The 57508-nt window shown below is 56.2% G+C and carries 56 protein-coding genes and 1 other annotated feature (2 of these 57 running past the window's edge); of the genes, 15 read left to right on the top strand and 41 right to left on the bottom strand.

Features of this window, described 5'->3' with window-relative positions; genetic code table 11:
* Positions 1-1108: the beginning of a phosphoenolpyruvate synthase gene (gene ppsA / locus B4056_RS06740; RefSeq protein WP_071668771.1), read on the bottom strand. Its footprint begins 1283 nt before the window's first position; the window shows 1108 of its 2391 coding nt (coding positions 1-1108); it begins with the start codon at positions 1106-1108; its stop codon lies beyond the left edge, outside the window.
* A gap of 440 nt (positions 1109-1548) precedes the next feature.
* Here ppsA and ppsR point away from each other — a divergent pair, with 440 nt between their 5' ends.
* Together ppsR and B4056_RS06730 are read left to right on the top strand one after the other, a co-directional pair.
* Positions 1549-2376, top strand: a complete 828-nt coding sequence (gene ppsR / locus B4056_RS06735) for a posphoenolpyruvate synthetase regulatory kinase/phosphorylase PpsR (protein WP_039384092.1) — start codon at positions 1549-1551, stop codon at positions 2374-2376.
* Between the two features lie 133 nt (positions 2377-2509).
* Entirely contained in the window at positions 2510-3556 is a 1047-nt protein-coding gene (locus tag B4056_RS06730; RefSeq protein ID WP_039384089.1) for a 3-deoxy-7-phosphoheptulonate synthase, read from the top strand.
* A 2-nt stretch (positions 3557-3558) separates the two neighbouring features.
* On the opposite strand, the gene B4056_RS06725 is transcribed toward B4056_RS06730, so the two are convergent.
* The 15 genes from B4056_RS06725 to B4056_RS06655 all read right to left on the bottom strand — a co-directional run bounded on the left by B4056_RS06725 (position 3559) and on the right by B4056_RS06655 (position 17347).
* Positions 3559-4998, bottom strand: a complete 1440-nt coding sequence (locus B4056_RS06725) for a protein adenylyltransferase SelO (RefSeq protein WP_288654188.1) — start codon at positions 4996-4998, stop codon at positions 3559-3561.
* Positions 4999-5095: 97 nt separating this feature from the next.
* Positions 5096-5839: an EAL domain-containing protein gene (locus B4056_RS06720; protein ID WP_039384082.1), complete on the bottom strand. Its 744-nt coding sequence runs from the start codon at positions 5837-5839 to the stop codon at positions 5096-5098.
* 312 nt (positions 5840-6151) lie between these two features.
* Positions 6152-6610, bottom strand: a complete 459-nt coding sequence (locus tag B4056_RS06715; protein WP_039384078.1) for an NlpC/P60 family protein — start codon at positions 6608-6610, stop codon at positions 6152-6154.
* 63 nt (positions 6611-6673) lie between these two features.
* On the bottom strand, positions 6674-7423 hold the full coding sequence (gene btuD / locus B4056_RS06710) for a vitamin B12 ABC transporter ATP-binding protein BtuD (RefSeq protein ID WP_071668769.1): 750 nt from the start codon (positions 7421-7423) through the stop codon (positions 6674-6676).
* Position 7424: 1 nt separating this feature from the next.
* Positions 7425-7970 (bottom strand): glutathione peroxidase, encoded by a 546-nt coding sequence (locus B4056_RS06705; RefSeq protein WP_094111902.1) that lies wholly within the window; start codon positions 7968-7970, stop codon positions 7425-7427.
* Positions 7971-8008: 38 nt separating this feature from the next.
* A complete protein-coding gene (gene btuC / locus B4056_RS06700) occupies positions 8009-8992 on the bottom strand; it encodes a vitamin B12 ABC transporter permease BtuC (RefSeq protein ID WP_039384070.1) in 984 nt (327 codons plus the stop codon).
* A gap of 125 nt (positions 8993-9117) precedes the next feature.
* A complete protein-coding gene (ihfA, locus tag B4056_RS06695; protein WP_021506246.1) occupies positions 9118-9420 on the bottom strand; it encodes an integration host factor subunit alpha in 303 nt (100 codons plus the stop codon).
* A 4-nt stretch (positions 9421-9424) separates the two neighbouring features.
* Positions 9425-11812 carry a phenylalanine--tRNA ligase subunit beta gene (pheT, locus tag B4056_RS06690; RefSeq protein WP_288654187.1) on the bottom strand — a complete coding sequence of 796 codons (2388 nt, stop codon included), beginning with the start codon at positions 11810-11812 and terminating at the stop codon, positions 9425-9427.
* A 14-nt stretch (positions 11813-11826) separates the two neighbouring features.
* On the bottom strand, positions 11827-12810 hold the full coding sequence (gene pheS / locus B4056_RS06685) for a phenylalanine--tRNA ligase subunit alpha (protein WP_039384066.1): 984 nt from the start codon (positions 12808-12810) through the stop codon (positions 11827-11829).
* Between the two features lie 70 nt (positions 12811-12880).
* Positions 12881-13006: a sequence feature (Phe leader region), on the bottom strand.
* Positions 12957-13001, bottom strand: coding sequence for a pheST operon leader peptide PheM (gene pheM / locus B4056_RS06680; protein ID WP_139074214.1), 45 nt, complete (start codon positions 12999-13001; stop codon positions 12957-12959). (Overlaps the previous feature by 45 nt.)
* Before the next feature lie 116 nt (positions 13007-13122).
* Positions 13123-13479, bottom strand: coding sequence for a 50S ribosomal protein L20 (gene rplT, locus B4056_RS06675; protein WP_039384062.1), 357 nt, complete (start codon positions 13477-13479; stop codon positions 13123-13125).
* Between the two features lie 85 nt (positions 13480-13564).
* On the bottom strand, positions 13565-13762 hold the full coding sequence (rpmI, locus tag B4056_RS06670) for a 50S ribosomal protein L35 (RefSeq protein ID WP_010275699.1): 198 nt from the start codon (positions 13760-13762) through the stop codon (positions 13565-13567).
* Between the two features lie 97 nt (positions 13763-13859).
* Positions 13860-14411, bottom strand: a complete 552-nt coding sequence (infC, locus tag B4056_RS06665) for a translation initiation factor IF-3 (protein WP_039384061.1) — start codon at positions 14409-14411, stop codon at positions 13860-13862.
* Between the two features lie 4 nt (positions 14412-14415).
* A complete protein-coding gene (gene thrS / locus B4056_RS06660) occupies positions 14416-16344 on the bottom strand; it encodes a threonine--tRNA ligase (RefSeq protein WP_288654162.1) in 1929 nt (642 codons plus the stop codon).
* Between the two features lie 241 nt (positions 16345-16585).
* Positions 16586-17347, bottom strand: coding sequence for a DUF481 domain-containing protein (locus B4056_RS06655; RefSeq protein WP_039384056.1), 762 nt, complete (start codon positions 17345-17347; stop codon positions 16586-16588).
* A gap of 316 nt (positions 17348-17663) precedes the next feature.
* Here B4056_RS06655 and ghoS point away from each other — a divergent pair, with 316 nt between their 5' ends.
* On the top strand, positions 17664-17954 hold the full coding sequence (gene ghoS / locus B4056_RS06650) for a type V toxin-antitoxin system endoribonuclease antitoxin GhoS (RefSeq protein ID WP_039384054.1): 291 nt from the start codon (positions 17664-17666) through the stop codon (positions 17952-17954).
* A gap of 78 nt (positions 17955-18032) precedes the next feature.
* Positions 18033-18926: a fructosamine kinase family protein gene (locus B4056_RS06645; RefSeq protein ID WP_094111903.1), complete on the top strand. Its 894-nt coding sequence runs from the start codon at positions 18033-18035 to the stop codon at positions 18924-18926.
* A gap of 4 nt (positions 18927-18930) precedes the next feature.
* Here B4056_RS06645 and B4056_RS06640 read toward each other — a convergent pair whose 3' ends face one another.
* A complete protein-coding gene (locus tag B4056_RS06640; protein ID WP_039384049.1) occupies positions 18931-19467 on the bottom strand; it encodes a YniB family protein in 537 nt (178 codons plus the stop codon).
* Positions 19468-19612: 145 nt separating this feature from the next.
* Between B4056_RS06640 and hxpB the strand changes: the two genes are divergently transcribed.
* The 3 genes from hxpB (at position 19613) to B4056_RS06625 (ending at position 22558) form a co-directional block, all read left to right on the top strand.
* Positions 19613-20281 carry a hexitol phosphatase HxpB gene (gene hxpB / locus B4056_RS06635; RefSeq protein ID WP_094111904.1) on the top strand — a complete coding sequence of 223 codons (669 nt, stop codon included), beginning with the start codon at positions 19613-19615 and terminating at the stop codon, positions 20279-20281.
* A gap of 140 nt (positions 20282-20421) precedes the next feature.
* Positions 20422-21009, top strand: coding sequence for a metal-dependent hydrolase (locus B4056_RS06630; RefSeq protein WP_094111905.1), 588 nt, complete (start codon positions 20422-20424; stop codon positions 21007-21009).
* Between the two features lie 157 nt (positions 21010-21166).
* Entirely contained in the window at positions 21167-22558 is a 1392-nt protein-coding gene (locus B4056_RS06625; protein WP_071668767.1) for an L-cystine transporter, read from the top strand.
* A gap of 65 nt (positions 22559-22623) precedes the next feature.
* Here the strand turns inward: B4056_RS06625 and osmE are convergent, their stop codons facing one another.
* On the bottom strand, positions 22624-22959 hold the full coding sequence (gene osmE / locus B4056_RS06620; protein ID WP_039384034.1) for an osmotically-inducible lipoprotein OsmE: 336 nt from the start codon (positions 22957-22959) through the stop codon (positions 22624-22626).
* Between the two features lie 181 nt (positions 22960-23140).
* On the opposite strand from osmE, the gene B4056_RS06615 reads away from it, so the two are divergent.
* The 3 genes from B4056_RS06615 to cho all read left to right on the top strand — a co-directional run bounded on the left by B4056_RS06615 (position 23141) and on the right by cho (position 26248).
* Complete coding sequence (locus B4056_RS06615; protein WP_288654159.1) at positions 23141-24331, top strand: multidrug effflux MFS transporter; 1191 nt, start codon at positions 23141-23143, stop codon at positions 24329-24331.
* 117 nt (positions 24332-24448) lie between these two features.
* Complete coding sequence (gene nadE / locus B4056_RS06610) at positions 24449-25276, top strand: ammonia-dependent NAD(+) synthetase (RefSeq protein ID WP_039384028.1); 828 nt, start codon at positions 24449-24451, stop codon at positions 25274-25276.
* Between the two features lie 111 nt (positions 25277-25387).
* Positions 25388-26248 (top strand): excinuclease Cho, encoded by an 861-nt coding sequence (cho, locus tag B4056_RS06605; protein ID WP_039384025.1) that lies wholly within the window; start codon positions 25388-25390, stop codon positions 26246-26248.
* An 83-nt stretch (positions 26249-26331) separates the two neighbouring features.
* Here the strand turns inward: cho and spy are convergent, their stop codons facing one another.
* From spy to otsB, 22 genes are all read right to left on the bottom strand, one after another.
* Positions 26332-26823, bottom strand: a complete 492-nt coding sequence (gene spy / locus B4056_RS06600) for an ATP-independent periplasmic protein-refolding chaperone Spy (RefSeq protein WP_288654155.1) — start codon at positions 26821-26823, stop codon at positions 26332-26334.
* A gap of 309 nt (positions 26824-27132) precedes the next feature.
* The gene (astE, locus tag B4056_RS06595) at positions 27133-28122 is read right to left on the bottom strand and encodes a succinylglutamate desuccinylase (RefSeq protein WP_288654153.1); all 990 of its coding nucleotides are present in this window, start codon (positions 28120-28122) and stop codon (positions 27133-27135) included.
* A gap of 26 nt (positions 28123-28148) precedes the next feature.
* Positions 28149-29477, bottom strand: coding sequence for an N-succinylarginine dihydrolase (astB, locus tag B4056_RS06590; RefSeq protein WP_039384020.1), 1329 nt, complete (start codon positions 29475-29477; stop codon positions 28149-28151).
* Positions 29464-30942, bottom strand: a complete 1479-nt coding sequence (gene astD / locus B4056_RS06585) for a succinylglutamate-semialdehyde dehydrogenase (protein WP_094111908.1) — start codon at positions 30940-30942, stop codon at positions 29464-29466. The genes astB and astD overlap by 14 nt, the downstream gene beginning before the upstream one ends.
* Positions 30939-31970 (bottom strand): arginine N-succinyltransferase, encoded by a 1032-nt coding sequence (gene astA / locus B4056_RS06580; protein ID WP_039384017.1) that lies wholly within the window; start codon positions 31968-31970, stop codon positions 30939-30941. Before astA ends, astD begins: the two co-directional genes overlap by 4 nt.
* A complete protein-coding gene (locus tag B4056_RS06575) occupies positions 31967-33187 on the bottom strand; it encodes an aspartate aminotransferase family protein (protein WP_288654149.1) in 1221 nt (406 codons plus the stop codon). The genes astA and B4056_RS06575 overlap by 4 nt, the downstream gene beginning before the upstream one ends.
* Positions 33188-33558: 371 nt before the next feature.
* The gene (locus tag B4056_RS06570; RefSeq protein ID WP_071668915.1) at positions 33559-34980 is read right to left on the bottom strand and encodes a YchO/YchP family invasin; all 1422 of its coding nucleotides are present in this window, start codon (positions 34978-34980) and stop codon (positions 33559-33561) included.
* Positions 34981-35151: 171 nt separating this feature from the next.
* On the bottom strand, positions 35152-35793 hold the full coding sequence (gene cheZ, locus B4056_RS06565; protein WP_039384014.1) for a protein phosphatase CheZ: 642 nt from the start codon (positions 35791-35793) through the stop codon (positions 35152-35154).
* A 9-nt stretch (positions 35794-35802) separates the two neighbouring features.
* Complete coding sequence (gene cheY / locus B4056_RS06560) at positions 35803-36192, bottom strand: chemotaxis response regulator CheY (protein ID WP_039384013.1); 390 nt, start codon at positions 36190-36192, stop codon at positions 35803-35805.
* Positions 36193-36231: 39 nt separating this feature from the next.
* Positions 36232-37281 (bottom strand): protein-glutamate methylesterase/protein-glutamine glutaminase, encoded by a 1050-nt coding sequence (locus tag B4056_RS06555; protein WP_039384011.1) that lies wholly within the window; start codon positions 37279-37281, stop codon positions 36232-36234.
* Positions 37278-38153, bottom strand: coding sequence for a protein-glutamate O-methyltransferase CheR (cheR, locus tag B4056_RS06550; protein WP_039384010.1), 876 nt, complete (start codon positions 38151-38153; stop codon positions 37278-37280). The genes B4056_RS06555 and cheR overlap by 4 nt, the downstream gene beginning before the upstream one ends.
* Positions 38154-38256: 103 nt before the next feature.
* On the bottom strand, positions 38257-39936 hold the full coding sequence (locus tag B4056_RS06545) for a methyl-accepting chemotaxis protein (RefSeq protein ID WP_039385812.1): 1680 nt from the start codon (positions 39934-39936) through the stop codon (positions 38257-38259).
* Positions 39937-40178: 242 nt separating this feature from the next.
* Complete coding sequence (locus tag B4056_RS06540; protein ID WP_071668764.1) at positions 40179-41855, bottom strand: methyl-accepting chemotaxis protein; 1677 nt, start codon at positions 41853-41855, stop codon at positions 40179-40181.
* Positions 41856-42020: 165 nt separating this feature from the next.
* Complete coding sequence (locus tag B4056_RS06535; RefSeq protein WP_288654146.1) at positions 42021-43697, bottom strand: methyl-accepting chemotaxis protein; 1677 nt, start codon at positions 43695-43697, stop codon at positions 42021-42023.
* Between the two features lie 69 nt (positions 43698-43766).
* Complete coding sequence (cheW, locus tag B4056_RS06530) at positions 43767-44264, bottom strand: chemotaxis protein CheW (protein WP_039384003.1); 498 nt, start codon at positions 44262-44264, stop codon at positions 43767-43769.
* 22 nt (positions 44265-44286) lie between these two features.
* A complete protein-coding gene (cheA, locus tag B4056_RS06525; RefSeq protein ID WP_190289144.1) occupies positions 44287-46263 on the bottom strand; it encodes a chemotaxis protein CheA in 1977 nt (658 codons plus the stop codon).
* Positions 46264-46273: 10 nt separating this feature from the next.
* A complete protein-coding gene (motB, locus tag B4056_RS06520; protein WP_039383998.1) occupies positions 46274-47290 on the bottom strand; it encodes a flagellar motor protein MotB in 1017 nt (338 codons plus the stop codon).
* Positions 47287-48174, bottom strand: a complete 888-nt coding sequence (gene motA, locus B4056_RS06515; RefSeq protein WP_039383995.1) for a flagellar motor stator protein MotA — start codon at positions 48172-48174, stop codon at positions 47287-47289. Before motA ends, motB begins: the two co-directional genes overlap by 4 nt.
* 133 nt (positions 48175-48307) lie before the next feature.
* The gene (gene flhC / locus B4056_RS06510; RefSeq protein WP_071668763.1) at positions 48308-48886 is read right to left on the bottom strand and encodes a flagellar transcriptional regulator FlhC; all 579 of its coding nucleotides are present in this window, start codon (positions 48884-48886) and stop codon (positions 48308-48310) included.
* Positions 48886-49236, bottom strand: coding sequence for a flagellar transcriptional regulator FlhD (flhD, locus tag B4056_RS06505; RefSeq protein ID WP_065649518.1), 351 nt, complete (start codon positions 49234-49236; stop codon positions 48886-48888). Before flhD ends, flhC begins: the two co-directional genes overlap by 1 nt.
* A 1081-nt stretch (positions 49237-50317) precedes the next feature.
* On the bottom strand, positions 50318-51754 hold the full coding sequence (otsA, locus tag B4056_RS06500; protein ID WP_039383988.1) for an alpha,alpha-trehalose-phosphate synthase: 1437 nt from the start codon (positions 51752-51754) through the stop codon (positions 50318-50320).
* Positions 51751-52539, bottom strand: a complete 789-nt coding sequence (otsB, locus tag B4056_RS06495; protein ID WP_039383986.1) for a trehalose-phosphatase — start codon at positions 52537-52539, stop codon at positions 51751-51753. The genes otsA and otsB overlap by 4 nt, the downstream gene beginning before the upstream one ends.
* 530 nt (positions 52540-53069) lie before the next feature.
* Between otsB and B4056_RS06490 the strand changes: the two genes are divergently transcribed.
* From B4056_RS06490 to B4056_RS06470, 5 genes are all read left to right on the top strand, one after another.
* Positions 53070-53360, top strand: a complete 291-nt coding sequence (locus tag B4056_RS06490; protein WP_039383983.1) for a DUF2913 family protein — start codon at positions 53070-53072, stop codon at positions 53358-53360.
* Positions 53361-53692: 332 nt separating this feature from the next.
* The gene (locus B4056_RS06485; protein WP_094111794.1) at positions 53693-54205 is read left to right on the top strand and encodes a GNAT family N-acetyltransferase; all 513 of its coding nucleotides are present in this window, start codon (positions 53693-53695) and stop codon (positions 54203-54205) included.
* A gap of 341 nt (positions 54206-54546) precedes the next feature.
* Positions 54547-54726, top strand: coding sequence for a KGG domain-containing protein (locus B4056_RS06480; RefSeq protein WP_039383978.1), 180 nt, complete (start codon positions 54547-54549; stop codon positions 54724-54726).
* Between the two features lie 178 nt (positions 54727-54904).
* Positions 54905-55102, top strand: a complete 198-nt coding sequence (locus tag B4056_RS06475) for a hypothetical protein (protein ID WP_094111795.1) — start codon at positions 54905-54907, stop codon at positions 55100-55102.
* The gene (locus tag B4056_RS06470; protein WP_039383973.1) at positions 55103-55894 is read left to right on the top strand and encodes a hypothetical protein; all 792 of its coding nucleotides are present in this window, start codon (positions 55103-55105) and stop codon (positions 55892-55894) included.
* On the opposite strand, the gene B4056_RS06465 is transcribed toward B4056_RS06470, so the two are convergent.
* Positions 55881-57508, bottom strand: partial view of a phosphoketolase family protein gene (locus B4056_RS06465; RefSeq protein WP_094111796.1) — the 3' portion only. The gene runs 757 nt beyond the window's last position; only the last 1628 of its 2385 coding nucleotides appear in the window; its start codon lies off the right edge, out of view; its stop codon occupies positions 55881-55883. The genes B4056_RS06470 and B4056_RS06465 overlap by 14 nt on opposite strands.

Below are 57508 nucleotides of genomic sequence, written 5' to 3'. Positions count from 1 at the left end.
CGATACGGTGACCGATGGCGCGTCCTTCAACCAGCACCTGGCCCGTGCCCTGCAGGCTGTAGCGCTCCATCACCTGACCATTCGAGCGTACGGTTTCCGGTCGCGCCTGTACGATATAGAGCTTGCCGGTATGCCCGTCTTTTGCCCACTCGATGTCCATCGGGCGCTTGTAGTGCTGTTCAATCAGCACCGCCTGGCGTGCCAGCGCCTGTACTTCGTCGTCGGTCAGGCTGAAACGATCGCGCGTTGCCTGCTCTACATCCTCAATGCGCACCTGCTCGCCATGCGTCTGAGAATCGGCATACACCATGCGGATTTTTTTAGACCCCATCGTCCGCCTGACAATAGCCGGGCGGTTTGCCGCCAGCGTCGGTTTATGCACGTAAAACTCATCCGGGTTGACCGCACCCTGTACCACCATCTCACCCAGCCCCCAGGCTGAAGTGATAAAGACGACCTGATCAAAACCTGACTCAGTATCAATGGTAAACATCACGCCAGAGGCGGCAAGATCGGAGCGAACCATACGCTGCACCCCGGCCGAGAGCGCCACGCCGCGATGATCGTAGCCCTGATGCACGCGGTATGAGATAGCCCGATCGTTAAACAGCGAGGCGTATACGTGCTTAACCGCCACCAGCACGGCATCAAACCCCTGTACGTTGAGGAAGGTCTCCTGCTGCCCGGCGAATGAGGCGTCAGGCATATCCTCGGCAGTCGCGGATGAGCGGACGGCAAAAGAGGCGTCGGCATCATCAGCAGAAAGCTGCTCATAAGCAGTACGAATAGCCGCTTCCAGCGCCGGCTGAAACGGCGTGTCCACGACCCACTGGCGGATCTGCTTGCCCGCCTGGGCCAGCGCCGCCACGTCATCAATATCCGTGATATCCAGTAGTGCATAAATGCGCTGGTTCAGTCCGCTTTGGTCGAGAAACTGATTAAACGCGTCAGACGTCGTGGCAAAGCCGTTCGGGACGGATACGCCCAGCGACGACAAATTGGTAATCATTTCTCCAAGAGAGGCATTTTTGCCTCCCACCCGATCAACATCATGCATGCCAAGCTGGTTATACCAGAGCACTAGCGATTGTTGGTCTTGATTGGACATTGAGATGATCCTTTTAAATGATTAGGGCACATGGAACATTTTGCTATTCGCCACAGCAGCCTGGCATAACTGGTTTATAAAGACTAAGTGTTGAATCGTTAAAGCAAAAAAAGAGAGACAAAATCAGACTATTACCTGCCGGGGCTGACGTTGCGCAAACGGCGCTATTATTACTAACAGCTTGCTGCAATAACGAATTTTCCATTTTTATAGCATTATCAGCGGATTGCTGTTGCGCAAACGACATCAGACAGAGTCTGCGCGTCATTTATGAAACTGTGGCGGGCGCGGACGTTTATTTATCGCTTTTTCTTTATGATGCTATTAACGTCAGGTATGACACTATTCCGGTCTGAGCACGGCGGCATATGGATATTTCATTTCGATTTAATTTGAAATGAAATCGGTTAATTCACTATTCATTCAGAGAGCACTTTTCAATGAGCACTGAACGCAGCGTGTTTTATATTTCAGACGGCACCGCCATTACAGCAGAAGTGCTGGGCCACGCAGTGCTCTCGCAGTTTCCGGTTGATACGCACAGCGTTACCCTGCCGTTTGTAGAAAACGTGCAGCGCGCCCAGGCGGTCAAAGCGCAGATCAACGCGCTCTGGCAGCGCAGCGGCGTGCGGCCGCTGGTCTTTTTTTCCATCGTTACGCCTGAGGTTCGCGACATCATTCTGGAGAGTGAGGGGTTTTGTCAGGATATTGTGCAGGCGCTGGTGGCTCCCCTGCAGAGTGAACTGGGCGTCTCCTCTATGCCGGTGGCACACCGCACTCACGGACTGACCGCGAATAACCTGGGTAAATATGATGCGCGTATCGCCGCGATTGACTACACCCTGGCGCATGATGACGGGATCTCACTGCGCGGACTCGAAGATGCTCAGGTGATCCTGCTGGGCGTTTCGCGCTGTGGCAAAACTCCGACCAGCCTCTATCTTGCCATGCAGTTTGGTATTCGCGCAGCCAACTACCCCTTTATTGCCGATGATATGGATAACCTCAAGCTTCCTCCTGCGCTGCGCGCGCATCAGCACAAGCTGTTCGGGCTGACCATCGATCCGGAACGGCTGGCGGCCATTCGCCAGGAACGGGCGGAGAATACCCGCTACGCCTCGCTACGCCAGTGCCGGCTGGAAGTGGGTGAAGTGGAAGCGCTGTTCCGTACACATCAGATTCGCTACCTCAACAGTACCAACTACTCGGTCGAGGAGATTGCCACCAAAATCCTCGACATTATGGGGCTGGAGCGACATATGTACTGACTGATGCGCTAAGCGGCCCGCGTATTTATTATCTCTGTGATTTTGCTGGTTGAATTCAGGACGCATTGGTTTATTGTGAACCTCATCACTTCCCGGTATATCACCGCTGCGAAGAACCTGTTTGAGAGCCACTATGAATAAGACTGATGAACTGCGTACGGCGCGAATTGGCAGCCTGATTACGCCCGCCGCGCTGGCCAGCCAGCACCCGCTATCGTCTGACATCGCAGAGAGCGTTACGGCCGCGCGCCAGCGTATTGCGCGCATTCTGACCGGCGAGGATCCGCGCCTGCTGGTCATAATCGGGCCCTGTTCGCTGCATGACCCGCGCGCTGCGCTGGATTATGCGGCACGCCTGCAGCAGCTGCGCGAGCAGTATCAGGACCGGCTGGAAATCGTCATGCGCGCCTATTTTGAGAAACCGCGTACCGTGGTGGGCTGGAAAGGGCTGATTTCCGATCCCGACCTTGACGGCAGCTTTGATGTCAATCGCGGTATTGCTATCGCCCGCAAGCTGCTGCTGGATATCAACGCGCTGGGTCTGCCAACGGCGACTGAATTCCTCGATATGGTAATCGGCCAGTTTATAGCCGATCTCATCAGCTGGGGTGCCATTGGCGCCCGCACCACTGAAAGCCAGATCCATCGCGAAATGGCCTCTGCGCTCTCCTGCCCGGTAGGGTTTAAAAACGGCACGGACGGTAACGTACAGATCGCCGTTGACGCCATTCGTGCTGCCCGCGCCAGCCATATGTTCCTCTCGCCGGATAAAGCGGGCCAGATGACCATTTATCAGACCAGCGGCAATCCGCACGGTCATGTGATCCTGCGCGGCGGGCGTCAGCCAAACTATCATGCGGAAGATGTGGCGGCGGCGGCGGCCAGCCTGCGTGAGTTCAGCCTGTCTGAGCAGATGGTGATCGATTTCAGTCACGGCAACTGCCTTAAGCAGCATCGCCGCCAGCGTGATGTGGCGCGCGATATCGCCGCGCAGATCCGCGCCGGTTCGCGAGCGGTAGCAGGCGTTATGATTGAGAGTTTTCTGCAGGAAGGAAACCAGAAAGTGGTGGCTGGTCAGCCGCTGGTGTACGGCCAGTCGATTACCGATCCCTGCCTCGGCTGGGACGATAGCGCGGCGGTACTGGCAGAGCTGGCTGCCGCCGTCGACAGCCGTTTCTGATATCAGCTGGAGCAGCTGACCTCCAGCGTTTTACTCCACTCCGGCGGCCGCTGGCGCAACGTCGCGCTGCTGGCCGCTTCATCAAAGGGGTGCTGCAGCGCCAGATGCAGCTCTTTAAGGGCCGCAGTCTCGCCCCGCTCCACCTCTTCAATCACCTGCTGGGCAAGATAGTTGCGCAGCACGATGGCGGGGTTGGCCGCCTGCATCACCGCCTGCCGTTCGCTGTCGCTGACCTCATCCTGCAGCAGCCGCTGCTGATAACTGCTATACCAGCGATCAAACGCGTCGCGATCGATAAACTCATCGCGCAGCGGCGAACGCCTTTCCTGCTGTTCGGTATAGCTGAGCTGACGAAACGTAAAGGTGTAATCGCTGTGCTCATTGCTCATCAGCGCCAGCAGGTTGCTCAGAATCGTATTATCCTCTGCCTGCGGCGTCAGCAGGCCAAGTTTCGCCCGCATGCGCTCTCCCCAGACGCGCATCAGTTCAGGCTCATAGTGGCTCAGCGCCTGCTTCAGCTGCTCCGTGGTCAGCAATCCCGACAGCGCGTGCGCCAGCCGGTTGAGGTTCCACAGGCCAACCGTCGGCTGATTATTAAACGCATAGCGCCCCTGATAGTCACTGTGGTTGCAGATAAAGGCGGGATCGTACTCATCGAGAAAGCCGTAAGGACCGTAATCCAGCGTCAGGCCGAGAATCGACATGTTATCCGTGTTCATCACTCCGTGAGCAAAGCCTGCGCTCTGCCACAGTGCGATCAGGCGGGCGGTACGTTTTGCCACATCCGTGAACCACAGCAGATAGCGATCCGGTTCCGCCTCAAGGTGCGGCCAGTGATGACGAATCGCATAGTCTGCCAGCTGGCGTACTTTATCCGTCTCCCCTGCGTAATAGAAGTGTTCAAAGTGACCAAAACGCAGATGGCTCTCCGCAATACGCATCAGCATCGCGCCGCGCTCCTGCGTTTCGCGCAGCACCGGTTCGTCACCGATGGCCAGCGCCAGGGCGCGCGTCCCGGGGATACCCAAATGGTGTAACGCTTCTGAAGCGAGAAACTCCCGCACGCTTGAGCGGATCACCGCCCGTCCATCTCCCATGCGGGAATAAGGGGTTAAGCCTGCGCCTTTCAGATGCCAGTCCAGCTTGCGCCCATCTTCCAGCTGCTGCTCACCCAGCAGCAGGCCGCGTCCGTCACCCAGCTGCCCGGCCCAGACGCCAAACTGATGGCCGCTATACACCTGAGCGAGCGGAGCCATGCCTGGCAGCAGCGCCTGACCGCTCCATACGCCGTGGCCGTCGCCGGCAAACAGCTCCGCATCCAGCGCCATTTCCGCCGCCAGCGGCGCATTATGATAGAGGAGACGCCCTCCCGCCAGCGGTGTAGGCTGCAGCGATGTGTAATATCCGGTCAGCTCCTGCTGCCAGCTATTGATAAATTGCATATATACTCCAGAGGTGCTTAATAATGCAGCACCAGGATAGCGTGTAGAGAGTAAAGGATAGTCTGGCACGGGGCGCCCGGGAAAAACAGCGCCTGAATTACTGCTGCGAGGGTGTGGTCTGCGTCAGAAAAGGAGTGATGAGATCTTCTAACCGTTCCGCTTTAACCACCGGGAACACGTTACCCTGAATGTGCACGCCGCTCAGATCGCTGACTTTGCTCAGCAGGCGCGCATCATCGATACCAGAAATAATAATTTGCTGCGTATAGCCGCTGAAATTATCGATAACCGTCTGCATAAAAGGGATAAAGGAGGCGCGCTTCGCCAGATTCTGGATAAATAATTTATCCAGCTTCAGGACGCTAAACAGCGAATCATAGACTGCCGTTGCCGGGGCTTTGCCAGCTCCGAATTGTGAAAGCGATAAACGGAATTGATGATTAAGTCGGGATAAAACCGGATGCGCTTTGCCGGCAGATAATTGCGGAAACGTTTCGCTGATATCCATTACGATAAATGGCAGCTGTTTAAATTTCCTTAACAGAATTTCACTCTCTAACAGCGTTTCAGCCAGCGATTCGTCAATTCTCATTAGCGCATCAACATGATTACGCTCAAAGAAAGCGCGGTGCTTTTCCAGGATTAAAAGCTGAGCCTGCAGCAGCCTTAACTGCTGACTGGCATCGAGCTGCGGCAACAGTAAATCCTGTGGCAACGTAATTGGCGCACTGTCATGAACAAATTGTGTAACCAGCTCAACCGCAGTGAGCTGGCCCTCCAGCGTATAAGCCGGATAAAACCAGGTTTCCGACTGATAGTCGGCCGAAATATGGACTTTCATTTTTTACAGCCAGAGGCAGTGGCAATGAAGGCATCGTATATCAATGAAAAGAGTCAGGCAATAGCACCAAACGCCGGAAGAGAAGGTGTTTTAGCGCCTAATGCAAGCTATTAATCATTAAATTATACTTAAGCCAAATACGCCGTGTTAATATCCACAATGATAAAATCTTTAGCTCTATTTTTAGTAGTAATTTGTCAGGTGGTAAAGTACCAATTTTAATGAGAGCTTTATTTCAGCAAAAAAAGAACCCATTGTGCGAATTAAGCTCTCTTTTCGCCGCGCTATTTCATTCATCCAGAATGCAACTTGTCATATTCTGCGCGCCTGCCAGAAGACCCGCTGCCAGTAAACATTATTGAGCGAAGAGCGAATAACGCCTTTGCTGGTAGAGGCGTGTATAAAGGTGTTGTTGCTGGCATAGATACCGACATGCAGCCCGTTTTCGCCGCTGCCGGTTTTGAAAAACAGCAGATCGCCAGGCAGCAAATCACGTGGATCGATACGGTTGCCGATTTTTGTCTGAGCGCGTGTGGAGCGTGGCAGCGCGATGTCAAAGCGATCGCGGAACGTCAGCAGGACAAAGCCGGAGCAGTCAACCCCACGCGGACTGAGGCCACCATAGCGGTACGGCGTGCCCTGCCAGCGGCTGAGCTGATAGTTGAGCCGGGTCTGCACTGCGGCAGGATCTGAGAGACGGGAATCAGGCGGAGGCGCATGATGACTGCACCCTGTGACCATCAGCACGAATAGCAGAATAAGTAACCGCATAGCCTGTTCCCTGTCAGCCCGATCCGGCAGACACTGTAGCCGTAAACGCGCGCGGTGTGCAAGTCAGGAGAGCAGCAGCAGACGCCCCTGCGGTGTATCCACCTCTGTCACCTCTGTCTGAAACAGCGGCGCAAGCCGGGCGGCCGTCAGCACCTCATGCGCCCTGCCCTGATATTTCAGCTCTCCCTGATGCAGCAACCAGACGCGATCCGCGTAGCGCAGCGTATGATTCAGGTCGTGACTGCTGGTGATCACGCCGATGCCGGCGGCGCAAAGCTGCTGCAGAAGCCGGGTGACGCCCTGCTGCTGCGCCACATCCAGCGCGCTCATCGGCTCATCGAGCAGCAGCAGGCTGCCCTGCGGATTGATGTCAGGATGAATTTGCAGTATCACCGCCAGCAGGCGCACCCGCTGCCACTCCCCTCCGGAGAGCTGCGTCAGAGCGCTCTCCAGCTTGTGATGCAGACTCAGCTGCGACAGCAAACGCGCCAGCACGTTATTCAGCTCTGTGCCAGCACCACGCGGCAGATGCATCTGCAGGTAGTGCCAGACCGGCATCGCGCCGGGCGCAGGCTGCTGCTGAGGCAGCCAGCCACGCTGCTGAGCCAGCGCCTCTCCTGACAGCGCAGCAACAGCGGTGCCGTTAAGCAGCAGCTCTCCGCGCGGAGTCGCAAGACCGCTGAGCGCCTCCAGCAGGGTGCTCTTTCCGGCGCCGTTAGCGCCCACCAGATGTACCCACTCCCCGCGCGCGAGAGCGAGATCCAGCGGCGCCAGCCGGCCGGGGCAGCTCAGACCGTGACACGCCAGCAGCATGTCAGGCGGTCAGCGCCTGCTCAATACGCTTAAGCACCTGCGGCGCATCCGGAGCCATATCGGGTGAAAAACGGGCGATAACGTTACCCTGTTTATCGACCAGGAACTTCTCGAAGTTCCACAGGATATCGCCGGGTTCTGCCGGCGCCCGGCCTTTCGCTATCATACGCTCAAGAAAACCGCTCTCCTCCGGACGTTCAGCTTCCGGCTGGGCGCTGACCAGCGTGCGATAGAGCGGATGGCGCTGCGCGCCGTTAACGTCCGTCTTATCAAACAGAGGAAACGTCACGCCATACGTGGTGCTGCAAAACGTCCGGATCTCTTCGTTAGTGCCCGGCTCCTGCTCCAGGAACTGGTTGCAGGGAAAGCCCAGCACGCTAAAGCCCCGCGCCTGAAACGCTTTATGGAGTGACTCAAGCTGCTCATACTGCGGCGTCAGTCCGCAGCGGGAGGCGACGTTCACTACCAGCAGTACGCGGTCACGCCAGGCCTCCAGCGTAGTGGCGGTACCATCAAGGGTTTTCAGCGGGATCTGATACAACGTCATGGTGTTCTCCTGTGTCCGTCAGATAACGCCAGCCGCAGCTAGCGTGAAGATTTTACTAAAAGCAGAATAAACAGCGGTGCGCCCAGCGTCGCGGTCACCACGCCTATCGGCAGCTCAGCAGAGGTCAGCAGCAGCCGCGCAAGAATATCCGCCGCCAGCAGCACTGCCGCACCCGCCAGTGCTGCTGCAGGCAGCAGATAGCGATGATCGCTGATGCCGCTCAGCCGCAGAAGATGCGGGACAACCAGCCCGACAAAGCCGATCGCCCCCGCCAGCGCCACGCTGACGCCTGTCAGCCAGCCCATGGCCAGCACCAGCAGGTTACGCCACAGCTGCAGCGGTAAGCCGAGCTGCCGCGCAGACGTCTCGCCCAGCGCCAGCAGATTCAGCGTGCGCGCACTGCACAGCAGCGCGGCGATTACCGGCATCAGGCTGAGTATCAGCCAGCCATAGCGCCAGTCAACGCCGCCAAAGCCTCCCATCATCCAGTACATCAGCTGACGCAGGTCGAGCGTGGTACTGAAGTAGACTGCCCACGTCATCACAGCGCTGCAGATAATACCCAGCGCCACACCGGTAAGCAGTAAGCGACTGCTGGCGAGCTGACGATGGGCAAAATGCAGCAGGATCAGCGTAATTGCCAGGGCGCCAGCCATCGCCGCCAGCGCCAGGCTCCACAGGGAGCCGCTGCCGAGCAGCACGCCCAGTACTACTCCCACGCCGGCACCGTTAGAGACGCCGAGCAGTCCCGGCTCAGCCAGCGGATTTGTAAACAGCGCCTGCATAACGGTACCGCAGAGCGCCAGCGCGGCGCCTGTCGCAATAACGGCCAGCGTACGCGGCAGACGGATCTGCCAGACAAACAGCTCGCCCTGCGGGGTAAACCATTCGGCAGGCAGCAGCCAGCGCTCGCCGGCACACAGGCTGAGCAGGCTGAGCAGCAACAGCAGCGCGGCGAGCAGCAGCAGTGTACGCCGGCTACGGCGACCGGTCTGACGGGCAAGCTGATCGAGCAGAGTCATAAGCGAGGCAGTTAAGCAGGAGAATGTCACGATTGTAGAGGGATTATGGCAAAAAGAAAGCCATCCCCTGCAGGCTGGCGCAGCAATAAAAAAGGCCGCTGAGCGGCCTTTTTATCATACTGAAATCAGTCAGCATCCTTCGGTGACGCGTTTTCAACGCGACTTTTCAGCTTTTGCCCCGGACGGAAGGTCACCACACGGCGCGCCGTGATAGGAATATCCTCTCCCGTTTTCGGGTTACGGCCCGGACGCTGGTTTTTGTCGCGCAGATCAAAGTTACCAAATCCGGACAGCTTAACCTGTTCTCCATTTTCCAGCGCGCGGCGAACTTCTTCGAAAAAAAGCTCGACCAACTCTTTGGCGTCGCGTTTGCTCAACCCGAGTTTTTCAAACAGATATTCTGACATTTCAGCTTTTGTAAGCGCCATAGGTTCAATCCCTCAAGGTTGCCTGGAATCGCTCTTTTAATGCTGCTACACATCTGGCAACGGTCGCAGCAATCTCCTCTTCTTCGAGTGTCCGGCTGGTATCCTGCAAAATCAGGCTAATCGCAAGGCTCTTTTCGCCTTCGTTCACGCCTTTACCACGGTACACGTCAAACAAGTTTACGCCAACTACCTGATTTACGCCAACTTTCTTACACTCTGCGATGATATCTGCTGCAGGGACGCTTTCTGCCACCACAACAGCGATATCACGGCGGTTAGCCGGGAAGCGTGAAATCTCACGCGCGTCAGGCAGGACGCGGTCTGCAACCTTATTCCAAAGCAGTTCAAACACTAAGGTACGACCGTTGAGATCCAGCTTGCGTTCCAGCTCCGGGTGAACCACCCCGATAAATCCGATTTGTTCATTGTCCAGCCAGATAGCCGCTGTTTGTCCGGGATGCAGCGCCGGATTGGCAGCCGCGCGGAATGAAATCGCTTCAGATTTGCCGGTTAATTCCAGCAGCGACTCTAAATCGCCTTTCAAATCATAGAAGTCAACCGGCTGACGCGCCAGATCCCAGTGCTCTTCGTCACGATGACCGCTCATTACGCCCGCCAGCATAAGATCCTGGCGAATGCCGAGATCGGCCTGCGTATCAGGCACAAAGCGCAGACCGCTCTCGAACAGGCGCACACGCCCCTGCTGGCGATTCTGGTTGTAAACCACTGAGCTGAGCAGACCGGTCCAGAGTGACAGGCGCATTGCTGACATATCGCTGGAGATAGGGCTTGGCAGGATAAGCGCCTCTTCCCCCGGATGCAGCAGCTGCTGCACTTTAGGATCGACAAAGCTGTAGGTGATCGCTTCCTGATAGCCTTTGTCTGTCAGCAGCGTTTTCGCCCGCTTCAGCGACAGGCTGGCTTCACGATGCTGCGTCATAATCAGGCTGGCTTTTACCGGCACATCAGGGATGTTGTTGTAGCCGTAAACGCGGGCAACCTCTTCAACCAGATCTTCCTCAATCGCCATATCAAAACGCCAGCTCGGTGCCACCGCTTTCCACTCGCCTTCGCCCTGCGTGACCTCGCAGCCGAGCCGGGTCAGGATATCTGTCACCTGTTCGTCGGCGATAACGTGGCCAATCAGGCGATCGAGTTTTGTACGGCGCAGCGTAATCGTGGCGCGCGGCGGCAGTTTACAGGCATCAGTCTGATCGATAACCGGACCGGCTTCACCACCGCAGATATCCAGCAGCAGGCGGGTCGCACGTTCAATCGCTGTATGCTGCAGCGCCGGATCGACACCACGCTCATAGCGATGTGACGCATCAGTATGCAGTCCGTGGCGGCGTGCGCGGCCGGTAATGGCCAGCGGATCAAAGTAGGCGCACTCAAACAGCACGTTACGTGTCGCTTCATTTACGCCTGAGTGCTCACCGCCAAAAATACCGCCCATCGCCAGCGCCTGCTGGTGATCGGCAATAACCAGCGTGTCATTCTGCAATTTTGCTTCGGTGCCATCCAGCAGGGTCAGCGTCTCATTCTCCTGCGCCATACGCACCACAATGCCGCCGCTGATGCGGTCGAGATCGAAGGCGTGCATCGGCTGACCCAGCTCAAGCAGCACATAGTTAGTGACATCGACCACCGGGTCAATTGAGCGAATGCCGCAGCGGCGCAGTTTCTCACGCATCCAGAGCGGCGTTTCAGCTTTGACATTGATACCTTTAATTACGCGTCCCAGGTAGCGCGGACAGGCGTCGGTAGCGTCGATGCGGATCGGGAATGTATCGGTAATGGTCGCCGCAACCGGTTCTGCTGCAGGCGCCGTCAGCGGCAGTCCGTTAACCACGGCCACATCACGCGCCACGCCGGCGATGCTCAGGCAGTCCGCACGGTTTGGCGTCACGCTGATCTCGATAGTATTGTCATCCAGCTTCAGGTAGTCGCGAATGTCGCATCCTACTGGCGCATCGGCTGGCAGTTCGATAATACCGTTGTGATCGTCGGAAATACCCAGCTCTGAGAAGGAGCAGAGCATGCCTTCAGAAGGCTCGCCGCGCAGTTTGGCCGCTTTGATTTTGAAATCACCTGGCAGTACGGCACCGACGGTAGCCACTGCCACTTTCAGTCCCTGGCGGCAATTAGGCGCGCCGCAGACGATATCCAGCAGGCGATCGCCACCGACATTAATTTTGGTTACGCGCAGTTTATCCGCGTTCGGGTGCTGGCCGCACTCCACCACTTCACCCACGACTACGCCATGAAACGCGCCGGCAACGGGATCAACACCATCAACCTCAAGGCCTGCCATGGTGATCTGTTCAGACAGCGCAGCGCTGTCCAGGGCTGGATTTACCCATTCGCGTAACCAGAGTTCACTGAATTTCATTGGATAACCTGCCCTTATTTAAATTGTTTGAGGAAACGTAAATCATTTTCGAAGAAAGCACGCAGATCGGTGACGCCATAGCGCAGCATGGTCAGACGTTCCATGCCCATACCAAAGGCGAAGCCGGAGTAAATTTCCGGATCGATGCCGACGTTACGCAGTACATTCGGATGCACCATGCCGCAGCCCAGTACTTCCAGCCATTTGCCATTTTTGCCCATTACATCCACTTCCGCTGAAGGTTCAGTAAAGGGGAAGTAGCTCGGGCGGAAGCGGATCTGCAGATTCTCTTCAAAGAAGTTATTCAGGAAATCGTGCAGCGTTCCTTTCAGGTTGGTAAAGCTGATGTCTTTATCGACAATCAGGCCTTCCATCTGGTGGAACATCGGCGTGTGGGTCTGATCGTAATCATTACGGTAAACGCGGCCCGGCGCGATAATGCGGATCGGCGGCTGCTGATTTTTCATGGTGCGGATCTGCACGCCTGAGGTCTGCGTACGCAGCAGGCGCGTGGCATCAAACCAGAAGGTGTCATGATCGGCGCGGGCCGGATGGTGACCCGGAATATTCAGCGCGTCGAAGTTATGATAGTCATCTTCAATTTCCGGTCCGGTCACCACGGCAAAACCCAGCTCGCCGAAAAAGTTTTCGATGCGGTCAATGGTGCGCGTTACCGGATGCAGACCGCCGTTTTCGCTGCGGCGTCCGGGCAGTGAGACATCAATCGTTTCTGCCGCCAGGCGCGCATTCAGCGCCGCACTCTCCAGCGTATTTTTACGGGCGTTAAGATGATCCTGTACCTGCTGTTTTGCTTCGTTAATCACCGCACCTGCCGCCGGGCGCTCTTCAGCCGGCAGTTCACGCAGGGTGGTCATCTGCAGGGTAAGGTGCCCTTTTTTACCCAGAAATTCGACGCGTACAGCGTCCAGAGCGGCGATATCCGACGCCTCGTCGATGGCGGCCGTGGCACGGGCCACCAGGTCTGCGAGTTGGGACATGATTTCCTCTTCTTCCAGCCGGGCTGGTCAGTTCTTGTTGGGATCCGGGATCCGATTAAGTCTCGCCAGAAACAAAAAAGCCTCCACGAGGGAGGCTTTCAGCGCGATTTTTCGTTTCTTTTCTTATGCGCACAAGCCCCTGATGTTCAGGCGCTAAAGTAAAAAAAGAAACGGAAAAGAGCAGCGTGCATGCTTGCATTACCTTGAGAAAATTAAAAACCGCCCTATTGAAATGCCCGGCGGCGAAAATGTCAATCTTTTGCGTGAGTTGCAGGTAATAAAAAAGGGAGCAAGCTCCCTTTTTTACCTGACTTACGCCAGAGCTGATTTCGCTTTTTCTACCAGAGCAGCGAAGGCTGCTTTGTCGAATACAGCGATGTCAGCCAGGATTTTACGGTCAATCTCAATGGACGCTTTTTTCAGGCCATTGATGAAACGGCTGTAAGACATACCGTTCTGACGCGCCGCTGCGTTGATACGCGCGATCCACAGCTGACGGAACTGACGCTTACGCTGACGACGGTCGCGGTAAGCATACTGACCAGCTTTGATAACAGCCTGGAAAGCAACGCGGTAAACACGTGAACGTGCACCGTAGTAGCCTTTAGCTTGTTTTAAGATTTTTTTGTGACGTGCGCGAGCAATTACACCACGTTTTACGCGAGCCATGAGCTCTCCTTAATCATATTCTGTTTTGCCGGTGCCCTGCTGGCGATAAGCCTTACAGCGCGACGGGCGAATTAAAAAAATTTACTTATGCGTACGGCAGGCAGGCAATAACCAGACCCAGATCGCCTTTAGACACCAGGCCTTTTGGACGCAGGTGACGTTTACGCTTGGTAGACTTTTTGGTCAGAATATGACGCAGGTTTGCGTGCTTACGCTTGAAGCCGCCAGAGGCGGTCTTCTTGAAGCGCTTAGCCGCGCCACGTACAGTTTTAATCTTTGGCATTTTTACAAATATCCACTTCGCATTGTTAAAAAAATGAACCAGACAGGCGAATAATTCCGCACAGCGCGAACGCTGCGCGGCATCGTTACTTGAAAGCCTACTGTTTCTTCTTGGGTGCGAGCACCATAATCATCTGGCGGCCTTCGATCTTCGAAGGGAAGGACTCGACCACTGCCAGATCGATATCTTCACACAGATCTTTACGGACGCGGTTAAGCACTTCCATACCGATCTGCTGGTGCGCCATCTCACGACCGCGGAAACGCAGCGTAATTTTGGCTTTATCGCCCTCTTCCAGAAAGCGCATCAGGCTGCGGAGTTTTACCTGATAGTCGCCATCATCGGTACCAGGACGGAATTTAATTTCCTTAACCTGGATAACTTTCTGCTTCTTCTTCTGTTCCTTAGAAGACTTACTCTTTTCATAAAGGAACTTGCCGTAATCCATAATACGGCATACCGGCGGTTCGGCGTTCGGGCTGATTTCAACTAAATCTACGCCAGCTTCTTCAGCTTTCTCAATCGCTTCGCGTAGAGAGACAATGCCAAGTTGCTCGCCGTCAACGCCAGTGAGGCGCACTTCGGTGGCTCGGATTTCGCCGTTAATACGGTTTGGACGCGTCGGTTGTACTCGTTTTCCGCCTTTAATAACCTTATTCCTCTAATTGGTGAAGATGTCGGCTGCGAATCTCTTGTTGCAGCTTCTCAACAAACACATCTACGTCCATGCTCCCGAGGTCTTTACCACGGCGGGTGCGCACGGCAACTTTGCCTGCTTCCACCTCTTTCTCACCGCAAACCAGCATATAAGGGACGCGACGCAATGTGTGCTCGCGGATTTTAAAGCCTATCTTCTCGTTTCTCAAGTCTGCTTTGACACGAATGCCAGCATTTTGCAGTTTCTTTGTCAGTTCACTGACATATTCTGCCTGATTGTCAGTGATATTCATCACTACAGCCTGTACCGGTGCCAGCCAGCTCGGGAAGAAACCAGCGAACTCTTCAGTCAGAATACCGATAAAGCGCTCCATAGAGCCCAGAATCGCACGGTGAATCATCACCGGTGTCTGACGGTCGTTGTTTTCACCCACATAGGTGGCATCAAGACGTTTTGGCAGAGAAAAGTCTAGCTGAACCGTGCCACACTGCCAGGCACGATCGAGACAATCATACAGGGTGAACTCGATTTTCGGGCCGTAGAATGCCCCTTCACCCGGCTGATACTCAAAGGGGATATCATTCTCTTTCAATGCTTCGGCCAGGTCAACCTCTGCGCGATCCCACATCTCATCGGTACCGATGCGTTTTTCCGGACGGGTAGACAACTTCACGACGATTTTTTCAAAACCGAACGTGCTGTACATGTCGTACACCATACGAATACAGCTGTTTACTTCGTCGCGCACCTGATCTTCAGTACAGAATACGTGAGCATCATCCTGCGTAAAGCCGCGTACGCGCATCAGACCATGGAGCGCACCCGATGGCTCGTTACGGTGGCAGCTACCGAACTCTGCCATACGCAGCGGCAGATCGCGATAGGACTTCAGACCCTGATTGAAGATCTGCACGTGACCCGGGCAGTTCATCGGTTTAATGCAATATTCGCGGTTTTCTGAAGAGGTGGTAAACATCGCCTCTTTGTAGTTTTCCCAGTGGCCGGTTTTTTCCCACAGCACGCGGTCCATCATAAACGGACCTTTTACTTCCTGGTAATCATACTCTTTCAGTTTGGTACGGACAAAAACTTCCAGCTCGCGGAAAATCGTCCAGCCGTCATTGTGCCAGAACACCATGCCCGGCGCCTCTTCCTGCATATGGTAGAGATCGAGCTGTTTACCAATTTTGCGATGATCGCGTTTTGCTGCCTCTTCCAGGCGCTGCAGATAGGCTGACAGCTGCTTCTTATCTGCCCAGGCCGTGCCGTAAATACGCTGCAGCATTTTGTTATCGCTGTTGCCGCGCCAGTAAGCGCCCGCAATTTTCTGCAGCTTAAAATGGTGGCAGAAGCGCATGTTCGGCACGTGCGGACCGCGGCACATATCCACATACTCTTCATGATGATAGAGGCCAGGACGATCGTCGTGACTGATATTCTCATCAAGGATTGTGGTTTTATAGCTTTCGCCACGCGCAGCAAAGACGTCGCGCGCTTCCTGCCAGCTGACTTTTTTCTTTACCACGTTGTAATTGGTTTCAGCCAGCTGGTGCATACGCTGTTCCAGCTGTTCCAGATCTTCCTGCGTCAGCGTGTGGTCGAGATCGACGTCATAATAGAAGCCGTTATCGATGACCGGGCCAATCGCCATTTTGGTATCAGGCCACAGCTGTTTAATAGCATGGCCCAGCAGGTGCGCGCAGGAGTGCCGGATAATCTCCAGACCCGCTTCATCTTTTGCGGTGATGATTGCTACCTGAGCATCGTCGGTGATGGGATCAACCGCATCTACCAGCTCACCGTTTACGCGACCGGCGATACAGGCTTTCGCCAGGCCGGGACCAATATCCAGCGCAATATCCATTACGCTGACCGGGTGGTCAAAAACGCGCTGGCTGCCGTCAGGAAGAGTAATTACTGGCATTTTATATCCTTAAATTGCAGTGGTAAGCCACACGAAAGCCTACATGCAACACTGTGTTTGGTGTGTGTACCCGGCGTGATGTCAGACCCACATTGTCGGAATGACGCCAGGCGCATAAAGCGGCAAATATGATAACAGCTTTCACCCTGCAGCAAAACCCGCCTTGCGGGCTAAGTCTAAGCAAACACGAAAAAAAACCGCCGTGCAGCCTGAGCCGGACGGCGGTTTTCTGGTATGGCAGTTACATTGCGTAGGAGAGCTGAATCGTGGTTTTGGTATCGGTACGATCGGGCGCGGACTCTGGCGGATTGTTGTTCCAGGTCACGTTGTAGCCCATCTTCAGCGCAAAGTGCTCATTGATGGCGACCTGCAGGGCCGTTTCTGAGTTCACCGTAGTATCTTCGCCGAAGCTGCTCAGCACGGATACACCCTGAATGAATTTCGTGGTATCCGTCAGCTGCCACTGATAGCTGACTGCGCCATAGCCCAGCGCTTTGGTCTCATGCCCGCCGTCGTGAAAGTCGTCGTAACGTACGCCCGGACCAAATTCCGCGCGCAGAGAGTGCACCGGACCGTTGAGGATCTGGCGACCATAACCGGCCGTCAGCACGTCGCGGGAATCGTAACCATTCAGACGATCGCTCAGCCAGCTGGCCTGACCAAACAGATAATCAGCGCTGTTCATGTTGTAGCGGCTGCGGCCACCGATATTGTAGGTTTCAGATGAACGCTCATCGTTGGATGAGGTGTTCGCCGCGTTGCCCCACAGGCTGTAAGCCGTTGAGGTCTGATACCAGGTCATGCTGGTTGAAGCCGTCAGCGAAGAGCTGGTGGTATTACCGGTTTGCGCCAGGTAACCGGCTGATGCGCTGCCTTCAAACGGCTGTTTGGCCGTTGAAGGATCATCCATTGAGGTGAAGACAGCGTTATCAGCAAAAGCCTGGTGACAAAATGCTCCGGCAGAGAGCAGAAAAATAGCGGACAGCTTATTAAGAACTTTCATTAAAGGGTGATCCGTGCGGCAATTTAAAAACAGGTGAGTCTGCAGCGTTTTTACCGGCAATCAATGCAATTTACTGTAAGTTTTGTAAAAAATTATGAGGCGGCATCAGGCCGTTCCCTGCATCAACCAGCATGATACGTTGCAGACGCGTTCACTAACGGCGCGCATTATAGGTGCCGTTCAGAGAAATAACAGCCCGCAATTATCAGGAATTTTGCCGCTGCTGACACAGCCTTACGCTGCAACTGAACAAAATTCGCTCTCAGCTGTGGGGTGGACTACGCTGAAATCTGTTTGGTTACAGTGAGGTGAGAAAATGAGCACGCTGGACGTTATGAGTTACGTTGTCACTTTCCACTATCAGGAGTCGGGGCTAAGCGATCTTCAATCGCTGACCAGCGCTATGGTCAATAGCGGATATAGCACCACCCTGCACGATGCTGAAGGACATCCGCATGAACTGGGAACCAACAGCTTCGGCATTGTCAGCACGCTGACGCCTGAAGCGGTTTCGGAGCAGGCTGCGCGTATTGCAGAGGTGGCATTGCATCAGTCTCCGCAGACAAAGGTTACAACGCTGCAGCAATTTTTGCAGAACCCTGTCTGAGGCCGCCGGTAAAACTGGCCTTGCCTATTTTTTGCGCGCTACAATTGCAGCGATATCGCGATTAACGAGGAGCCCGCCATGTGGTCAGCCATCAGCCGCCTGTTAAGCGAACAGACTCAGCCAGCAGAGATTACGCAGCGCGAGCCCCTGCCCGGCGGGGATATCCATCCCGCCTGGCGTATCCGCTACGGCGATCTGGATGTCTTCGTCAAGTGCAACACCCATGACCGGCTGGACCTGTTCCGCTGGGAGGCCGATCAGCTCAGTCTGCTGGCGCGCACGCAGACAGTCCGGGTGCCGACCGTCTACGGCGTCGGCAGCACGCGCGACGCCAGTTTTCTTCTGCTGGAGTATATTCCGCCGCAGCCGCTCAGCGCGGAAGCGGGTTATCAGCTCGGGCAGCAGCTGGCGCGCCTGCATCAATGGAGTGAGCAGCGCCAGTTCGGACTCGATTTCGATAATAATATTACCACTACCCTGCAGCCCAATAGCTGGCTGCGGCGCTGGTCGCTGTTTTTTGCGGAGCAGCGTATCGGCTGGCAGCTGCAGCTGGCAGCGGAACGCGGTGTAACCTATGGTGACATGAATCAGATTATTGACAGCGTTCAGCAGGCGCTGGCTCATCATCATCCGCAGCCTTCGCTACTGCATGGCGATCTCTGGCCTGCCAACTGTGCAGATAGCAGCAGCGGGCCATGGATTTTCGATCCTGCCTGCTACTGGGGTGACCGCGAATGCGACCTGGCGATGCTGAGTTATTACCATGAACTGCCGCGTGAGATCATGCAGGGCTATCACGCAGAGTGGCCGCTGGCAGAGGGATTTTCGCAACGCCAGCCTGTATATCAGCTCTATTACCTGCTGAACCGCGCGAACGTTTTTTCCGGCCAGTGGCAGGAGGAGGCGCAGTTTGCCGTCAGTCAGCTGCTTAGCGACGACAAACTGGCGCAGGATCGGGCCAGACCGGCCTGATGATTTAAAGCATGCCCAGCAGCGTCAGTAAAAAGTAGCCGGCAACAGCAATAATTACTGGCAGGATATAGAGCGGAAAAATCTGCAGCAGAATAGTGTGGTGCGGGACGCGGATTTTTTCCTCAAGCTGCGCGCGCGTGCGGCCTTCGCTGCCCTTTGCCTGCTCCAGAATCAGCTGATCTTCAATGCCCTCTTTAACATGCCGCGACTGGCGCCACATGCGCGCACCCGATGCCTGTAAAGCCATGCCGATGAAAATCAGCGCATAAACGATCCAGAAACCGATATTTGCCCCGCCGTGAAAATCGGGCACCGGCGAGTTGTGCCAGAACGGATTGAGAAACGACGTATTGAACTTAAGCATGTCCACCATGACATGGATAAAATCCAGCAATACGGCATCCAGTCCGGGCTGCTTTACGCTGTGCTGATATAAATAACCGAGCATGGAAACAATTGTCGACAGCAGTGCCGGAATGAAAATGATCCAGCCAGCCACGCGCTTAAGGATGGCGACCTGGCCAGCCTGTTGGTATGTCATGCAGACTTCCCTATACAGATAATTATTTTGCCCTAAGTCTACCTGCAGTCGGCGATTTTTTCCTGAAAAATGCGTTACCTGTCGCGTCCTTGTTTTCGCACTCTGGCGTGATAAGGTGGCGCAAACCGCTAAGAAGGATATTGTCATGCGCTATCGTCGTCCGGTGTACGCCGCTATTTTTGATATGGATGGTTTACTGATTGATTCTGAACCGCTGTGGGATCAGGCTGAGATGGAGGTACTGGCAAGCCTTGGCGTTGACGTCAGTCGTCGCGCGGAGCTGCCTGACACGCTTGGCCTGCGCATCGATCAGACCGTACGCATGTGGTATGAGGCACAGCCGTGGCAGGGTGCGACTCAGGCCGACGTCACGGCGCGTATTATCGATCGTACGCTATCGCTGATCGAAGCGCAGCAGCCGCTGCTGCCCGGTGTCGATCAGGCGCTGCAGCTCTGTCAGCAGCAGGGGCTGCGGATTGCGCTCGCTTCCGCTTCGCCGCTGGCCATGCTGGAGCGGGTGCTGGAGATGTTCCGGCTGCGGCCCTGCTTTTCCGCCCTCGCCTCCGCTGAAGCGCTGCCGCTGAGCAAACCTCATCCGCAGGTCTATCTGAATGCGGCAGCGGCGCTTGATATCGATCCGCTTAACTGTGTGGCGCTGGAAGACTCCTTCAACGGCATGATCGCCTGTAAAGCGGCGCGCATGCGTTCTATTGTGGTGCCTGCGGCTGCACACTACGCGGATGCCCGCTGGGCGCTGGCAGAAGTGCGGCTGCCGAGCCTGACGGAACTGCGCGCAGAGCATCTGTTTAACTGACCGCAGGGTGTATGGCGCAGTCTGATACAGCGGTCAGCCAGCGCGAAAATAATTCACTCTTCGTTACAGCGTCACCGTTCTCATTTACTGGATAAATCCCTATACTGGATGCATTGACAGTTTTGTATCCGGATTTAATCATGACGGCCGAAGGCCATGTAATTTTTGCTATCGCCAGCGCTATTTTTGCCAAGCGTGCTGAGCTGACACCGGTTCTGGCTGCGGCGGACTGGTGGCATCTGGTTCCCGCTACGCTGCTGACCTGCCTGCTGCCGGATATCGACCACCCCCGATCCACGCTGGGCCAGCGTTTTCGCTGGCTCTCTCAGCCCATCGCGCGGGCGTTTGGACATCGCGGTTTTACCCACAGTTTGCTGGCAGTGGCTATCAGCCTGTGGCTGTTTAAAGTGAACGTGCCGGCAGACTGGTTTCTGCCGGCGGATGTGCTGCAGGGACTGACGCTGGGCTACCTGAGCCATATCGTGGCTGACATGCTGACGCCAGCTGGCGTTCCGCTGCTGTGGCCCTGCCGCTGGCGCTTTCGTCTGCCTATTCTCAGAAGCCAGAGCGGTAATCAGCTGGAGCGGATACTTTGTCTGGGACTGGTGGTTGCGGCGCTCTGGTTTCCGGCTGGCATGCCTGATTTTGGTGCAAACGGCTGGCCGCAGCAGCTGTTTGATACACTGCAATCCAGCGTGAACCGGTTAATTAATCCGCTAAACGGATAATAATTACGCCATATTAAACAAAAAGTTATAACCCATACTTTTTGGGTATAAGCCTGCACTTAATTGTGCTGCTAACATCCCTGACATTCTCTGATAGAAATTTACGTTACGCTATGCCGCCTGCACTTTGCAGGACGGCATCTTTCTGGAGTTAAGTATGGATTTCCCTCTTATTATCAACATAGTGGTCTTTGCCGCTCTGCTGGTGCTGCTTAACCGCATTGGCAACCAGAGCTGGAGCCTGTCAAAGCGCGTACTGACCGGCCTGGTGCTGGGCGTGCTGTTTGGCCTGGCGCTTCAGGCGGTTTATGGCGAAAACAGCGCAGTGGTTAAGGATTCGATCGGCTGGTTTAATCTGGTCGGTAATGGCTATGTACAGCTGCTGCAGATGATTGTTATGCCGCTGGTATTCGCCTCAATACTGAGCGCGGTGGCGCGTCTGCATAACGCCTCCTCGCTGGGCAAAATCAGCGTGCTGACCATCGGTGTACTGCTGTTTACCACGGCTATCTCCGCGCTGGTCGGCGTGATGGTGACCGGCCTCTTCCACCTCAGCGCTGAAGGGCTGGTGCAGGGTGCGCAGGAGACCGCGCGTCTGAATGCTATTCAGAGCAACTATGCGGGTAAAGTCGCCGATCTCAGCACGCCGCAGCTGCTGCTCTCTTTCATCCCTAAAAACCCGTTTGCCGATCTGGCAGGCGCGAACCCGACCTCCATTATCAGTGTCGTTATCTTTGCTGCTTTCCTCGGCGTCGCTGCACTGCATCTGCTGCGCGATGATAAAGTGAAAGGTGAACGCGTACTGGCCGCGATTGATACGCTGCAGTCCTGGGTGATGAAACTGGTGCGCCTGATCATGAAGCTGACGCCATATGGCGTACTGGCTCTGATGACCAAAGTGGTCGCCGGCTCTAACCTGCACGATATCGTTAAGCTGGGCAGCTTTGTTCTCGCCTCCTATCTTGGCCTTGCGATTATGTTTGGCGTGCATGCGCTGCTGCTGTCGATCAACGGCATCAATCCGCTGCGCTTCTTCCGCAAAGTATGGCCGGTGATCACTTTCGCTTTCACCAGCCGCTCCAGCGCGGCCAGCATTCCGCTGAATGTGGAAACGCAGACGCGCCGTCTCGGCGTGCCGGAAGCGATTGCCAGCTTTTCCGCCTCCTTCGGTGCCACAATTGGTCAGAACGGCTGTGCCGGACTCTATCCGACAATGCTGGCCGTGATGGTTGCTCCTACTGTCGGTATTAACCCGTTTGATCCGGTCTGGATCGCCACGCTGGTCGGGATCGTCACCCTGAGTTCCGCTGGCGTAGCCGGTGTGGGCGGCGGTGCTACCTTTGCTGCGCTGATTGTGCTGCCGGCAATGGGGCTGCCGGTGACGCTGGTCGCGCTGCTGATTTCCATTGAGCCGCTGATTGATATGGGCCGTACCGCGCTCAACGTGAACGGTTCAATGACGGCCGGTTCGCTGACCAGCCGCTGGCTGGGTCAGACCGACAAAAAAATTCTGGAGAGCGATGAGCACGCCGAACTGGCGCATCGCTAAGCGCTGACTTCAGCATGAAAAAGGGCCCGTCTCAGACGGGCCCTTTTTTATTCAGCAAAAAAGAGTTACTGCGCAACCTGCGGATCGGTGTCGTACTCTTTGCAGCTCTGGAAGCCGTAGTTCATCACGCGACCGGTATCGTTGTAGCTGACAAAATAGGTCTGCATTTTGCCATCGCGCTCGCCGATAACGTAAGTCTGGCAGGTGCCACGCGCGTGCGCCATGGTCACTTCGGTCGAAGCCGGACCCGCAATCTGACGCACCTGTTCACGCGTCATGCCTTTTTTAACATCTTTTACCACCGGTTTGGTGACATAACTTTCCGCGCGATCGTAAGTGGTACAACCAGACAGAGCAGCCAGCGTCATAGCGGCAGCGATACATCCCAGCACTTTATTCATTTTTTGTTCCTCATACTTTGTCCATGTCGGAATAAGCCTGGAACACAAATTCAGATTTATCAACCTGGTGGCGACGCTTTTAGATGCGTTCATCGCAATATATCCGGAGTAAAAAAGCTGTGCTGCTGCGCCCTGCTCCGTATAATCGCGCGGTTAACTTTTTACCCGGCTCAGAGGCCCCATGACATCTGTACACCCTAACCGGCTGGTTTACGCCATCACGCTCGGACTTCTGGCGGCGCTCGGACCGCTCTGTATCGACCTCTATCTCCCCGCGCTGCCTGAACTGGCGCGCGATCTGCACACGCAGACCTCCACCGCTCAGCTCAGTCTGACTGCCGGCCTGCTGGGCCTCGGGGCGGGACAGCTGCTATTTGGTCCCATGAGCGATAAATTTGGCCGCATCCGGCCCCTGCTGCTGTCGCTGCTGCTGCTGTTTATTGCCTCTGTCGGCTGCGCGCTGGCAAAAGATATCCATTCGCTACTGATTGCCCGCCTGTTTGAGGGGCTGGCTGGCGCTGGCGGTGCCGTGCTGTCGCGCGCTATCGCCCGGGATATGTATAGCGGACACGAGCTGACGCGCTTTTTTGCGCTGCTGATGCTGGTCAACGGCCTTGCACCGGTGGGAGCGCCGGTACTGGGCGGCGCGCTGATGACAATCATGAGCTGGCGCGGCATTTTTCTCGTACTGGCGGCGATCGCCATTCTGCTGATTCTGCTGGCGCGCTGGCAGCTGCATGAGACGCTGCCGCCTGCACGCCGTAGCCAGGGCTCTCTGTTTTCCGCCTGGGCGGCGCTGGGCCAGGTCGTTACGCATCGGCCCTTTATGGGTTTTTGCCTGACGCAGGGCTTTATGATGTCAGGCATGTTTGCCTATATCGGCGCCTCACCGTTTGTGCTGCAGCAGATCTACGGCCTCTCGCCTCAGGCGTTCAGCCTCTGCTTTGCTGCCAACGGGTGCGGCCTGATTATCGCCTCACAAACCAGCGCACGGCTCTGTCCGCTCTGGGGCGAATACCGGGTGCTTAAGGGCGGGCTGGCGCTGGCATTTGTCGCCTCCGCCACCCTGCTGACCGCCGCGCTGAGCGACGCCGCCCTGCCGGTGATTCTGGTGGCGCTATTTTTCTCTATTGCCAGTAACGGTGTAATCGCAACCACCGCCGCATCGCTGGCGATGCAGAGTCAGGGGCACCGCGCCGGCAGTGCTTCTGCGGTTATCGGCGTCACCATGTTTACGCTGGGCGCCATCAGCGTGCCGGTTAGCGGCGTGGGCGGGACCTCGGTTATCAGCATGAGCGCCACCATTTTCGGCTGCTTTATGCTGGCAATCCTGATGTTTACCCTGCTGGCGCAGCGGCCTGAAAGCGCCTGATTCAGCAGCAAACCGTCTGCGCCAGTCGCCGTTTGGCTTGTTGTTTTGCGGCCAAGGCGTTAGCTTTAGCTGATGTTACGCATCATGCCGTCAGGCTTCTGACTTGAGGAGAGGTTCATGTCACTGCAGCAGGAAATTATTCAGGCCCTTGGTGTTAAACCCGCTATCGATCCGCAGCAGGAGATCCGCGTCAGCGTCGATTTCCTGAAAGCGTACCTGAAAGCGCATCCTTTTCTGAAAACGCTGGTGCTGGGCATCAGCGGCGGGCAGGACTCAACGCTGACCGGTAAGCTGGCGCAGATGGCGGTCAGCGAGCTGCGTCATGAGACCGGCGATAAAGAGTACACCTTTATTGCCGTGCGCCTGCCGTATGGTAAACAGGCCGACGAGCAGGATTGTCAGGATGCGCTGGCGTTTATTCAGCCCGATCGTACCCTGGTGGTGAATATCAAAGAGGCGGTGCTGGCGAGCGAGCGCGCACTGCAGGAAGCGGGTATTGCGCTGTCAGATTTTGTCCGCGGTAACGAAAAGGCGCGTGAACGCATGAAGGCGCAGTACAGCATCGCCGGCATGACCAAAGGTATCGTGCTGGGCACCGATCACGCGGCGGAAGCGGTGACCGGTTTTTATACCAAATATGGCGATGGCGGCAGCGACGTGAACCCGATCTTTCGCCTTAACAAAGGCCAGGGTAAACAGCTGCTGAAGGCGCTGGGCTGCCCGGAGCACCTCTGGATGAAACATCCCACGGCCGATCTTGAAGACGATCGTCCCGGCCTGCAGGATGAGGTGGCGCTTGGCGTAACCTATCAGCAGATCGATGATTATCTGGAAGGCAAAACCATCAATGCCGAATCGGCGAAAATTATCGAGGGCTGGTACACCAAAACCGAACATAAGCGCCGTATGCCGGTGACTGTGTTTGACGACTACTGGAAAAAGTAGCCCCTCCCTGCGACTCCCCCTCTGCGGAGAGAGAGTCGCGCCTCGCTTGCCACTGGCGATAAAAGCAGCACGCTGATACACTGTATACAAAACCAGTAAGCGGAGCATTCTTTGGTCAGACGAGCAACCAGCCATCGCCTCGACTTTGACGCGGCGGCAATCTATCAATATCCCGAACACCTGCGCCAGTGGCTTGAAGGGCTGCCTAAAGTGCCTGGCGTCTATACCTTTCACGGCGAGAGTGAAAATCTGCCTCTTTATATCGGCAAGAGCATTAATTTGCGCAGCCGGGTTATGGCGCATTTTCGCACCACGGATGAAGCGAGCATGCTGCGTCAGGCGCGGCGCGTAAGCTGGATCCCCACCGCCGGCGATATTGGCGCGCAGCTGCTGGAAGCGCAGATGATTAAAACGCAGCAGCCGTTATTTAATAAGCGCCTGCGCAAAAATCGTCAGCTCTGCTCACTTCAGCTGGGAGAAGGCGCGCCGGAAGTGGTCTATGCAAAAGATGTCGATTTCTCTCGTTCACCCGATCTCTACGGGCTGTTTCGCAGCCGTTTTGCCGCGCTGGAGAAGCTTAAAAGCATGGCCGATGAGCTGCAGCTCTGTCACGGCCTGCTTGGGCTGGAGAGCCTGCGGCCAGGGCGCGGCTGCTTTCGCGCAGCACTGAAGCGCTGTGCCGGCGCCTGCTGCGGAAAAGAGAGTGTTGAAGCGCACCAGCAGCGGCTCCGCGAGGGGCTGGAACGCTTTCGCGTGGTGTGCTGGCCGTGGGAAGGCCCGGTTGGCATGGTGGAGCGCGGCGCTGAGATGACACAAATCCATGTGATCGATCACTGGTTCTGGCTGGGTTCTGTTGCCACTGAAGCGGAAGCGCGCCAGCTGCAGCGCGCGCGCCAGGGGTTTGATCACGACGGCTATAAAATTCTCTGCCGTCCGCTGCTTTCCGGCGAGTTCCCGCTGATAGAACTATAAAAAAAACCGCCGACGCTGTTCAGGGCGGTACTCTGCCCTGAACAGCGCCGGCGGTCTTAATCCGGATCGATCACGGTGTGTGTTTACTCACCGTCAGCAGGCGGTGGTGGCATTTTACCATCGTGTGGCGCTTTTTCCGTCAGGCGCGTTTCGAAATTGGCGTTGTACTGCTTTTTCTGTTCCGGCGTCAGTACGTTGTAGATTTTGTTCTGGGTTTCCATCATGCGTACCGCATTCTCTTTGGCGTTTGCGGTCATCTTCTCAGCCTGTGCTTCCGCTTTGCTGCGATCAAAGCTGTCGGCGGCAATAATGGCATGGTTCGCGCGGCGCGCCTCCGGCGACGGGCGCTGAATCTCTTTATGACCATCCTGCATGATGGTGCGGATCTGTGTTTTCTGCGCATCGGTCAGAGTAATGCCTTTGAACATCTCCATACCGTGATGACGCATCGGCTTATGCATCGGCTTTTCAGTGCCGGCCGGCGGTGGCGTCAGGTTATCGGCCGCAGCGTGGACGATATTGGCGGCACCCAGTGCCATTGCGGTAGCCAGAAAAACAGAAGTCAGTTTACGCATAATATTGTCCTTTCTTGTCAGTTATATGACGACAGCCTGTGTCGCGTCTTCGGAAACAAGCATACGACGCTGAACGTCAACTACTCAGAACCTGAGTAAAGCCCTGAAAGCATAGAAGATAGATATCGTGCAATCGTGGAGAGATTGCGAAGAATTACGTGAGAAAATGCAAAAAAGTATGACAATAGCGGGAAAATGGCAGGAATTAAGGAGGAGTGTAATGAGTTTGCCCGCGCCGGGAAAGCAAAATGTTAAGCGATCGCTATCAGCATGGCTGACGCCATCAGGCGTCAGCCATGCTGCAGCCGTTTATTGCGCCGGCATCTGTGCGTTCTCTTCCGTCAGCATCAGCCCGGCGCGTAATCCCGGCGCCACCTGCGGATTGGGAAACAGTACATATTCCCGCGCCTGCTGTACGTAATAGCGCGTGTCGCCCTCTTCTGCCAGCAGCGTGCCCTGGGGAAACGCGGTGAAATTCAGCGTGTCCGCGCTCATATGCAGCGTAAATCCCTCTCCCTGACGGGTGATTTGTTGTGAAACGTGATAGCGCCGCGGCTGCGTATGCGGCTGCGGCCACGTTTCGCCCTCCAGCAGCGCAGCGAGTGCCCGCTGCACTGCCCTGAACTGCGCGAGATCATTTTCACCAAACGGCAGCGCCTTACCCAGTTCCAGCGTCGAACTCGCCGCATGATGATGCTCACAACTATAGTGGGTGAAGGTGCCGCCCGGCGCACGATGAAAAACCAGCGCCTCCAGCTCAGCTGCGGCCAGCCACTGCATAAACGTATCCGGCCACGGTCGCGCGTTCGCGGGCATAACGGCAAAGCGTGGATAATAAGAGCCGCGAATAGCGGTATGCAGATCAAGATGCCAGCGCGACGTCTGCCTGTGGCAGCTGCGCCAGAAGCGCTCCATCACCTGTTCCAGCTGCAGGGCGCGCTGTGCCTCACTGGTTTCACTGACCCGCTGCCAGCGGCCACCAAACAGCCGGTTGAGATCGTACTGCTGATAGCGACGGCCGCTGCGCAGCGCCGCCGGATTACCCAGTATCACCAGCAGCCGCACCGCCAGCGGTTTTTCTCCGCTAAGCAGCGGCGCCAGCAGCTGCTCCACTATCTCCACCGGCGCGGTTTCATTGCCGTGGATCCCGGCTGACAGCACCAGCGCCCGGTCGCAGTGCGTCAGCGGCGTCAGCGAGAGGATCCCTTCCGCCTGCCACTGCCAGCGCAGATAAGCTGTCTCGCCCTGCGTGACGGCAGGCGGCGTGCCCGCCAGCGTCTGCTGTAAAAAACTGCGCATATTTTCTCCTTAATCCTGCCTCAGCCTCAGCGCTGAAAGGCGTAGACGCTGCCCAGCTTCAGCAGCTGCGTCAGCGCATCCAGAGCGTCACGCCCCTCCTGCAGCAGCGCCGGATCGGCTAAATCCGCCTGCGTGAGATAGTCGCGATAGTGGCGTTCTGCCCACTGGCTGAGCTGCGTAAACAGCTGCTCGTTCATCATTACCGCCGGGTTGACCGCCCGCTGCTCTTCTGCCGTCAACACAACCCGCAGGCGCAGGCAGGCTGGCCCGCCGCCGTTGCACATGCTTTCACGCAGATCGAATACCGTGAGCTCCCGAATCGGTCCGCCGCTCTCTGCCAGCTCCGTCAGATAAGCCCAGACGCCCGGATGCTGCCGTGCCTCTTCAGGCAGTATCAGCCGCATACCGCCATCGGGGTGCTGCAGCAGCTGACTGTTGAAGAGATAGGTCGCCACCGCGTCGCTGACGGATACGCGCGCGCGCGGCACCACGATGGCGGTAAACCCCGGCACCCGCTCTGCCAGCTGCTCCAGCAACGCAGGCTGATTGACGAAAGCCTCTTCGTGACAGAACAGCACCTGCTGATTACTGACGGCAATCACGTCGTTATGGAAAACGCCCTGATCGATCACCGCCGGGTTCTGCTGCACGAAGAGCGTGCGCGCCTCGTCAAGCTGATGCAGACGCGCGACCGCTCTGCTCGCTTCCAGCGTCTGGCGCGCCGGATAGCGTTCCGGCGTGATGCCGGCGTGCTGCCCTTCGCGTCCATAGACGAACAGCTGCAGGCCGGCGTCGCCGTAGCGCGCCCCGAAGCGATTGTGATTCGCGGCTCCTTCGTCACCAAACAGCGCCACCTGAGGCAGTGCGTCATGCACGCAGAAACGCTGCGGGTCGCGGAAGATCGCCCGCAGCAGATCAGCCGTTTCCGGTGCTTCAATGGACCGGTGAAACTTATTATTCAGATTGGCAACGGTAAAATGAACGCGTCCGTCACCGCTGTCTGCCGAGGGCGATACGGTGGCCGCGTTGGCAACCCACATCGCCGAGGCTGAACTGGCGGCTGAGAGCAGCTGCGGCGCCTGCTGCGCAGCGCGCGCCAGCACCTGCGCGTCACTGCCGTAAAAACCGAGCTGGCGCAGCAGCGGCAGATTAGGCCGCTCGTGCGGCGGGATCACGCCCTGCAGATAGCCGAGATCGGCCAGCGCTTTCATTTTGCGCAGTCCCTGCAGCACCGCCAGCCTGGGATTAGAGGGCTGCAGCTGATTGCGGGTTGACGCCTCATTACCAAATGAGAGGCCCGCGTAGTGGTGCGTCAGGCCAACCAGTCCATCAAAATTGACTTCAGCTGCGTTCATGGCGCGCTCCCTGAGCAGAGAAATCGAGACCCGGCGAGAGCGTATCGGGCAGGGCCAGACTGCTGCTCTCCAGGGTTGCCATCGGCCAGGCGCAGTAATCTGCAGCGTACCAGGCGCTGGCGCGGTGGTTGCCGGAGGCGCCTATGCCGCCAAACGGCGCGGTGCTGGCCGCACCGGTCAGCGGCTTGTTCCAGTTGACGATACCGGCGCGCGCCTCCAGCAGCAGCTGATCAAACTGCGCCCGCTGCGGTGAGATCAGACCGCATGAGAGGCCATAGCGCGTGGCGTTAGCCAGCGTAATCGCCTCACTGTAGTCGTCATAACGGATGATTTGCAGCAGCGGTCCGAACACCTCCTCATCCGGCAGCGCACTTACATGGGTCATATCGATAATGCCTGGCGTAATAAGTGCGCGCTGGCGATCCGGCCACTGCATATTCAGCAGCACTTCACCGCCCAGCGCCACGCGCTGCTGCCACGCCTGATAGATCTGTCCGGCCGCCGCAGGCGAAATGACGCTGCCCATAAATGGCTGTGGCTCAGCATTCCACGCTGCGGGCTGCAGCCGGGCGCTGACAGCCACCAGCCGCTGCAGAAACGCGTCGCCCGCCGCGCCACGTTTTACCAGCAGGCGACGTGCGCAGGTGCAGCGCTGCCCGGCAGAAATAAAAGCTGACTGGATGGCGATATGTACGGCGCCATCAATATCGGCCGGATCTTCCACAATCAGCGCATTATTGCCACCCATCTCCAGCGCGAGCATCTTCTCCGGCTGGCCGGCAAACTGCCGGTGCAGGTGATACCCGGTAGCCGCGCTGCCGGTAAACAGTACGCCATCAATCTGCTCTGCCTGTGCCAGCGCCTGGCCGCTTTCCCGTCCGCCCTGCACCATATTGATGACCCCCGCCGGGAGCGCTGCCTGCTTCCACAGCTGCACGGTGCGTTCCGCCGTCAGCGGCGTCAGCTCGCTCGGCTTAAACACCACGCAGTTTCCTGCCAGTAGCGCGGGCACAATGTGGCCATTTGGCAGATGCCCCGGAAAATTATAGGGCCCGAATACCGCCAGTACACCGTGCGGACGATGGCGCAGTGCGCTTTCACCCGACTGCTGTTCGCCGGTACGGGCGTGATACGCTTTCACTGAAATGGCAATTTTATTGATCATCGCCTGCACTTCCGTCAGCGTCTCCCAGCGCGGCTTGCCGGTTTCCTGTGAGATGATCTCCGCCAGCTCCACCTTATGCTGCTCCAGCAGCGCGGCAAAGGTTTCAATTCCTGCCTGACGTGCCGTGAACGGCAGGCGCGCCCAGTGCGGGAACGCTGCGCGGGCTGCCGCACAGGCGGCGCTGACCTGAGCCGCAGAGGCGGCGTTGCCCTGCCACAGCTGTTCGCCTGAGACCGGATCGGCTTTTGTGAAGAGGTCACCGTCGCCGCGCAGCCACTGATTATTAATAAAGTGCGTCATGCCTGTTTCTCCTCACGGCAGAGTGTTACAACCCGTAGCGCATCACCATATTCACAGCGCAGCGCCTGACGCTGGCTCTCACTGAGGCAGACGTGACCGGCGGCGATATCCACCGGCAGTAGCGTGGCGCGAAACTGCTGATAGTTGCTGTTAGCGACCAGGCAGAGCGGCCAGTGCGCCTGCGCGTCACCGGCGCCTGCCGGCAGCAGCGTACTTTTGCGAATGGCCCGGATACGATCAATTTCACACTCCAGCGTCGGTCCGCCATCAAAGATGTCGACATAGTTCTGATAGCGAAAACCTTCCGCTTCCAGCACCGCGCGCGCCGGCGCCGTTTTCGGGTGTACTTCACCAATGACGCGCTGCGCTGCCTCGCTGAGATAGTGAATATAGAGCGGATGTTTCGGCATCAGCTCTGCGATAAACGCTTTCTGACCGGTACCGCTAAGAAAATCAGCCTGGCGAAACGGCATAGAGAAGAAATGGCTGCCCACGCTCTCCCAGAAAGGGGAATGACCGCTGTCATCGCTGACGCCGCGCATCTCTGCCACCACGTTGCGCATAAAGCGATCGCGGAAGTTCGCCATAAAAAGAAAGCGTGATTTAGAGAGTAAATAGCCGTTTCTGCCGTCGCGGTAGTCGGGATCGAGAAATAGCGTACAGAGTTCGCTGCTGCCGGTGTGATCGTTGCTGAGCGACAGCACTGGCAGGCTGGCATACACGTTCAGCTCTCTGGAGGCGTGTACCTGCGTGCCAACCCGAAAGTTGTACCACGGCTCCTGCAACCCGACCGCCACTTCAATCGCGCAGATCCCCACGGCCCGGTTATCGTCACTGTCGGCCAGCACAAAGACGTAACCCTGTTCAGCGCGCGGCAGCGCCCCCTGCCAGGTCAGCAGTGAACGCTCAATACGCGCCTGCAGCGTGGCGCTGTCTTCCGGCAGCGAGGTAAGGCCGCCGCCGGTTTTACCCGCCAGCAGAAGCAGCTGCGCCAGGTCATCATGTTCAACCGGGCGGATCACCATCATGATGTGGCTCCTCTGAGAATACGTTCACAGGCGCGCTCAAAACGCGCCAGCCCCTGCTGCACCTCCTCCTGGCTGATGTTTAGCGCGGGCGCAAAGCGCACGACGCTGGCACCGGCAATCAGGACCATGACGCCCTCTTCGGCGGCCGTGAGATTGAACTGTTTGGCTTTTCCGGCGAAATCGTCGTTGAGTACGGCGCCAATCAGCAGCCCGAGGCCGCGAATAGTTTTAAACACCGGCAGCCGCTGGTTAATCGCCTGGAGCCGATCAACAAACCACTGATGCCGCTCGGTCACGCCAGCGAGAAAAGCGGGCTGGTTGACCAGCTCCAGCACTTTACCCGCTACCGCGCCTGCCAGCGGGTTACCGCCATAAGTGGTACCGTGGGTGCCCACCCCCATTACCTGCGCCAGATCCTCACGCGTCAGCATGGCACCAATCGGAAAGCCGCCGCCCAGCGCTTTTGCGGTACTCAGCACATCCGGCGTAACGCCATAGTGCATATAGGCGTAAAGCGATCCGGTGCGTCCCACACCGCTCTGCACTTCATCAAAAATCAGCAGCGCCTGATGGCGGTCGCACAGCTCCCGCAGGCCGCGCAGGAAGGCTGCATCGGCAGGTAAGACGCCGCCCTCGCCCTGAATCGGTTCAACAATCACGGCGCAGGTGTTGTCGTTAATCAGCGCGGCGGCCGATTCCAGGTGATTAAACTGCGCATGCTGAATGGCCGGCGGCAGCGGCGCAAAGTCGCGCGAATAGGCGGGCTGGCCGCCAGCCGACACCGTAAACAGGGTGCGGCCATGAAAAGCGTTAGTGAACGCCACAATGCCGCTTTTTTGATCGCCGAAACGGTCGTGTGCCACTTTGCGCGCCAGCTTAAGCGCAGCTTCGTTCGCCTCAGCGCCGGAGTTGCAGAAGAAAACGCGGTCGGCAAAGGTGGCATCAATCAGCTGTTTTGCCAGCCGCAATACCGGCTCGTTGGTATAGCCATTGCCGGTATGCCACAGCTTTGCCGCCTGCTCTGTCAGCGCCTGCTGCAGCGCCGGGTGTGCATGACCCAGCGCATTCACTGCGATCCCGCCAGCAAAATCGATATACTCTTTGCCCTGTTGATCCCACAACCGCGATCCTTCAGCCCGTACCGGTATAAAGGTTGCGGGTGCATAGACCGGCATCATCCATTGATCAAAATCGTGACGTGTAACCTGCAGTGACATAGCCGGATCTCCTGCCTCACCCCGGGTGAAGCTATTGTTTTAAAATTGTTAAGAGTGCGTAATCAGCAGCCCGACTATAAGGTGCAGCAAGCGTGCCAGCCAGAGGGAATAATGCATAAAAGGGAGTCAGCGACGAAATTTCAATGGGTTACGGCAGGCTGCTATTCACTTATTTTGCATAAAAAGTGAATATTACGGTTGCGCCGCCGCTAAGGCAGCAAATTATTTAGCGGATTTATGCATTTATGGAAGGAAATGTTGCTTTTGTGATCGCACAACAAATATTTCGCCATAACAGGGCAGATGGCGCGCGCTGGCAGCGCAGCACGCGCTATCGTGGTGCGAAAAAGCGCCTTCGCGCACGGGGGCGATCAGGGCGCCATGATATCGAAGCTGTCCTGGTTTTGTGGCGCCAGTGCCACCGGCGGCTGCAGCTGAAGATCGATCCAGTTTGACGTCACCCGCTGCTGTTTGCTGTCTTCAACCGTTACCGACAGACGATAGTGATTCGTTGCGCCTGGCGACGTGTCCCAGGCGGGCATAATAATACTCCAGCCCTGCGGATCGTCAGGCCGGGTCCCCGGCGTCAGGCTCAGCGCCTGCGTGTCGCCCTGCCAGCTTACTTTACGTACCGGATTCGCGCTGCGGATCTGCACTTTCAGCGACAGACTCTCACCAGGATTCAACTGCCACGGCGGCGTGGCGAGAAAAACAGAGAAGGTTTTTCGCTGGCGAAAAGCCAGAACCGGCGTCGAGCTGCGCGTCACCGTATCGTAGCGGCTGCCGCGCAGCGAACGGGTGGCTGCAACGTTATCCGGGCTGAGCTGCTGGCTGAGCGCCACGCCGAACCGGTAGTTAAGGTGCAGCCCGAGCTGATCCTGACTCTCCCCTTCGCTGCTGGTTTTGTGGCTGGCGGAAACGGTGACCAGCGGCACTGGCGTATAGGAGAGGCCCAGCGTCAGCGCAGAGGGGTTGTGATACGTGTTGCCGGAGTTGAACAGATCGACATTGTTGCCCAGATACTGCTGCCAGCTAACGGAGACGCCCAGCTGACGATAAAACGGCAGATAGCCGCGCGTGGTAACGTCATAACCGCGCGCCAGCCGCTGCTGCTGAAACGGATTGCGGTTGCGCCAGCCTGAGAGCGGCGTGTAGTAGTTGGCTGAAAAGCGCAAAAAGTCAGACCAGGCCTCCGTACCCACTGATGCCCGCTGCAGCCCGCTGTCGAACATACGATCGACAAATCCGTTATAACCAAGCAGCCAGTTGCCCGCCACCCAGCGCTGACCCAGGCCAGCATTACCAATCAGCCCGTTATCCGTCTGATGCACGCCCAGCTCGCTGAAGGTCAGATAGTTATAGCGATCGGCCCACGGCGTCAGCAGCGACGCCCCGCTGCCGCTGAAGTTACCTTCCATGTCGACATTAAGATCGATTTGCGCCTGACCGTAAGGCGACAGCAGCAGCTGCCCTTCATCCGCCACCCGGGTGGCCACCTCATCGCGAAAGTGATTAAACGCCCAGATCCCGGCCTGCTGCCCGAGCGACGTCTCACTGTCACCGTTCTGGCTCGCTTCGCCGATGCTCTTTGCGATGGTCGCCAGTTTTTTACTTAAGACGTCGCTATCAGCGTTATAGCCCAGCGCCGGCAGGTCATCAGCCATTTGCCGGAAGTGAGCGGGATCGGTAAAGGGCGCGTCAGCCACGCGGGTAGCGGTCGTCAGCGCCAGCGCAGGCAGCGCTACGCCAGTCAGGCAGAATGGCAGAAGTGTGCGGATAAGCAGTGGCAACATAAAATCAGCTATCGTTTCGGTAATAAAGTAGACGGCGATCACAAAACGGCAGATCTAACCTTATCACACTCTGCTGATTCTGCAGGCAATTTAGGAGGATTTACGGAAAGCGGTGCGGGCGTATGGCAGAGCAGTGCAGAGACAGACCGGGTGCCTGTCTCTGCGCTGCGGTTAAAAACCTAAGCTGTCCAGCAGATCATCAACCTGATCCTGACTGGAAACCACGCCAGGGGCATTAGCGTGGATCTGCGGGCCGTTCAGCAGGCTGGTGGCCTCTTTGCGCGCCGCCGCGTTTGCCTCTGGCATGTTCTCCAGCAGCACCATCAGCAGCTGCCGTTCAATTTCCTGGATGACATCCATCATGCGCTTGATCACCTGACCCGTGAGGTCCTGAAAATCCTGCGCCATCATAATATCCAGCAGCTGCTTGTTGGTGAATGACGTGTGCTGCGGCACCTCAGCGAGAAACTCACGCGTATCCGAAACCAACTCGCGCGCATCAGCAAGCTCAATCGGGTTTTCAAACCACGCATCCCAGCGCCCTTTTAACTGCGTGGCGCCCGCTTCCATCTTATCCTGATGCGGCTGTGACGCTTCCACGCTGTTCAGCGCGCGTTCTGCTGCCTGCGCCGTCATCTGTACTACATAATCCAGACGATCGCGGGCATCCGGGATCGCTTCTGCGGCTTCGGCAATCGCCTGATCCAGCCCGAGTTCACGCAGGCTGTCGCGCAGCATACGCGTCAGCGAGCCAATTCGGACAATAATGTCGTGTGCCGAGGCTTCTTCAGTTGATTTCGGAAGGTCGCTCATCACATCTCCTTACATGCCCAGTTTTTCGAATATTTTACCCAGCTTCTCTTCCAGCGTGGCGGCGGTGAAAGGTTTCACTACGTAGCCGCTGGCGCCAGCCTGAGCGGCAGCAATAATGTTCTCTTTCTTCGCTTCTGCCGTTACCATCAGCACCGGCAGCTTGCTCAGCGTGGCGTCGGCGCGAATGGTCTGCAGCAGCTGCAGGCCATCCATGTTTGGCATGTTCCAGTCAGAGACCACGAAGTCGAAGCCGCCTGCGCGCAGTTTATTCAGCGCATCAACGCCATCCTCGGCTTCTTCAACGTTATTGAAACCCAGCTCTTTCAGCAGGTTGCGGACGATGCGACGCATGGTGTTAAAGTCGTCCACTACCAAAAAGCGCATATTTTTATCAGCCATATCTACTCCTGTGTTGTCTCGTCCGGCAGGACGGGCTCGTTAAATTCGCAATGCCTGTCCGGCGCTAATTTTTGCCAGCATATGCTGGCTGATGTGGCCCAGATCGACCACTTCACTGGTGCCGCCCATCGCTATTGCTTCGCGCGGCATGCCAAATACCACACAGCTGGCTTCATCCTGCGCGATGGTCCAGGCGCCTGCGCGATGCATTTCCAGCATCCCGGCCGCGCCGTCATTTCCCATCCCGGTCAGAATGACGCCCACTGCATTTCGTCCTGCATTGACGGCCACCGAGCGAAACAGCACATCCACAGAGGGTTTGTGCCGGTTAACCGGCGGGCCATCATTAAGTTTTACAACGTAGTTCGCTCCGCTACGCCCCAGCTCCATATGCATTGCGCCTGGCGCGATATAGGCGTGACCCGGCAGAATACGTTCGCCATCCTCCGCCTCTTTCACGGTGATCTGGCAGAGCTTGTTCAGCCGCTCGGCAAACGAGCGGGTAAATCCCGGCGGCATATGCTGCGTGATCAGCAGCGCCGGACTGGTCGCCGGCAGCGGCTGCAGTACATGGCGGATCGCTTCCGTACCGCCGGTGGACGAGCCGATCGCAATCAGCTTTTCACTGCTGAGCAGCGGACCCGCTTTCAGCGTGACCGGCGCCGGCGACACGGTGCGCGTATGCAGCTTCGCCCGCGCCGCGCCGCGAATTTTGTCGGCGATCATCTGGCTGTAAGCCAGCATGCCCTCGCGGATCCCCAGCTGCGGTTTCGTGACAAAATCCACCGCGCCCAGCTCCAGCGCGCGCAGCGTGACTTCCGAACCCTTACCGGTGAGAGAGGAGACCATCACCACCGGCATCGGCCGCAGACGCATCAGTTTTTCCAGAAAGTCGAGACCATCCATACGCGGCATCTCAACATCCAGCGTCAGCACCTGCGGGTTGTACTGTTTGATTAAATCCCGCGCTACCAGCGGGTCCGGTGCCGTCGCAACCATCTCCATATCGGGATGGCTGTTGATGATCTCCGTCATCAGCTGGCGCATCAGCGCCGAGTCATCCACGCACATCACGGTGATTTTGCTCATCGTCTTTCCTTAGTCAGCCCATACACGGTCTGCCCGCGCAGCCAGAACTCTTTGCTGATCTGGCTGAAGTTTTCTGAATGCCCGGCAAACAGTACTCCGCCCGGCTTCAGCAGCGGAACAAAACGGCGCAGGATTTTTTCCTGAGTCTCTTTATCGAAGTAGATCATTACGTTGCGGCAAAAAATAGCGTCAAACGGGCCAGGCAGCGCCCACTCATTAGCCAGCAGATTAAGCTGCGAGTAGTGCACCATACCTGCCAGCTCAGGGCGGACGCGCACCATGCCTTCATGCGGGCCGGTGCCGCGCAGAAAGAAACGCTGCAGCTGCGATTGCGACAGCGTGCGCAGCTCCTCCTGGCGATAGACGCCCGCTACCGCTTTCTCCAGCACCTGCGTGTCGATGTCGCTGGCGTGAACCTGAAATTTGCCAGGTCCGGTGCCCAGCGTTTCAGCCAGCGTCATCGCAATGGAATAGGGCTCTTCGCCGGTTGACGCGGCCGTACTCCAGACGCTGTAGCTGCCGCTGCGTTTCCGGGCGTGTTCTGCCAGGATCGGGAAATGATGCGCTTCGCGAAAAAACGAGGTCAGGTTAGTGGTCAGCGCATTGATAAACGCCTGCCACTCCGCGCTGTTTGGATCCTGTTCAAGCAGCGCCAGATAGCGGCCGAAATCGTCGATATTCAGCGTCCGCAGCCGGCGAACCAGGCGGTTGTAGACCATCTCACGCTTATGATCGGCCAGGACAATACCCGCGCGCTGATAGATCAGCTGGCTGATACGACGAAAGTGCGTATCGGAAAGCGGCAGACGCTGTACCATCTGCGCAAGCAGCGTGGTCGGCTCATTTTGATCGAGGAACGTCGATTTCTTCATCTCGGGCCATCCGGCAACAAACTGTTAAGTGATAGTTCTCTGATTGCTACGCTGCTGCCGGTACTTACCGGGTAAGCGGGCCGCCCAAAGCGGCCCGGCTGCATTAAAAGGTTTCCCAGTTATCATCAGCGCCGCGTGCGCCAGTAGCGGGTGCCAGCGCTTTTTGCGCAACCGGCGATACCTTTTTTAACGCTGTAGATACGTTAACGGCCTGCGCGACAAATTCTTTACCAATATTGAACACGGCAACGGATTGTTTCAGGCGGCTGGCCTGCTCTTCCAGAGCGGCAGCGGCCGTCGCAGACTCTTCAACCAGCGCGGCGTTTTGCTGTGTTACCCGGTCCATTTCCGTCACGGCCACGCCCACCTGGTCGATACCTTTGCTCTGCTCATCGGAGGCGGAGGCGATTTCACCCATGATATCGGTCACTCGCGTTACGGCGCTGACGATCTCACTCATGGTTTCACCTGCGCTTTCGACCAGCACCGAGCCGGTGTTAACGCGGCTGACAGAGTCTTCAATCAGCGCTTTGATCTCTTTCGCCGCCTGAGCGCTGCGCTGTGCCAGACTGCGCACTTCACCTGCAACCACCGCAAACCCGCGTCCCTGTTCACCGGCGCGTGCCGCTTCTACGGCAGCGTTCAGCGCCAGGATATTGGTCTGGAATGCGATACCGTCAATAACGCTGGTGATGTCCGCAATTTTCTTCGAGCTGCCGGCGATATCTTTCATGGTGCTCACCACGCCATCGACCACTTTGCCGCCCTGCTGCGCGGTCTCTGAGGCGTTAAGCGCCAGCTGCGAGGCCTGACGTGCATTTTCTGCATTCAGTTTCACCGTGGCGGTAAGCTGCTCCATGCTGGCAGCCGTCTGCTCCAGCGAAGCTGCCTGCTGTTCGGTACGGGAAGAGAGGTCGTTATTGCCCATCGCGATTTCACTCGCGCCGGTATAGATAGCGTCAGATCCATCGCGTACGGTACGCACCGTGCGCGCCAGCTCCTGCTGCATCTCTGCCAGCGAACTGAGCAGATCGCCCACTTCGTTACGTACGCTGACGTCAATACTCTGGGTCAGATCGCCCCGTGCAATGTGGCGGATATGTTCAATGCTCTGCTTCAGCGGCCGGATCAGCGCTGAGCGCATTCCGCTCCAGACCAGCATAATCACCAGCAGCGTCACCAGCAGGGTGCCCAGCACCAGCATAATGGCGTGACGATATGCGCTCTCATTGGCGTCAACGCCCTGCTGCGCCAGGCCCAGATTAGTAGTGAGCCAGGCGTTGTAATCCTTTTCAAATTTGTCCTGCAGACTCTGCGTAGGCTGATCGACAAACCCTTTGAAGTTGCCTGAGCCGAGGAAAACCACCAGCTCAGCCAGCGCATCGCGGTAGGCTTTATAGTTGGCCTGCAGCGCCAGCACGTTCGCAGCGCTTTTGCCCTGCTCCGAAAGGCTGGCATTAAAATCGGCAAAGCCCGCATCGGCGGTTTGCAGCTCCTCATTGGCGAGCGCAACCAGCTCTTTCACCGTGGCCCCCGATCCTGCCATCTGGCTATCCTGTAAATAGCGAATACCGGCGCGGTTTAGCGTATTACGCGCCTGCACCAGCGATACCCAGGAGGTGCCCATGGCGCGCTGCAGGGTACTGAGGCGCTGGTTATAGGCAAAATTATCTTTATCAGCTTTTACCGTTGAGAAGAACATCCCACCGGAAAAGAGCTGCAGCAGCGCAAACAGCGCCAGCACGCAGAGCAGGCCGGAAACAACACGAATACGACTAAACATAAACACCTCATTGGTTGGCGGATCGCTGTAGTTATCGGCGTGGATGAGGGGATCTTTATGCACGCGGCACGCAGTTTATGCGTTGGGTGCAGAGGTGGCAGTAAGGCAGACCGGGCCAGGAGCGCATTAATGCGCTCCCTGCGGGATTAACGGGCTGGCATTCATGCCGGTGTCTGATTAGCCGTGAATGCGCAGTGTATAAGCATGCAGGGTCGGCATTTATGCCGACCTGGTAAAATCCCTCAAAACGTTTCCCAGTTCGTATCGCTGGCCGGGGCGGCGGTAGCGGCTTTGCGCGCCGGGCTGCGCAGCGGCTGCGGTTTTCTGCTCTCTGTCAGACGCTGAGCGGCCGGCGCTGCAGTACGCGGAATATGAAACACGGCAACCGACTGACTCAGCCTGCTCGCCTGCGCTTCCAGTGATGCGGCGGCGGCGGCGGACTCCTCGACCAGAGCGGCGTTCTGCTGCGTCACGCGATCCATCTCAGTGACCGCGTGACCCACCTGATCAATACCGCGACTCTGTTCATCTGACGCCGAGGCGATCTCGCCCATGATATCGGTGACGCGCGTGACGGCACCGACAATATCGCTCATGGTGTCACCGGCGGTACCGACCAGCTGCGAACCGGCGTTAACCCGCGTGACCGACTCTTCGATCAGCCCTTTGATCTCTTTCGCCGCCTGAGCGCTGCGCTGTGCCAGACTGCGCACCTCACCCGCCACGACAGCAAAGCCGCGGCCCTGCTCACCGGCGCGTGCCGCTTCAACGGCAGCGTTGAGCGCCAGAATATTCGTCTGGAACGCAATGCCGTCGATAACGCTGATAATGTCGGCAATCTTCTTTGAACTGCCGGCAATATCACTCATGGTGCGCACAACACCTTCCACCACGTCACCGCCTTTACGGGCAGTATCAGAAGCGCTCAGCGCCAGCTGCGACGCCTGACGGGCATTTTCAGCGTTCTGTTTTACCGTAGCGGTCAGCTGTTCCATGCTGGCAGCCGTCTGTTCCAGTGAGGCCGCCTGCTCTTCGGTGCGGGCGGAAAGGTCATTGTTGCCGGCAGAGATTTCGCTGGCACCGGTGAAAATCGCATCGGAGCCGTCGCGCACATCGCTGACGGTACGCACCAGCGACTGCTGCATCTCATGCAGGCTGGCCGCCAGCTGGCTCATCTCATTGCGTCCTTCCACCTGAATCGGCTGGGTCAGGTCGCCGGATGCGATATGTCGGATATGCCCCAGCAGCGCGTGCAGCGGACGGATCAGCACCACCCGCAGGCCAAACCAGCAGCCCGCGATCACCGCGATCACCACGACCATCACCGCGGCCAGCAGCCACATCATAGTGGTAAAGGCGCGCTGGTTCTGGACGACGCCTTTCGCCGCGAGTTCCGCCTGGGCAGTACGCCACTCTTCATAGGTCGCTTTCATTTTGACCTGGCGCGCCTCAATATTCTGCGCAAACATACCCTGCAGATCGTTGGCTTTCAGGCGATCGAGCATCGCTTTCAGGCCGTCGTTAAACGCGTTGTAGTCAGACTCCAGCCGTTCGGTTAAGGCTTCCGGCAGGCCCGGTGTGGAAGGAAGGTTGTAGTAACGCTGGTAGTGCTCTGCGGCCACGCTCAGCTGCTTTTCCGTCTGGGCAATCAGCGCATTGAGCTGTCCGCCGTTGGTTTGCGCTGCCATACTGCCCTGCATACGCAGCATGGCGCGGTTGAGCACGGTGCGGGTCTGATTAAGCTCAATCCACGCATCCGACATAGCGGCAACATTATTGGTAGAGGTCTGTGCGACGGCAAACGCCTCTTTATCTTTGTTCAGCGCTGACCAGAACAGGCCGCCCGAGAGCAGCTGCAGCGCGCCAAAAATCAGCAGCACGGCGATCAGACTGGTAACGACGTTGATACGTTTTAACATGGTGTCTCCAGGAAGAATTTTGACACCCTGTTATCGACGCCAGCCGCAATTAATTGAGGCGGTTTACGCTTCTTTGCGCCAGTCTGGTCCTATTGAAGCTTTTGAGCCTGATTAATAACTAAAAAAACTGCCCTCCGTCACGCATGACAGAGGGCATAACGACACTCAGAAGGTTTCCCAGTGGCTCTCTGCGCCTGTGGTCGTGGCCGCACGACGCGGTGCGGCAGCAACTGCAACTGCAGGCGGGGCAATCTGCGGATGACGCACGCCAGTCACCTGCGCAGCGCCTCGCGTAATGCGGAACAGCGCCACCGACTGGCTGAGGCGGCTGGCCTGCGCCTCCAGTGAAGCAGCAGCTGAGGCCGACTCTTCAACCAGCGCCGCGTTTTGCTGAGTGACCCGATCCATTTCAGTGACCGCGTGACCCACCTGATCGATACCCCGGCTCTGCTCGTCAGACGCTGAAGCAATTTCGCCCATGATATCGGTGACGCGCGTCACCGCACTGACTATCTCACCCATGGTCTCACCGGCGCTCTCTACCAGCACGGAACCACTGTTAACGCGCCGGACTGAGTCTTCAATCAGCCCTTTGATCTCTTTGGCCGCCTGAGCGCTGCGCTGCGCCAGACTGCGTACCTCACCGGCCACAACGGCAAAGCCGCGGCCCTGCTCGCCAGCGCGGGCGGCTTCCACCGCAGCGTTAAGCGCCAGAATATTGGTCTGAAATGCAATGCCGTCAATGACGCTGATAATGTCAGCGATTTTCTTTGAACTGCCGGCAATATCTTTCATTGTCGAGACTACGCCCTCGACAACCGTGCCGCCTTTCTGCGCCGTGCCTGAAGCGGTCAGCGCCAGCTGCGACGCCTGACGGGCATTTTCAGCATTCTGCTTCACCGTTGCCGTCAGCTGCTCCATGCTGGCCGCCGTCTGCTCCAGTGATGCAGCCTGCTGCTCGGTGCGCGCCGAAAGATCGTTATTACCGGCGGAGATCTCACTCGCCCCGGTAAAGATCGCATCTGCGCCGTCGCGCACGTCGCTGACCGTGCGCGTCAGCGCCTGCTGCATCTCATGCAGGCTGGTGGCCAGCTGACTCATCTCATTGCGCCCGGTGATGGTAATCGGCTGGGTAAGATCGCCCTGCGCAATATGCCGGATATGCTGGATGCTCTGATTAAGCGGCTGGATGAGTATCCGGCGCAGCCCGAACCAGCACAGAACACCAACGGCAATCACGACGGTCATAACGGTACCAATCAGCCAGAGCATACGGGCATAAGCCGCGCTGTTTTCTTCTGCGCCAGCCTGCGTAAGACGGTTCTGGTCGGCCCGCCAGCGCGTGTAATCAGCGTAAAAGGCGCTCTGGCTGGGCGCTACCGGCGCTTTATAGGCCTGTACCATATCTTTATTTTGCAGCGCGGCCTGCATTGCAGCCAGCGCCTGACTGTAAGCGCTGTAGCTCTGCTCCAGCTGCTGATTAAGCTGTTTATCCAGCCCCGGCGTATCAGGCAGATTACGGAACAGAGTAAAGTTGTCCGCAGCTCGCTGCTGGAAATCCCGACTCTGTAAGTAAAGTTCGCTGACATCAGCCTCTTTCCCCTCCAGTTTACCGGTAGTGATGCGCAGCAGCATACGCGTCAACACCACCCGGCTCTGGTTAAGGCTCATATAAGCATCGGTGATCGCCGCAAGATTCTGCGCAGAGAGCTGTGAGGCCGAAAAACTGGTTTTGTCATGATGCAGTGCGCGGATAAACAGCGATCCGGACGTCAGCTGCAGGGCAGCAAAAAGTACCAGTACCACCAGCAGGCTGGTGACAACACGAATTCGGGTAAACATAATGGGGTCCATCGAAACAGGATAGTGGTAAAGAAAAAGGGCCGCTCTGAGGCGGCCCGGCGGTAAGGTTTATACGCTGCGCAGCGTATCCATCAGCGCCATCTCTTCGCTGCTGAGCAGCTTTTCAATGTCGACCAGAATCAGCATGCGCTCGCCCAGCGCGCCGAGTCCGGTCAGATACTCGGTAGACATCGTCACGGCGAACTCCGGTGCCGGCCGGATCTGCTCATGCGTCAGCGACAGCACATCGGAAACGCCATCCACCACAATGCCGACCACGCGATGCTCCAGATTGAGCACAATCACCACGGTGTTATCGTTGTACTCGACGTCCGGCTGCGAAAACTTCACGCGCAGGTCGATAATTGGCACGATGACGCCGCGCAGATTGGTCACCCCTTTGATAAATTCCGGCGTATTGGCGATGCGCGTGACCTGATCGTAGCCGCGGATCTCCTGTACTTTAAGAATATCGATGCCGTACTCTTCATCACCCAGGGTGAATACCAGAAACTCCTGGCCGACGGTTTCGCCAGCGATTTTGGTCACGGTTGCCATGTCAGTCATTTTTTTGCCCTTTATTTATCAGTTATGCTGCGGCACCGGCCACACGCTTTTCACGGTTCAGCGACTGCAGTGCGGAGACGTCCACAATCAGCGCTACGCTGCCATCCCCCAGAATGGTGGCAGCAGAGATACCCGGCACTTTGCGGTAGTTACTCTCCAGGTTTTTCACCACCACCTGATGCTGACCGATTAACTGATCGACCAGCAGCGCATAGCGGCGGCCCGCACTCTGCAGAATAACCACGATCCCCTGCGTCGCATCGGTTTTGGCATTCTGCACATCAAAGACGTTCCACAGCTCAACCAGCGGCAGATATTCGCCGCGCACTTCCAGCACGCGCTCTCCGCCAGCCAGCGGCTTCAGCTCTTCTGCCGTTGGCTGCAGCGACTCCATGACGGCGTTCAGCGGCAGGATAAAGACTTCATCCGCTACGCGTACCGACATGCCATCCAGGATTGCCAGCGTCAGCGGCAGCAGAATACGAATGGTTGTGCCTTTGCCCTGTTTTGACGCAATCTCGACATGGCCACCCATCTCCTGGATATTACGTTTCACCACGTCCATACCCACGCCGCGTCCGGAGACATCGGTAACCTGCTCAGCGGTAGAGAAGCCGGGAGCGAAGATCAGCATGCCGACCTCTTCATCACTCATGCTGTCGCTGACCGGCAGCCCTGAAGAGAGCGCTTTAGCCAGAATGCGCTCGCGATTCAGGCCAGCTCCGTCGTCGATCACCTCAATACAGATATTGCCGCCCTGGTGCTCAGCAGAGAGCGTCAGATTACCCGTGGCGGTTTTATTGGTTGCCAGGCGTTTTTCCGGTGTTTCGATACCGTGATCCAGACTGTTGCGCACCAGGTGAGTTAACGGATCGATAATGCGCTCAATCAGGCTCTTATCCAGCTCGGTTGAGCTGCCCAGCAGCGTCAGCTCAACTTCTTTACCGAGCTTGCTCGCGAGGTCGCGTACCAGACGCGGGAAGCGGCTGAACACATACTCCATCGGCATCATACGAATCGACATCACCGACTCCTGCAGGTCGCGCGCGTTGCGCTCCAGCTGGCCCATGCTGTTGAGAAGATCGCCATGGGCGACCGGATCCAGCGCACCGGAACGCTGCGCCAGCATCGACTGGGTAATGACCAGCTCGCCGACCAGGTTAATCAGCTGATCCACTTTCTCCACCGCCACGCGAATACTGCTGGATTCGCTCGCTTTGGCCGGCGCCGCGGCGCGCTTGCTTTCGCGTTTTACTGCCGGTGTGATATCCGTTACCGTCGCGCTCTGCGGCGGCGCGGTTGCCGTTTCAGCTGCTGCTTCTGCAAGCGGGGCGGCGGCCTCTGCCTGCGGGAAGCGGATCTGCGCTTCATCGATGACAAAGCAGAGCACCGCAACGATGTCATCTTTATCCACACCTTCAATCGTGGCTTCCAGCGAATGCGTGCCTTTAACGACGTCGGTGACGCTGCCGAGGTTGCTCAGCTCCTCCAGCATCAGCTCTGGCTCTTTCTCTTTAAGATCGACCAGCTGCAGGCGCAGGCCGCGGCTGGCAGCCTTCGCCGCTGCAGGGATATCGACTACCGCAGCAGCAGGCGCTTCAGGCAGAATACCTTTCGCTTCCAGTGCCAGTTGACGCAGCGCCTCGCAGATGTAGTTAAAGCTCTCCGCATTAGGCTCCTGCGCAGTTTTATACGCATCGAGCTGTTCCTGCATAATATCTTTGGTTTCCAAAAACAGGTTGATGATGTCGGTGCTGAGCTGCATTTCGCCGCGGCGCGCACCATCCAGAATGTTCTCCAGGATATGGGTTGTCTCCTGTAAAACCGTAAAGCCAAACGTGCCCGCCCCGCCCTTGATAGAGTGAGCGGCACGAAAAATGGCATTTAACTGTTCGGCATCGGGCTCCTGGGGATCCAGTCCCAACAGGTGTTGCTCCATGTCCGCTAACAGCTCATCGGCCTCGTCAAAAAACGTCTGGTAAAAATCGCTGATGTCCATGCTCACGGGATCACCTCGGCTGTGAGGGTTGGTCTGGTGTTACCGCACCCGCAGCGGGCGCTGCGGTGACGGCGGGCGCTGCCGGAGCCGCCGAAGCGGTCGGTGCGGTCGCTGCCGACGCAGCCGGTCCGGCTGGTGCAGTGATAGTGGGAATCATATGTGCCGGATCGCTGACCTGAACGGCATCGCTTTCGGCATTCTCTTTTTCTATGGCGGCTTCAGTATCATGATTTAATACCAGCAGGCTGATACGGCGGTTGACCGCATCATCAGCGCCACGGTTTTTAAGCTTCATCGTGGCGGCCATCCCCACGACGCGCAGCATTTTGTTGCTGTCCAGCCCCCCGATAACCAGCTCCCGGCGGGACGCATTTGCCCGATCGGCGGAGAGCTCCCAGTTACTGTAGCCGCGTTCACCGCTGGCATACTGAAAGTCATCGGTGTGACCAGAGAGGCTGATTTTGTTCGGAATATCGTTTAGCAGCGGCGCAACCGCGCGCAGAATATCGCGCATATAGGGTTCAACCTCGGCGCTGCCGGTTTTAAACATCGGGCGGTTCTGGCTGTCGATAATCTGAATACGCAGCCCCTCCTCCACCATGTTAATAATCAGATGCGGCCGCAGCGCTTTCAGGCGAGGATCGGCTTCAATCAGCTGATCGAGCTTTTCGCGCAGCCGGTTAAGACGGATCTCATCCAGCTGGCGCTTTTGTGCATCCATATCCACCTGCTTTCTGACTTCGCCTTTCTGCTGGGTCGGATCGTCTCCGCCCCCCGGGATCGGGCTCTCGCTGTCGCTGCTGCGTGGTCCGCCCGTAACCGCAACTTTAAGCGGGGTTTTGAAATACTCGGCGATCTGAACCAGCTCCTGCGGATTGGCAATTGAGATCAGCCACATCACCATAAAGAACGCCATCATCGCCGTCATAAAGTCGGCATAGGCAATTTTCCATGAGCCGTGGCTGCCTTCATGCTTTTTATGTTTGCGCCGTTTAACCAGCACAATCGGGCGATTGTCGTGCTTCATGAACTCTGGTCCGAAGTCTGTTTAGCCGGGTTTTTAGCGTTGCGCACGTGCTCTTCCAGTTCAGTAAACGAAGGACGCTCTGTGGAATAAAGCGTTTTACGTCCAAACTCGACGGCGATCTGCGGGGCATACCCGTTCAGGCTGGAAAGCAGCGTAACCTTCACGCACTGCATCATCTTGGTGGTCTCGGCGCACTTCTGACGCAATACCGACGCGAGCGGTGAAATAAAGCCGTAGGCCAGCAGGATGCCGAGGAAGGTGCCCACCATGGCGTGCGCAATTAGCGCGCCCAGCTCTGCCGCCGGACGATCGGCTGACGCCAGCGCATGCACGACCCCCATTACCGCTGCAACAATGCCGAATGCCGGCAAGCCATCGCCGATGGCAGATAAACTTTGCGCTGGTACTTCGCACTCATGCTCATAGGTCTCGATCTCTTCATCCATCAGCGCTTCAATTTCAAAGGCATTCATGTTTCCGCTGACCATCAGACGCAAATAGTCGGTAATAAAATCCACTAACTGTTTATCGGTTAAAATACGCGGATAATTAGCAAAAATTTCGCTCTGCGAGGGATCTTCAATATCGCGTTCCAGCGACAGCATGCCCTGCTGACGGGATTTCGCCATCAGCCGATAAAGCAGCGCCATCAAATCCATATAGACCGCTTTATTATATTTAGAGCCGCGCATCAGCAGCGGCAGCGCCTTAAGCGTCTTCTTAATAGACTTACCGTTATTACCGACCAGAAATGCGCCGATACCTGCCCCGCCAATGATCAGCAGTTCAGATGGCTGATAAAGCGCCCCTAAATGGCCGCCGACCATCAGATAACCGCCCAGCACGGAACCAAGGACCACGATATAACCCAGAATAATCAGCACAAAAACATCCTTACGTCCGTAACGTGTTGGTGGAAGTTAAGCCAGAGGGCCGCAGGCGATATTCACAAATCGGAGGCAAAAAAAAGCAGCGGGGGTAACCCGCTGCTGGATGGCTTCCACAATGCGAACATACTTAAACGGCGCGTTTAACCTGTTCATCCAGCAGTTGTGGAAAGGTATCGGCAGTATCTGCAGAAAGTTTACGTCTTTTTACGGCACGTGAAGGCGGCTGGCACAGGCTGCAGACAAAGCTGCCCGCGGGCTGATGTGCATGATTAATAAAGCTGCCGTGACAGCTTTTGCAGTCAGAGAGTTCCAGCATCCCACTTTCAACGAATCGCACCAGGGTCCAGGCGCGCGTCAGCGCCAACAGCGGGCCCTCGTCCGATTGCGGACACTGCTCAAGGTAGAGACGGTAGGCCTGGATAACAGCCTCCACGCCGCTGCTTAAGCCGGTTTTGAGTAAAAACTGCCAGGCGTTACAGAACATCGAGGCGTGAATATTCTGTTCCCACGTCATGAACCAGTCGGTAGAGAATGGCAGCATACCTTTTGGCGGCGGCGCACCGCGCAGCTCTTTATATAATTTAATTAAGCGACCACGACTTAATTGCGTTTCACTCTCCAGCATCTGCAGACGGGCACCCAGCGTGATCAGCTCCATAGCCAGCTGAATATCACGCGCTTCCTGAACGATACTTTTATCGCTCATTATACTGCCCTCTTTTTGGTGCTGGTTTCAGTTTTTGAAACGCTGCGCAGCAGACGGCTGGATAACAGGATCCCGGTGTGAATTTGCTGCAGATCGTCGACACGTGATTCCTGCGTGAGACGATTAATTAAATTGTGATCGGTAAAGCGGAACTGACATACCAGCTGATTCGTTTCAGCCAGCTTTACCATTTCAGGTAAGGTTAACTGAGCGAGTGCATCTGCCATTGCTTCATCAATACCCAGACGAAACATAGCTGAAGGTTTTTCCTGGTTAATTAAGCGCTGCGCGAGCAGTAAATATGACAGATTGATGTCATATATATGTTTTAGTAATTCTGATGTTCCCATTTTTTCCATCCTGATAGACGCGGCATATATACGGCCACAGAATTTAATCTCTATGGTTCGGGTTGCTGGTTGGTAAATCTAAAGATGGCAAAAAATAAAATCAGGCATAAGCCAACATATATTTAATTGTTTCATTTCCTACCGGGACATTCAGTAGTAGCAGTCAAAATTCCAGGCCGTTTTTTCCTGAGTCTTAACCTTCTTCCCTGATGTCTTTTTATCGTTTTTTAAGACTAATCTGAAAACAACGCAAATCTATATGGTCTCCATCCGACATACAACGTGACCGGACCGGAATTTTAGATAAAGTGTGATCTGCGTCACACTTTTAAGGCAAATTTTTTTACCGAAGCTTCAGGGATGCTTGCGTTTTGTCTGTTTTTTGCTCAATTTTCAAATTTTCCGCTAATATTTCCTAAGGAATTTCTCATATTTCCGTTTAGTCGACACAGGTCACGTTATGCCGATCCTTTTGTTGCCATGTTGCGGTTATCTCATCACAACCCACTACCCCGGACCTCTGTTGCAGCACAAAACACCAGAAACACCCTTATTTTATAAGCTTTAAATTAATCACTTACAGGGAATATTGCCAGGTGGCATCACTCCCGCATCGTAAACAGCATGTAAAACGTGATGGCGCCTGACAAATGAAGTGTCAAGATAACGTCAGCAAAGGTGAGAAAACGGGTATGGATGTAACTGGCTGTTACATTAGCAAAATGAATGGGTGGTACAGAAAACGCACTGATGTATAACTATCATCGGCATGACCAGAGAAAACTTTAGCTCTGATAACAAAACTTACAAAATCACGGCTGTTTTTGCGTCAGATCCCGCATATTGCTCGCTCATCAACCGGTTAGCGGCACGACATATGAAATCGATTTCTTCTGTATTGCCGCTTCGGTTTCATCGCTTTTTACCGGAGCGCATGCGGATAAGCCGATCGGTAACAGTGAACGGGATGACAAATATGCTTAGCCGGGTTTCTCTTTTTAATAACGCTTTTTGGCGGGCGCACGGCAATAAAAAAGGGAGTGCATTAATGCACTCCCCCATAATCGCTTTCAGCTACCGGTTATGCCAGCTTCTGAAACGTGGCAACTTTATTTGCCGTCCCGTGATCGTCGCCGCGCGCGGGCAGCGCATTGAGATCGTGCAGGAACGTTTCGCGCCAGTGTGAAATATCCTGTTTACGCAGCACCGCCATCATATCGTTATAGCGGGTAATGCGTTCCGTACGTGACATGGTGAGCGCCTTATCCAGCGCCGCAGCCACTTCGTCACGATCGTAAGGATTCACAATAAGCGCCGAGGTCAGCTCGTTCGCTGCACCGGCAAAGCGTGACAGAACCAGCACGCCCGGGTCATCCGGATCCTGTGCCGCCACATACTCTTTCGCAACCAGGTTCATCCCGTCACGCAGAGGTGTCACCAGGCCGACATCGGTGAGACGGAAAATTTTCATCAGCAGACGGCGATCAAAATGCTGGTTGAGATAGTAAAGAGGCGTCCACCCCAGCGTGCCATATTTACCGTTGATGCGGCCCGCTTCGGTCTCCAGCTGGTGGCGGATGTCCTGATAGGCCTGCACATCGCCCCGCGAGGTCGGCGCAATCTGCGAGTAACGTATTTTCCCGCGATGCTGCGGGAAATTTTCCAGCAGCGCTTCATAAGCCAGAAAACGCTCGGGCAGACCTTTGGAATAATCGAGGCGCTCACAGGCGATGATGTTTTTGGCATCGCCCAGTTCACGCTTCATTGCAGCCATCTTAGGTGGCAGCGGCCCTTCCGCCATCTCTTTGATCGCGTCAGGTTCAATACCAATTGGATAGACTTCGGTCATAAACGTATTGCCGTAAGCCCGATGCTTTTTCTCGCCTTTGTTTTGCAGCTGCGTCTGCTGGCTCAGGCTGTCAAGAAACGCAACCCGGTCAGATTCGGTCTGGAAGCCCAGCAGATCATAATCGCTCAGCATCTCCAGCAGCTCCTGATGCGGCGGCAGCGCATTGAAGATTTCCGGCGTCGGGAAAGGAATATGTAAAAAGAAACCGATTCTGTTCGTCACGCCCAGCTTACGCAGCTCGGCTGCAAACGGCAGCAGATGATAATCATGAATCCACAGCACATCATCAGACTGAATCAGCGGTTTGAGACGATGAGCCAGCGCCGTATTGACCCGGCAGTACCCTTCCCAGGCTTCACGCTGATATTGCACCAGATCGAGCCGGTAGTGGAAAGCGGGCCAGATCACTGTGTTAGAGAACTGGCAGTAGTATTGATCATAATCGTTCTGGTTGAGCGGGAAAGAAGCATAGGTGATCCCATCATGCTCCAGTTTTGCCAGCGGCTCTTCCTCTTCACCCGAATATTCGCTGATCTCTCCGTTCCAGCCAAACCATAAACCACCGGTATTTTTAAGCGCATCAAGAATACCTACGGCCAGGCCGCCTGCGCTGCTTTTGCTTCCGTCGGGGATAGCAATACGGTTAGATACCACGACTAAACGACTCATAACCTGAACTCCTTACCAATATTGTCATGCTCTAATTGTAATAATAGTTGCTCCAGCCACTGCCAGACAGCGTTGGTGTCCGGCAGCCGGTAGCGCGCTTCACTGGGGCCTTCGCCAACTTTGACAGAGATGCCCTGTAGCGCATTGACCGCAAGAAAGCCTTTTTCATCGGTGAGATCGTCACCCACAAACACCGGAATACGTCCTGCAAAAGGCGCTTCCTGCATAAAAGTGTTAATGGCCGCACCTTTATCGATTCCCTGAGGTTTGATTTCGACCACGCATTTGCCCGGCTGCAGCGTGAGCTCAGAGAAGCGGCTAACAATCTGTTCCGCCAGCTGCATAATTGCCTGCTCATGCTCAGGGGCGTTGCGGAAATGCAGCGCAAACGCCATGCCTTTAGCCTCCAGCACTGCCCCTGGCCACTGGCTGAATGCCTGTTCCAGCTCATCATGCAGCGCTGAGGCAACCGTATCCGGCAGTGCATGACGATGAATCTGACCGGTTGCATCGCGGCGCTCTGCGCCGTGCACGCCCGCCGCCGGCGCTTCAAGCGGCGCTGCCAGCTTATCCAGCTGGGATATTGGCCGTCCGGAGACCAGCGCCAGCGCACCGTGGCTGAGATTAGAGATCTGCTGCAGATGCTGACGAACGCGGGCGGGAATGGTGACCTGATCGGGCTGTGCTTCAATGGCTGCCAGCGTGCCGTCAACGTCAAAAAAGAAGGCGTAAAGGCCGCCGCTTAACGACGGCAGGGTATTGATCTCGCTTACCACAGATGTCACGTCTCCTCCTTTTAAGGGTAAAAATCAGGATGTTCAGAGGCGTGCTGCAGATAAAACGCTTAGGGTAAACCACTAATAAATGCGCAACCTTTCCGGGTTAACGCCATGTATAACTGCATAACCTGACGCACAATGAACATCGGCAGCAATAAGTGTAGACCTTATTACGCTTTTTGCCATAAAAGTTGCTGGCCGGAGAAAATAGCATCCGGTTTACCGCTCTGCCCTGCATTTTAATAATCAAAGAAACGATAATAAAAAAATAATAAATGTGTACAGCAGCGGTAAATATGTATGACTTTTTCCTCTGCACTAATTCAGATTATTCCTGTAGCCAGCAGCGGCGTCCTGTAAAAATTAAAACAAGAATGAATCCCGGAATGAGAACCGCTTCATCCCGCATAAAGAAATTCTTAAAAAGAGCTGCGCGTCCCGTTTTTTTACCGCTTCAGTTGCAGCGGAATTGACCTGAATGATGCATTTATGCACACTGACGCGGGTCAACGATATCGATGATAAAGAGCGATATAATGGTGCAAAACTACAGTCAGCGCGTCCATTTTTACTACTGCATTCTGGTTGCGCTTAAAATCCATGCTCAATCCAAAAAAAGCGCTCATCTGCGGGGGAAAAATAATTTCCTGCTGAAGTGGCTGCGTAATGCGCAGAACAATACGATTTTCCATCCGGATATTACCAGCGAAATTGAGTGGCTGCGTAGCAAGATCATCAGCGCCGGACCCGATGCCGATCTGGAGCCGATGCTGCAATACGTATATGAAACGGCGAAACGCGCGGAAAGTTTACGTTACGGCCTCTGAGGCCGCCTCCGGCCTGCGTTAAGAGAGACGCAATTTAATGAGTTTATTTGCCTGCAGAAGCTTATTCACCCGCGATAAAACGCAGGCGAATAAAAGCGGTTTCAATATTTACGTCACTCCCTGTTTTGCGCTACCGCAGCGCTGACCAGCTACTCCTGCCAGTCATTATTTTCAGCCTGCCGTCGTGCAAAAAGTGATACCGCTTAAACCCTTATTGCGCGGTTTCAGCAGATCGCTATCACATCCCGCACGCCATTCGCGTATTATCGCCCGTCAGGAGTGTGTATCACTCTGCGTCGCACGTGGCGCAGACTTCATGGAGAATCCGCATAATGGCATTGACTATTCGCCACGCCCGGCCGGAAGACGCCGGCTTACTGCAGCAGCTGGGGCGTATGACCTACAGCGCGCACTTTAAACACCTGTGGGTCTCTGCAGATGAAATGGATGCGTTTATCAGCAAAGAGTACGGCATGGATGCGCTTGCCAGCAGCCTGACCGATGCCAGTGAAAGCTGGCTGATTGCTGAGTCAGCACAGCCTATCGGTTTTGCCAAAGTAAAGTGGAGTGTGCCGGTGCCCGATTCCGGGATGCGGGGTGCTCAGCTTTGCAAGCTCTATCTCGATCCGCAGGAAACAGGCAAAAACGTCGGAAGACGGATGTTTGAGAGCATCATTGCCAGCGCGCGCAGCCGGCAGGAAGGCTACCTGTGGCTGGAAGTGATGGACGCTAATGTCAGAGCCAGAAAATTCTATGAGGCGTTTGGCATGCAGCATATTAAAGATATTCCTTTTGTCACCGCCTCACAGCAGAGCGTGCTGCAGATTCTGGGGATGCTGATTTGATCCGCCTGCCCTGCGTATCTGACTCAGGGCGAAAAGCCTCTCTGGCTCACATATCTGATTAATTTTGCCAATTATTCCGGATAATCGCCTTAAACCGCTCCGACATCACTGGCCTGTTTAATTCGCTATGCTGCTAATTTAATGACGCTTTTTAATTCTGGCTGCAGCTTTTATATTTTGTGCGCCATAAAAAAATCTTTAAAAGTGCTTTAAAACAATTACTTAATTATATTTTCCGCTTCGCTTGCACAGACTGCATTCACCATTATTCTTTAAAACGTACCACGCACATAACTGCAATGATTCATCATGTTATTAAACACTCTTCAAGAGGCTATATCATGACTCAGCACAGAGGCGGTTCAGGTAACTTCGCAGACGATAAGCAGAAAGCATCTGACGCGGGCAAAAAAGGTGGACAGAAAAGCGGCAGCGGAAGCGGCGGCAGCTTTAAAGATGACCCTAAAAAAGCATCTGAAGCAGGCAAAAAAGGTGGCCAGAGCAGCCGTAAAGGTTCCTGATTAGCCAGCAGCACAGGGATGCGCTGCAGTTCACCTCTTCGCTCTCTTCTCACTCTCCTCGCTTTAATCTGCCGTTACGCTTGCTGTTTCTCCTGCCGCAGACAACTCTTAAAGTCGTTTTACTTTCCCGGTTTTGCTCCAGACTTAACTTTTAATACTGAAAGGATTTACGCCCGTCATGAAACGTTTTTTATGCTCGCTGTTCAGCAGCCCTGAATCCTTACTGCAGGTCATGACACAACAGGATATCACTGAGTCGATGGAGGATGGTGACAGAATTATAATCGATGAAGATGGCAACGCCTCGGTCAACCCGCTCAGTCCTGAAGTCCATAAAGATTTTGCTGAACACGTTTCAACTCTGAAGGAAATTTAAATGGGCACGGCGATTTTCATGGTTCTGATGGTATGCGGTTACTGGTATACCAGCCGCGATATGTCCAGCCGGCTAAAAATAAAGCGCTCATTCGGCTGGGACGTCTATTTTCTGATTGCCCTTTACGGCTGCATTTTTGTTGTACAAGGGGTGCTGGCAACGGCTATTGTCTGGCTCCTGCTGCTGGGCGCCTCGTTTGCGAATAACACGTTCGGCCTGAGTGCTGAACATCATGCTAACTGGCACGTCGATTTTATGACCTGGAGCTTTCTGGGCATCCAGGCACCGGTGGTCATTATGCTGACCTTTGCGGTGATATTTTGTGTTTACCGCTCCAACTGGGCCGGCAGCGCCCGCCTGACACCCGGCAGCCGTAAAGAGTTATATCAGCGCCTCTCGCGTTCTAACGGTATTGAACAGCTGCTGCTGCACTGCATGGAAGAGGGTGAACTGGCATGGGTTACGCTGAAGTCCCGCCGGATTTACATTGGCATGATCCACGCCGCCACGTTTGAATTTCCCGGCACGGCAAATATCGTGATGATCCCGATGCTGAGCGGCTATCGCGATGCGCGCACGCTGAATCTTGCGATTGAGCACAACTATAGCCGCTGGTATCACGAGCATGAGATCAGTTTCCTCTCCTCACCGAAAAGCGCCCTCGATTTTCGTAAGGTGCTGATGGTTGATCAGATTGAGAGCCTCTCCCTGTTCGACCCGGCCAGCGCCTCCGCGCTGGCTCTGGGAAAAAAACGCTATCAGCGCCGCCGTATGCCGCCTAAACACCCCTGAGAGATGACGCTGAGGACGCAGCGGCCCGCCAGCGCCAGTTGCGTACCTCAGGCACATCTTCACCATACTCCCGCACCCAGGCGTGATGCGCCGCAAGACGCGCCTGCAGATCGTCCAGCAGATCCGGATGATCTTCAGCCACGCCGGGCACATGCAGCAGCGCAGCCTGCGCCAGATGATAGCGATCGAGCCGGTTCAGCACGGTCATATCAAAAGGCGTGGTGGTAGTGCCCTCTTCGTTAAATCCATGCACGTGAAAATTACGATGATTATTACGCTGATAAGTCAGACGATGGATCAGCCCCGGATAGCCGTGGAAGGCAAAGATTACCGGCTTGTCAGCGGTAAACAGGTGCTCAAACTCCGCCTCGCTTTTGCCATGCGGATGCTGCTCATCACTCTGCAGCGCCATCAGATCAACAACGTTTACTACGCGCACGCGCAGCGACGGCAGTAACTCCCGCAGCAGATCGACCGCCGCCAGCGTTTCCATAGTCGGTACATCGCCTGCACACGCCATCACCACGTCAGGTTCATCTGTGCAGCTGGCCCACTGCCAGATGCCCATGCCCGCTTCACAGTGCGCAATCGCGCTATCGATATTGAGCCACTGTGGTGAGGGCTGCTTACCCGCCACGATGACATTGATGCGATCCCAGGTACGCAGACAGTGATCGCCCGTCCAGAGCAGGCAGTTGGCATCAGGCGGCAGCCAGACGCGCACTATGTCTGCCTTTTTGTTCACAACGTGATCGAGAAAACCAGGGTCCTGATGGCTGTAGCCGTTATGATCCTGACGCCAGACGTGAGACGAAAGCAGATAATTCAGGGAAGAGACTGGCTGCCGCCACGGCAGTTTGCGCGACACTTTCAGCCATTTAGCGTGCTGGTTAAACATGGAGTCGACAATATGAATAAACGCTTCATAGCAGTTGAACAGGCCGTGACGCCCGGTAAGCAGATAGCCCTCCAGCCAGCCCTGACATTGATGCTCGCTCAGAATCTCCATCACGCGTCCGTCGCGTCCCAGCTGTTCATCCCACGGCTCCAGCGGCGCCATCCAGCTGCGGCTGGTGGCGTCAAATACCGGCGACAACCGGTTTGAAGCGGTCTCATCCGGACCAAAAAGACGGAAATTATCGCTATTGAGGCGAAAAATTTCGCGCAGATAGAGGCCAAACTGATGCGTCGCTTCGCCCTGCTCTGCGCCCGGTGCGCTGAGCCCGAGCGCAAACTGCCGGATATCAGGCGTGGCAAGCGGCCGCCGCAGCCGCCCGCCGTTGGCGTAAGGGGTCGCACTCATCCGTTTATCACCCGCCGGAGCCAGCGCCCGTAGTTCAGCGTTTAAACGTCCACTGGCGTCAAACAGCGTTTCAGGCTGATAACTGCGCAGCCACGCTTCGAGGATCTGCCTGTGCGCCTCATCCTCGCGGCATCCGGCGACCGGCACCTGATGCGCGCGCCAGAATCCTTCGACCCTTTTGCCATCAACCTCTTTGGGTCCTGTCCAGCCTTTTGGCGTGCGCAGCACGATCATCGGCCAGCGCGGTATCTCTTCACTATGGGTGCCACTGCGCGCCCGCTGCTGGATGGATGCGATAGTATCAAAAGCGC

Origin of the sequence: Pantoea sp. UBA7232 (genome assembly GCF_002473195.1) — a bacterium.
Taxonomy (GTDB): Bacteria; Pseudomonadota; Gammaproteobacteria; order Enterobacterales; family Enterobacteriaceae; genus Pantoea; species Pantoea eucrina.
This window is presented reverse-complemented; position numbering and strand designations above follow the sequence as displayed.

Coding starts and splice junctions, on each gene's coding strand:
- B4056_RS06705 (WP_094111902.1), bottom strand. CDS start 7,970: ATGACGTTGTATCAGATCCCGCTGAAAACCCTTGATGGTACCGCCACT.
- B4056_RS06575 (WP_288654149.1), bottom strand. CDS start 33,187: ATGTCACTGCAGGTTACACGTCACGATTTTGATCAATGGATGATGCCG.
- B4056_RS06630 (WP_094111905.1), top strand. CDS start 20,422: ATGACGGCCGAAGGCCATGTAATTTTTGCTATCGCCAGCGCTATTTTT.
- B4056_RS06475 (WP_094111795.1), top strand. CDS start 54,905: ATGAAACGTTTTTTATGCTCGCTGTTCAGCAGCCCTGAATCCTTACTG.
- pheS (WP_039384066.1), bottom strand. CDS start 12,810: ATGTCCCAACTCGCAGACCTGGTGGCCCGTGCCACGGCCGCCATCGAC.
- cheW (WP_039384003.1), bottom strand. CDS start 44,264: ATGACTGACATGGCAACCGTGACCAAAATCGCTGGCGAAACCGTCGGC.
- motB (WP_039383998.1), bottom strand. CDS start 47,290: ATGAAGCACGACAATCGCCCGATTGTGCTGGTTAAACGGCGCAAACAT.
- B4056_RS06535 (WP_288654146.1), bottom strand. CDS start 43,697: ATGTTTACCCGAATTCGTGTTGTCACCAGCCTGCTGGTGGTACTGGTA.
- B4056_RS06485 (WP_094111794.1), top strand. CDS start 53,693: ATGGCATTGACTATTCGCCACGCCCGGCCGGAAGACGCCGGCTTACTG.
- B4056_RS06730 (WP_039384089.1), top strand. CDS start 2,510: ATGAATAAGACTGATGAACTGCGTACGGCGCGAATTGGCAGCCTGATT.
- ihfA (WP_021506246.1), bottom strand. CDS start 9,420: ATGGCGCTTACAAAAGCTGAAATGTCAGAATATCTGTTTGAAAAACTC.
- astE (WP_288654153.1), bottom strand. CDS start 28,122: ATGCGCAGTTTTTTACAGCAGACGCTGGCGGGCACGCCGCCTGCCGTC.
- astD (WP_094111908.1), bottom strand. CDS start 30,942: ATGACGCACTTTATTAATAATCAGTGGCTGCGCGGCGACGGTGACCTC.
- B4056_RS06545 (WP_039385812.1), bottom strand. CDS start 39,936: ATGTTTAGTCGTATTCGTGTTGTTTCCGGCCTGCTCTGCGTGCTGGCG.
- btuC (WP_039384070.1), bottom strand. CDS start 8,992: ATGACTCTGCTCGATCAGCTTGCCCGTCAGACCGGTCGCCGTAGCCGG.
- B4056_RS06480 (WP_039383978.1), top strand. CDS start 54,547: ATGACTCAGCACAGAGGCGGTTCAGGTAACTTCGCAGACGATAAGCAG.
- cheZ (WP_039384014.1), bottom strand. CDS start 35,793: ATGAGCGACCTTCCGAAATCAACTGAAGAAGCCTCGGCACACGACATT.
- cheA (WP_190289144.1), bottom strand. CDS start 46,263: ATGGACATCAGCGATTTTTACCAGACGTTTTTTGACGAGGCCGATGAG.
- B4056_RS06470 (WP_039383973.1), top strand. CDS start 55,103: ATGGGCACGGCGATTTTCATGGTTCTGATGGTATGCGGTTACTGGTAT.
- rpmI (WP_010275699.1), bottom strand. CDS start 13,762: ATGCCAAAGATTAAAACTGTACGTGGCGCGGCTAAGCGCTTCAAGAAG.
- pheT (WP_288654187.1), bottom strand. CDS start 11,812: ATGAAATTCAGTGAACTCTGGTTACGCGAATGGGTAAATCCAGCCCTG.
- ghoS (WP_039384054.1), top strand. CDS start 17,664: ATGAGCACGCTGGACGTTATGAGTTACGTTGTCACTTTCCACTATCAG.
- astA (WP_039384017.1), bottom strand. CDS start 31,970: ATGATGGTGATCCGCCCGGTTGAACATGATGACCTGGCGCAGCTGCTT.
- ppsR (WP_039384092.1), top strand. CDS start 1,549: ATGAGCACTGAACGCAGCGTGTTTTATATTTCAGACGGCACCGCCATT.
- spy (WP_288654155.1), bottom strand. CDS start 26,823: ATGCGTAAACTGACTTCTGTTTTTCTGGCTACCGCAATGGCACTGGGT.
- B4056_RS06725 (WP_288654188.1), bottom strand. CDS start 4,998: ATGCAATTTATCAATAGCTGGCAGCAGGAGCTGACCGGATATTACACA.
- B4056_RS06615 (WP_288654159.1), top strand. CDS start 23,141: ATGACATCTGTACACCCTAACCGGCTGGTTTACGCCATCACGCTCGGA.
- B4056_RS06625 (WP_071668767.1), top strand. CDS start 21,167: ATGGATTTCCCTCTTATTATCAACATAGTGGTCTTTGCCGCTCTGCTG.
- rplT (WP_039384062.1), bottom strand. CDS start 13,479: ATGGCTCGCGTAAAACGTGGTGTAATTGCTCGCGCACGTCACAAAAAA.
- B4056_RS06645 (WP_094111903.1), top strand. CDS start 18,033: ATGTGGTCAGCCATCAGCCGCCTGTTAAGCGAACAGACTCAGCCAGCA.
- osmE (WP_039384034.1), bottom strand. CDS start 22,959: ATGAATAAAGTGCTGGGATGTATCGCTGCCGCTATGACGCTGGCTGCT.
- B4056_RS06640 (WP_039384049.1), bottom strand. CDS start 19,467: ATGACATACCAACAGGCTGGCCAGGTCGCCATCCTTAAGCGCGTGGCT.
- B4056_RS06555 (WP_039384011.1), bottom strand. CDS start 37,281: ATGAGCAAAATCACCGTGATGTGCGTGGATGACTCGGCGCTGATGCGC.
- B4056_RS06715 (WP_039384078.1), bottom strand. CDS start 6,610: ATGCGGTTACTTATTCTGCTATTCGTGCTGATGGTCACAGGGTGCAGT.
- B4056_RS06655 (WP_039384056.1), bottom strand. CDS start 17,347: ATGAAAGTTCTTAATAAGCTGTCCGCTATTTTTCTGCTCTCTGCCGGA.
- otsA (WP_039383988.1), bottom strand. CDS start 51,754: ATGAGTCGTTTAGTCGTGGTATCTAACCGTATTGCTATCCCCGACGGA.
- flhD (WP_065649518.1), bottom strand. CDS start 49,236: ATGGGAACATCAGAATTACTAAAACATATATATGACATCAATCTGTCA.
- B4056_RS06490 (WP_039383983.1), top strand. CDS start 53,070: ATGGTGCAAAACTACAGTCAGCGCGTCCATTTTTACTACTGCATTCTG.
- astB (WP_039384020.1), bottom strand. CDS start 29,477: ATGAACGCAGCTGAAGTCAATTTTGATGGACTGGTTGGCCTGACGCAC.
- thrS (WP_288654162.1), bottom strand. CDS start 16,344: ATGCCAGTAATTACTCTTCCTGACGGCAGCCAGCGCGTTTTTGACCAC.
- btuD (WP_071668769.1), bottom strand. CDS start 7,423: ATGCTGCTGGCGTGTCACGGTCTGAGCTGCCCCGGCCGGCTGGCGCCG.
- nadE (WP_039384028.1), top strand. CDS start 24,449: ATGTCACTGCAGCAGGAAATTATTCAGGCCCTTGGTGTTAAACCCGCT.
- flhC (WP_071668763.1), bottom strand. CDS start 48,886: ATGAGCGATAAAAGTATCGTTCAGGAAGCGCGTGATATTCAGCTGGCT.
- B4056_RS06540 (WP_071668764.1), bottom strand. CDS start 41,855: ATGTTAAAACGTATCAACGTCGTTACCAGTCTGATCGCCGTGCTGCTG.
- cheR (WP_039384010.1), bottom strand. CDS start 38,153: ATGAAGAAATCGACGTTCCTCGATCAAAATGAGCCGACCACGCTGCTT.
- cheY (WP_039384013.1), bottom strand. CDS start 36,192: ATGGCTGATAAAAATATGCGCTTTTTGGTAGTGGACGACTTTAACACC.
- hxpB (WP_094111904.1), top strand. CDS start 19,613: ATGCGCTATCGTCGTCCGGTGTACGCCGCTATTTTTGATATGGATGGT.
- B4056_RS06720 (WP_039384082.1), bottom strand. CDS start 5,839: ATGAAAGTCCATATTTCGGCCGACTATCAGTCGGAAACCTGGTTTTAT.
- B4056_RS06570 (WP_071668915.1), bottom strand. CDS start 34,980: ATGTTGCCACTGCTTATCCGCACACTTCTGCCATTCTGCCTGACTGGC.